This is a genomic window from Meiothermus sp. Pnk-1 (assembly GCF_003226535.1).
In the GTDB taxonomy this organism is placed as follows: domain Bacteria; phylum Deinococcota; class Deinococci; order Deinococcales; family Thermaceae; genus Allomeiothermus.
Genome location: NZ_QKOB01000008.1, coordinates 1 through 53,631 on the forward strand (window position 1 = coordinate 1; position 53,631 = coordinate 53,631).

Sequence of the window (53,631 nt, forward strand, 5' to 3'; positions counted from 1 at the left end):
GGCCAAAGACTCAAGATCACCGGGGCCCACTGGAGCGAATCCGGAGCGAGCGCTAAGGCCCTGGTCCGCTCGCGGTTCTTCTCCCACAGCCCCGTCACACCTTTCCACGCCGTCCGACACGGCGCTTTCCCTACTGCAGCCTAGTTGCCTAAATCCAGGACACACCCCCTAAACGATACCCTTGCGCCCAGAGGTGACTCGGTGCCTTGCAGCACCCCTGTTGCAAATTGCACAAAACCCAAAGAGCGTAGTATGCTGGGTTGAGGATCAAGAAAGGTGGGTGAACCATGGCGAAAACTAAAGAGCGGGAGGCGTATCGGGGGCGGCTAAAGGGGGTCGGCCTACGCCACACCCTTCCCCGTGAGCGGATTTTGGCGTATTTAGATCGTAAGAATATGCACCCCACCCCCGAGGAGCTCTACCAGGGATTGAAGAAAAAGGGCTATGCCATCGGCCTTTCCACGGTGTACTTGAACCTTCAAGTCTTGCGTGACGCGGGCCTTTTGTGGGAGTTCAAAGATCAACAGGGTAACACCCGTTACGACGGCTTTACCGAGAGGCACCACCACCTCTTCTGCCTCAACTGCGGCAAAATCGAAGACGTGCTCGCCAAGGATCTACCCGAGTTCAACCCTGAGCCAATTCAAAAGGCTATCGAGTCCCGCATGGGCTGGTTTGTGGAGGATCCCCGCCTCGAGCTGCGCGGATTCTGCCCGGATTGCCAGTAGCTTATCCCTGAGGCTGAGGGGCGGCTCAGGCCGCCCCTCGGGGTGTTACGGCAGGCGCGGCGGTGGAACTTTGGTAGGAATCTGTACCACCAGGGCGTTGCGGAACCACAAGTCACAGTCTCCCACGCCGCGACTGCGCACCTCCACCCGGAAGGGGCTTTGCTGCCCCGAGAGCAAGAAGCGTTCGCCGATAGGGCTCGAGTTGGTCCCCAGCAACCTGCGCCCGCTTCCGATCACCCGCAGGTGGGCCCGCAACCCGCTCAGGGTCTGGTTGCTGATGTTGCGTACCACCCCCTGGGCCACGATCCACCCGCCGGTCTGGGTACAACTCCAGGTCAGGACCTCGAGCTTGTATTCGGTAGGCGAGGATAAGGGGGCAGCGCTTGCGAGGGGTGAGCCCGCGCTCGTTTTGGTTGTGCCCAAACCCATTCCGGCTATCGCCGCCGATACCAGCAGGAGGTTAACCCAACGCACCATCGTATCCTACCTCATTCCTCTGCAATTCCCGGAGCCACCATCTCTACCAGGGTGCGCACCCCAAACCCCGTTCCCCCTGCCGGGCCGAGGCTGTGAGGATTGGTAGTGTACGCCGGTCCGGCGATATCCAGGTGGACCAGGGGTTTTTCGGTGAACTCCGCCAGGAAGAGCCCGGCCATGATGGCCCCGCCGTGCCGGGCCCCGCTCACATTCTTGAGATCGGCGGTGGTGCTTTTGAGCAACTCGCGGTACTCTTCCTCCAGCGGCAGCGGCCAGACCTTTTCCCCGGCCCGCAGGGCGGCCTCCTGCACCTCTTTGCCCAGCCGCTCGTCGGTGGCGAATAGCCCAGCCACCCCCTGCCCCAAGGCCACCACGCAGGCCCCGGTAAGGGTGGAGAGTTCCACAATGGCCTCTGCGCCCTCCCGGTCGGCGTAGGTGAGGGCATCGGCCAGGGTGAGGCGGCCTTCGGCGTCGGTGTTCATCACCTCGATGGTTTTGCCGGAGAGGCTTTTGAGCACGTCGCTGACCCGATAAGCGTTACCCGAGACCATGTTCTCGGCGGCAGCGATGTAACCCCGTACCTCGACGTCGGGCCCGATCCGGGCGATGGCCCGCATAGCCCCCATCACCGCCGCAGCCCCGGCCATATCGGACTTCATGGTGGTCATGCTTTCGTTGGGCTTGAGCGAGTAGCCGCCGGTGTCGAAGGTGAGCCCCTTGCCCACATAGGCCAGCACCCGGGAAGGTTTACCCTGGGGCTTGTAGGTGATCTGAATAAAGCGGGGCGGGTGGGCCGACCCCTGGGCCACCCCGTAAAAGGCTCCCATCCCCTCTTGCTGGATCTGCCGCTCGTCCCAGACCGTGACCTGTAGCCCGGTCTCGCGGCCTAACTCTCGGGCTCGCTCGGCCAGCTCGGCTGGGGTTAGCACGTTGGGCGGCTCGTTCACCAGGTCGCGGGCGTAATTGACCGCCTCGGCCACGATCTCGGCGCGATCTACGGCAGGTCCGCTCGAGCGGGCTAGCCACAAGCGCAACCTTTTGACTTCAGGGTCGGATTTATACTTTTTGAACTCGTAAGCGCCCAGGATGGCCCCTTCAGCCAGGGCATAGCTGGCTTCCTTCTTGCCAAACTTCTCGGCCAAGAAGGTCTCGGTGACGGCTTCTTTGAAGCCTAGCTTGGCGACGGCCGCCACCAGCTTGGCCCCGGCCTTGCGTACCGTCTCGAGGCTCACCCCGCGTTTTTTGGCCCCCAGCCCGAAGAGCATCACGAACTCCGGCTCGCCTCCTCCCGGGGCCGACACCGGCAACAGCAAGGTTTCGCCAAAATCCCCGCGAAACTTGAGTTCCTCCATCATTTGGCTGATCTGTTCCCTTGCCGGCAGGCGCTGGCCCCCCTCGGTAAGTTCGCCTCCCCACACGCCGACTACCCGCAAACGGGCGGGAATTTCCTCGACATACCTCCGCGCGGATTTCAAACGAATTTCCATACGGCAGCGAATATACCACGGGGTGAGCTGAAAAAACCATGGACGTTTGCTGAGAAGAGCGAGAAAATCGCATAAAACAAAGTATGCCAGCCAGCTCCTCGGGTACAGCTTTAGGGGTCGCTGCACAAAACTCATCCCGCCGTGGCAGAATGGTCGGGATGAAAACGCTTGGTGGTTCGGCCGCCCTCGAGGGCGTCATGATGAAATCCCCGGAAGCTTGGGCCCTAGCGGTGCGGCTTCCGGACGGCCAAATCCACGTGGAGCGCCACGAGGAAGTGGGGATCGCGCAAAGGTACAAGTGGGCCCGCTGGCCTTTTTTGCGGGGGATCGTGGCCCTCTTCGACTCCTTGCAGGTCTCTTACCGGGCCCTCTCGCGCAGCGCCGAGCTGGCCGGGGAGGAAGATGAGCAGCTCTCGCGGGGGGCCCTCTACACCACCATGGCCGTATCGCTGGCGGTGAGCATCGCGGTGTTTATCGTACTGCCGGGGTTTTTATCGGGTTTGCTGATCAACGCCGCCCAGCACCCGGTGGTTTACAACCTGGTGGCTGGCGTGATCAAGGCCGCCATCTTGGTTGGTTATCTGCTTTTTATCGGCCGGATCCCGGACATCCAGCGCTACTTCATGTACCACGGAGCCGAGCACAAGGCCATCGCCGCTTACGAGCGGGGGCTGGAACTTACCGTGGCCAACGTGCGGGCTCAGCCCGCCTATCATCCCCGCTGCGGCACCACCTTTATCGCCTTTGTGATCCTGGCCAGCGTGGTGGTATATAGCTTTATCCCCAACCCCGACAGCCTGGCCTGGCGGCTTTTGGGCCGGGTGGTGCTCCTGCCGGTGGTGGCGGGGCTGGCTTTTGAGCTTTTGCGTTGGTCGGCCACGCACTCCGACCCCATTTCCAAATTGCTCCGGGCCATCGGCTTCCGCTTCCAGATGCTCACCGTCAAGGAGCCCACCGACGATATGATCGAGGTCTCAATCGCCAGCACCAAGGCGGCGCTCGAAAAGGCCTCTGCCCAGCCGGTTCCGGTGGCGTGAGGCGGTCGGTAGCTCGATGCGGAAGCACGCTATACGCAATACGCGACTTACGTCGTACGCCATACGCAAAACGCCAGACGCTAAACGCGGGGGTTTTTTGTACACCCAGAGGTAGATTCCCTATCGGGACCGGCGGAGCCGGTACACCTAGAGGTAGATTCCCTGCGTTCGACGTACGACGTAGGACGCGCTACGCCTGACGTGTGGTCAGCCCACCGGGGCATTGGAAGTGTGCTCTACTTCCTAAAGCTATCGAGTACACTTAACCCTTGTGGGCAAGGGGCGCGTGCTCGTGGCGATGTCCGGGGGAGTAGATTCCTCGGTCTCGGCGGCGTTGCTCAAGGAGCAGGGCTATGAGGTGATCGGGGCCATGATGCGTTTCTGGCCCGACAATAAGAGGGATGACTGTTTCGAAACCTGTTGCTCGCCCGACGCTGCTTACGAAGCCAGGCGGGTGGCGGATATCGTAGGCATTCCTTTCTACCTTCTTGACTACCGCGAGGAGTTCCAGGAGAAGATTATCAACCCCTTTATCGCCGGGTATGCGTCGGGGGAGACACCCAACCCCTGTGTGCACTGCAACACCCGGGTCAAGTTTGACTCGTTGCTCAAAAAGGCCCGCATGCTGGGCTGCGATTTTGTGGCGACCGGGCATTACGTGATCCGTGAAGGGAACGCCCTCTTCCGCGGCGACCCCAAAAAGGATCAAACCTACTTTCTCTGGGGCACTCCCAAAGAGGCCATCCCGCACATGATGTTTCCGGTGGGGCACCTGGAGAAGCCCCAGGTGCGGGCCATCGCCGAGCGCTTCGGCCTGCCGACGGCCAAGAAGCCCGAGAGCCAGAACATTTGCTTCGTGCAGGGAGACTTGAAGGAGTTCCTGAGCACTCACCTCACCGCCAAGCCGGGGCCCTTAGTAGACCTCGAGACCGGCGAGGTGATCGGCGAGCACGCGGGGGCGCAGTTCTACACCGTGGGCCAGAAGAAGGGGTTGGGACTCTTCAAGACCCACCTCGAGCGCTACGTGGTGCGGGTGGATGTGGCTGCCAACGAGGTCATCGTGGGGCCGCGGGAGGCGTGCTTGTGGAGCGGCCTCGAGGCTCGAGAGGTCAACCTGCTGGTCGAGCCGGAGGAACTGCCCGAGACGCTCGAGGTGCAAGTGCGCTACCGCACCAGGCCCGTGCGGGGGAAGGTTGAACGCCTTGGGGATGGACGCATGACCGTTCGCCTCGCCGAGCCGCAGTTCGCCGTGACCCCCGGGCAGAGCATGGTGCTCTACCAGGGGGATCGCCTGCTGGGGGGCGGGTTCATCCACAAGCCGCTGTATAACGGGCTCGAGGAGAAGCGCGCCCTCGTTGCTGGATAATCCACCTACCCGATAAGGGAGGATTTTGGCCGACCTGACCCATCCAGCGGCTGCGCTTGACTAAATACTATATAAGTAGTTTTATTAAGGCATGCTACCAGAGCTTTCCCTGGACCGTACCAGCCCGATCCCGCTCTCTGAGCAAATCCGCAGCCAACTTCGCTTGCTGATCGTTGCTGGGCAGTTGAAGCCGGGCGAACTGCTCCCCACCATCAAGGAACTAGCAAGGCGGCTCAAGGTCAATCCCAACACGGTCTCGGAGGTGTATTCCAGCTTGGAGAGCCAGGGTTACCTAAGCGGCCACAAGCGTGGGGGGACTCGGGTATCACAGAATCCACCCGCGCTCGAGCCGCAGGAAGTCCTGGCATTGCAGCTATCGGCCCGGCTGGCCCGTGAAGCTTGTCGCCTCGGCTTATCTCCAGCCCAGATGGCCCGCTGGATCACAGCTCAGGTCGCGCTTCTAGTGCAGCCCCAAATAAAAGTGGCTGCACTAGGAAATACTGCGACCCAAGCCCAGCGCTGGGCGGAGCGGGTTCAGGCCTGGCTGGGGGAGGAAGCTCAGGTGGACCCGGTAGCTTTGGGAGAGGGCCTAGACTCTGGATATTTGTTCGTCGCGGTCGAGCCGCAGATGCTCCACCCGGCGCGCTCGTTTATCCCGGCTGTAGCTCGTCCGAACCGCTGGCGCAGCCTACCCGCTTGGGCTCGAGCCTATTACGAAGGCCCCCAGGGAGCCGATTGAGTGCCCTGTGCAAGGCTTATGAATCTGGGCTGAGCTACCGATAAGGCATGACCCTATAGGAAAGGAGAGCTCCGCAATGAAGGAAATCAGCGACCCCCAGAGCCCCGAATACTTCCTAGAAAGCTTTCCCCGGGAGGATTTCCCTCGGTACCGCTGGGTAGAACGCCCCTCGAGTTTGCCGTTGCAGGCTTGGACTACCGAGACTACCCACCGCGACGGACAACAAGGTGGCCTACCGCTCACGCCCGAACAGGGCTTACGGATCTACGACCTGTTGTGCCGCTTCACCAGAGGTTCGGGGGCCATCCGCCAGGCTGAGTTCTTCGTGTACCGTGCAGCCGACCGCTTTATACTCCAAGGCGCTTTGGAGCGCTACCGCTCGGGGGCGCCTATCGAGCCCACCACCTGGATCCGAGCTGCGGCCAAGGACGTGGCCCTCATCAAGAGCTTGGGCGTGCGCGAGACCGGGATGCTGGCTTCGGCCTCGGATTACCACACCTTCCACAAGTTCAAACCCGGCGGGCGTAACCAGGCTGCTAAGGTTTACCTCGAGGCTGTCCAGATGGCCCTTGACGCGGGGATTCGGCCCCGGCTCCACCTCGAGGACGCCACCCGGGCCCCCTTGGAGTTCATGCTGCCTTTAGTCGAGAACGCCTTGGAACTCGCCGAGCCTTACCGAGTGCGTCCCAAGTTCCGGGTCTGCGACACGATGGGCCTAGGCCTGCCCTATGACGACGTGGCCCTGCCCCGAAGCATCCCCCGCCTCTTCCGAGAGTTGCGCAAACTGGGGCTCGAGCCGGAGGACCTGGAGTTTCACCCCCACAACGACACCGGCCTCATCGTGGCGAACTGCTTAGCGGCGATCCGCGAGGGCTGTGCGGTGATCAACGGCACCACCCTAGGCAAGGGGGAGCGCACCGGGAACGCCCCCTTGGAGCAAGTTTTGCTGCACTTGATCGGGATGGGTTACTTTCCCGAAGACCGACCGGACTTCACCGTCCTGGGCGAACTGGCCGAACTCTACGCCGCAATGGGCGAGCCGTTACCTGCCAAGTATCCGCTTTATGGCAGAGATGCCCACCGTACCCGCGCCGGGATCCATGCCGACGGGCTCAACAAATTTTGGTGGATGTACGCCCCTTTTGACGTGCCGAAGCTGTTGGGGAGGCCCCTCGAGGTCTCGCTCACCAAGGAGTCTGGCCTGGCGGGGTTGATCTTCCTGATCCGCCAACATCTGGGGATTGAACTCGCCAAGGATAACCCTGGCCTGCAAGCCCTCCACGCTTGGGTCATGGAGCAGTTTGAGGCCGGGCGGCAAACCGCCATCGAGTGGGAAGAGCTCGAGCCCAAGGCCAAAGAGTATCTCAGCGTCGGGGCTTAGGTTCCCGAAGGAAAGCCCCTCGCGTAACCCGGTCGGCCCCGGGGAGCTGCCGCTTGCCCCTACGGTATGCTGGAGCCATGACCGAACAGCTCGTGGCCTCCGCCGACCTCGAGGACTGGCTGAGCGAGGCCTTGCAGCAGCGCACCCGTAGTTTCCAAGACGAACTGGGGACCACTTATGCTTACCTCGAGGGGGCCTACGGCGGGGAAACCCTGCTTTTGTGGCTGCCTGGAGGTATCTTGAGTAGGGTGTTGCCGGCCTTGTTGCCCCTAGACCTCAAGGGCCGCATGGTGCTGGCCATAGACGCCTCGCCGGGACACGCGGTCCCCTTCGCACGGGCCTTGTATTGGGTGGCTCCCCGCCGGGCCCTGGTAGTGCAGCCCGAGCATTCCGGGTTGGGCTTTCGTACCCCCGGCCAAAAGGAGATCGCTGAGGGAGAGTGGGTACCCTGGTCGGATGCACGACCGGCCCGTACCCTGCGGGTGATGGCCCCTACCGGGGTGGAGTACCTCGAGACCCGCTGTTATCCCCCCTTTGAAGCCGATTCCCTGCACCCGAATTTTCCCGAGATCCCTGGCCCGCACCTCCTCGGGGCGGGCTGGAAGCAAGGGATACCCACCTACGGGCTTGGTTTGGTAGGCTTATCGGAGAGCTTAGGTGCCCTCCTCGGGTCCTGGGGGCTCCTTAAGGAGAGTGGATGGAAAGTCTGACCAACGCCCAAGGCTACTTGCTTGCAGCCCTCTTTACCATCGGCGCGGTGCTGGTGACCGCCCTGATCTACCTGGCCATCAACCCCCGCAGCGTGGCGACCAAGAGTGAATCCGCCGATCTGCGCTATATCGGTTTCGCCCTGCTGTTGATTATCCTCTCGGCGGGGACGATTGCCTCGCTCCTGTACCTGGGTAAGCTGGGGCTAGAGATGCCCAAGCTCTAAAGACTACAGGCTTTTACGCCGATTTCCCGCTGGCTGGGGTTTCCAGGTATTGAAGATCGGCCTCGAGCTGGTGCTGAACATACTCGAGTACCGGCCTCCACTCGTACGGCCAGCGGCTTTTGAGGAATTCCAAGCAGGGCAGAATCTCTTTGCGGATCAGCGTGGCTTCCTGGATGCGGCGGCGCTTTCCTCCTTTGGCCGCGCTCAGGGCCAAGGCCTCGAGCCGGCGCACCCAGCAGGTACGGGCCACCCCTCCGGTGGCTTCACACAACAGCCCGGGAGTTCCAGGGCAACGTTGGGTGAGCTCGGCCTGGGCGCCGGCAAGTTCGGGGTGGCCGAGCAGGGCAGGCCCCATCGGCCCGGCAAATAAAGCGGCGAGCCGCCGGTAGCGCCGTTTACGGGAGCGACGGATCCAGGCCTCGCCTTGCATAGCCTTAGGCTAGCTCGAGCGAGGGGGGATAAACGTCCTAGAGCCCGCCAGGACTTGAGAAGGCCAGCCGTGAAAGACGGCGGAAGCGGGGCAAAACTCCAGCGTTTGGGCAGCAGGACAAAGCCCTTCTTGGCCTCTGCAAGATGCCTTCCCCAGCAGCGGCCTGCTCGGCGACTTGCGCTTCTCGGGGTTGGACGGTAAGGCCGCACTGGGCTGAGCCTCACGACCCGCTAATAGCCGTAGGGTCTCGCCAATCCTCGAATACCCCCAGCGCCGGTGCGCACCAGCCAGCGCAGGGTGTACTTGCGCCCTGTTGCATTCAAAAGGCCCCCCCCTCATCGCGCACGTCCGAGGGGTACGGTCTATGCTGTCCCCCTTCGCTTCGAATAGGTTCTTACCAGCCTCTAGAGCATCCCGGCGCAGCACAGGGTCTCGTTGTCGGGGTGGGGGAGAGCAGAAGCACCCGGCCGGTGGCCAAGAAGGCCGGCACTTGGGGCAGGGCCGTTACCTTGGGGGTGTAGCTGAGGCCGGGAACATTAATAGGGCGAGCAGCAACAAGACCAGCAGCCCGTAGCGTGTCTTGAACCGCCTGCGCACGAGCCCCTACTGCAGGGGGTGGGCCTCGAGAACCATAGGCTTGGAAATTGGCGGATGAACGAGCTCACCCACCCGCTCATAGGCATATTGGATGCTCTGCCAGAGGGCCTCTTCGTCTTCCTCGGTAGGGTTGGCCAGGTAGATCCAGCCAGGGTAGTGAGGGTGAGGCCGAACCGCCTGGCTGTGGAAGCGGAAATCGGGATGAGGCTGCAGGCCATAGATTATCCCACCCGACTCCACAACTTCTAGAAAAAGCGCGCCGGGTTTGTGGAGAGAGCCCCGGTAAAAGCGCTCGGTGGAACCCTCGAGCTCAACCTCCACCTCTTTCAGGCTATAGGCCAGATGCAACAGGCGCTCGTTCAGGTCGAACATGGCAGCCTCCTCTGGCCCAACTCTGCGCCTGAAGGGTAAAAACACCGTAAAGGTTGGTAAAGGATTAGCTGGCTTCAGCTCCTTGACGGCCTTCTCCGGTAACGTTCAGACCGTACCATCGACATCCTCCCTGTCGCCTTGCCACGAGGAGAGTCCAGGGGTTCTTATTCGCTCTTGGGTGGGTGGCTGCAACCTGATCCCTCTTTGGACTGGCCATCATTTTGAGGTTCGTGTTCGTCCTGGGCGGCCCTACTCCTCAAAATCTTCAGCGCCGCTGCTACTTCCTCCCCACGCAGGTAAAGGATCCCCCGTATCCCATCCGGGCTTAGAGCGGTGGCTTCAAACCGCGCCCGGGGAAGAGCTTTTCCTAGGGACTGCCAGAGGGCCTCTTCGGGTAGGACGACCTCCACTGCCAGCTCCTGTCCCCTGACGATGACTGAATCCATAAGGCGAGCATTGGGGAGGCGGATCTCGCCCGAGGCTCCTCGCAACACGGCGTGGAAAAGTGTCACATCCTGCACTTCTCCCCGGTATTCTACCCCGCCATAAGCCCAGGAGCGCACACGGATATACTCTCCCACACGGAAAGCGCCGGAGAGCATGAGGACGATTCCGGAAAGCACGTTAGAGAGCGTAGCCTGAGCCGCCAGACCCACCACCGCACCGGCTACTGCCCCCCCAGCGAGCAGGGCAGTGGGGTGATATCCCGCTGCCGAGAGGCCCAGCAGCAAGACCAACAAGTAACCCACCACTTCCAGAAGCCGCACCCCTCCGGTCAGATGCGCCAGGCCCAGGCGTCGCAGAGCCCGGTGTCCAATGCCAGCTAGGGCGTAGACCAACATCACACCGCCTATCACGAACGTCGCTGCCAGATAAGGGGTCACCCGCTTCAGACCCAGATCCTCTACCAGAGGAGGCAGGGTCAGGAGCAGCCCCAATCCTAGAGCTAGGTACAGTAGATATTGCCGCACACAACTCCTTTTGTTCTACCTCAGCGCAGGGTAGGCATACTGTTGGAAGTCCCCTAAGTGGTATGGCCCGCCTGGGCGATATGCTACGAGCGTTGGGGCGGCGGGGGGCACCAGAGCCCTAGCGGGCCAGGCTGTAGAGCAAGACCCCCAGCACCCAGAGCGTAACCCCAACAAAGATTACGTCGCGCTGCCGAGCGAAGAGCACCGCCGAGAGGGCTACCCGTAGCACAGGGGTCAGCACCAGGAGCAACAGGCCCAGCTGGATCAGATGCTTGGGCCGGGCCTCCTCGGCCCCCTGCCAGATGCCCAGCAGCGAGCGCAAAGAGGCGGGCTCCCCCCTAAAGACCGAATAGCTTACGCTCTGGCCACCGTGAGTTGCGAGCTCTATCAGGCCCCCGGCCAGAACCACCACCCCGGCCACCAAAACCCCCGCCCGCAGCAGATACCCCAGCACTACCTCCATGGCCCGGTCGTTCACAGTCCACCCCGCAGGCCCTGGTAAATCATCTGTATCCCCAACAGAGAAATCACCCCCACAAAAAGCAGTCGTAGCCGCGCCGGGGCGGCTCTGGTCAGGATACGCGCCCCCAACAGCGAGCCCAGGAGCACGCCCAACATGACCGGCATGGCCAGCAGGGGGTCGATATAGCCTCGGCTCAGGTAGACGCCTGCGCTGGCCGCGGCGGTCACCCCGATCATAAAGTTGGAGGTGGTGGTGGAGACCTTGTAGGGCAGGCCCATCACCCGGTCCATGGCCAGCACCTTTACTGCCCCCGAACCGATGCCCAAGAGCCCCGAGAGCATCCCGGCCACCCCCATCAAGCCGAACCCCCCGAGTACGCGCTGCACTTTGTAGGGCTGGAGGCCCTGGGGGGTAGGGTAGGCACCCTCCAGCCGCAATCGCACGGCCAAGGGGTCGGAGGGCGCGGAGATGGGCTGCTCGTCTTTGTGGCGATCCTGGAAGCTCTGGTAGGCCGAGTACAGCAGCATCAGGCCAAACACGGTAGCGATCCAGCTTTTGGGAAGGATCCCCACTAGATAAGCCCCCAACAGGGCCCCTGCGGTGGTGGCTACTTCCAGAAACATCCCGATGCGCAGGTTGGAGTACCCCTCCCGCACATAGGCCGAGGCGGCCCCACTCGAGGTCGCGATCACCGAGACCAGCGAGGCCCCCAGGGCGTAGGGCAGATCTACTTTGAAGCCCAGCACCAGCAGCGGCACCAGAATCACCCCACCCCCCAGCCCGGTGAGGGCCCCCACCCCTCCGGCCAGTAGACTGCCCAGGAACAGGAGGAGGGAGAGTTGAAGCTCGCTCATGAGGACAGGGATATTCTAAGGGAATCGCGGTTTTACGGCACGGGTACCAAAATCGTCCGCTCATCAAGGCATCCGATCTTCACCTTTACCCAACCTTTACGGTTCTGGTAATAGCTTGTCTCTATGAACACCCCCCAACAACCTTCCACCCTGGTCATCCTGGGCGCCACCGGTGATCTCACCCGCCGCCTGCTGATGCCCGCGCTCTACCGCCTGCATGCTCTGGGCCACCTCGAGGGCCTCTCCATCGTAGGGTACGCGGTAGAGGGCTGGAGCCGGGAGGAGTTCGTGGCCCACCTGGAAGAGGGCCTGCGGCAGTTCGTCCTGGGCTTCGACACCGCGCGGTGGGGGGCTCTGGCGGCGCGGATCGACTACTGCTCGGGCGACCTCAGCGCGGAAAACCTGAGCGTATTGAAAGGACGCCTGACCCCCTCAGCGGTGTTCTACCTGGCCCTGCCTCCCAACCTCTTCGGCCTGGCCGCGGAGGGGCTGGGGCAGGCCGGGCTGAGTCGGGAAGAGGGAGGGTACCGCCGCCTGGTGGTGGAGAAACCCTTCGGGTACGACCTCGCCTCTGCGGAAGCCCTGCACGCCCAGATCCACCACTTCTGGGCTGAGAAGCAGGTCTACCGCATCGACCACTTCCTGGGCAAGGAGACGGTACAGAACCTGCTGGTCTTCCGCTTTGCCAACCGCTTTTTGGAGCCTATTTGGAACGCCCAGCACATCGCGCAGGTGCAGATCACCTACGCCGAAACCCTGGGGCTGGAGGGTCGCTGGCGCTACTACGATCAGGCCGGGGCCTTACGCGACATGCTGCAAAACCACCTGATGCAGCTGTTTACCCTGGTGGCTCTCGAGCCCCCCTCGATCTGGGACGCCGAGGTGCTGCGCGAGCACAAGGTGGAGGTGCTGCGCGCGGTGCGGCCCATCCCAGCGGAACAGGTGGACAGTTTCGCGGTGCGGGGGCAGTACACCGCCGGAAGCTTGAGGGGCCAGGAGGTGCCGGGGTATGTGCAGGAAGCGCACATCCCCCCCACCTCCACCACCGAGACCTTTGCCGCCCTCAAGCTTTTTGTGGACAACTGGCGCTGGCGCGGGGTGCCTTTTTACCTGCGCAGCGGCAAACGGCTTTGCGCCGACTACGCCGAGGTGGCGGTGCAGTTCCATGAGGTGCCCGCCCGGTTCTTCGGGCCCAAGGCGCCGGGGAGCAACTGGCTGGTCTTTCACATGCAGCCCCGCAAATCCCTCGAGCTCCAAGCCTGGGCCAAGATCCCGGGGCTTGCGCTCGAGGCCCAGCCGGTAGCCCTCGAGGCCCCCTACGAGCAGCCGGGCGAGGCCTCCTACTCAGCCTACGAAGGGCTTTTGTTGGATGCTTTGCAAGGCGATCAGGCCCACTTCCTGCGCTTCGATGAGGTGGAGTGGTCCTGGCGCATTCTGGAGCCGGTGCTCCAGGCCTGGAAGAGCGGTCAGCCTGAACCCTACCCTGCCGGATCGGAAGGGCCGGCGGGGATGGCCCGGCTGATGGACGAGGGCCACGTTTGGCGGCCCTTAGGAGGTGAGTGATGGAGGCTTTTGGCGCGCCGGGCATCTCCCCTACCTGGGCCAGCAGCAGCAAGGATCTCATCGGCACAGCCCTGGGCCCCAGCCGCATCTGGTTCACCCTGGGCTATGGCATCCTCAACGAGGTGTTCTGGCCCTCCACCGGCGAGCCACAGATCCGCGATCTGGGCTTCATTGTGGCCCGGGAAGGGGCCTGGTACGAGGTCAAGCGGGTGCAGCGCTATACCCTCTCGACCCCGGCCCCCGAGGTGCCCCTGCCGCGGGTGGTGCACCGGGGCGAGGGGTACACCCTCGAGCTGGAGTTTCTGGTCGATCCCAACCGCGACGTGGTGCTGGTGCGCTACCGGCTGGAAGGGGAGGGCTTCCGGCTTTATCCGCTGCTGGCCCCTCACCTGGGCAGCAGCGGCCACGACAACACTGCCTGGGTGGAGGGCTCGGTTGTCTATGCCCAGAAAGGGAGCGTGGCGCTCGCGCTCCTGTCCGAGCCGGGATTTGCCCGGGCCAGCGCGGGTTTTGTGGGCTTTTCCGACGGCTGGCAGGACTTCCACCGGAACGGGGCCATGACCTGGAGCTTCAGCCGGGCCGCGGAGGGCAACGTGGCCCTGATGAGCGAGCTGTTAGCCCCCGAGGGGGTGCTGGCGCTGGGGTTCGCCGAGACCCCCGAGGGGGCCCAAACCCTGGCCCGCTCGAGCCTGGCCGAGGGCTACGGGGCGGTGCGGGCCCGCTACCTGGAGGGCTGGGAGGCCTGGGCTAGGGGGCTACGAATCGAGGGAGAGAGCCCTGAGCTCACCCGGATGGCCCGCACCTCGGCCATGGTGCTGCGGGTGCACGAGGATGCGACCTACCCCGGGGCAGTGGTGGCCAGCCTCTCCACCCCCTGGGGTGCCTCCCACGACGACCCCGGCGGCTACCACCTGGTCTGGCCGCGCGACGCGGTGGAGGCCGGGCTGGCCCTTCTGGCGGCGGGCCAGGTGCAGGACGCCCGGCGGATGCTGGCCTACCTCATGGCCACCCAGCGGCCCGATGGAAGCTGGCCGCAGAACTTCTACCCCGACGGGCGGCCCTACTGGCAGGGCCTCCAGCTCGACGAGGTGGCCCTGCCGGTGCTGCTGGCGGTGCGCTTGGCAGAAGCGGGGGGGCTTTCCGAAGGGGTCCCGGTGAGGCGGATGGTGCAAAAGGCCCTCCGCTTTATCGCTCGCAACGGCCCCTACAGCCCCCAAGATCGCTGGGAGGAGAACGCCGGGGCCAACCCCTTCACCCTGGGAGTGCAGGTGGCCGCGCTGGCGGCAGGGGCGGATTTTTTGCCGGAGCCCGACCGAAGCTACGCCCTCTCGCTGGCCGATGCCTGGAACGCCCGCATCGAGGAGTGGACCTACGTAGAGGGCACTGCGCTGGACCGGCGCTATGGGATCCGCGGGCACTACGTGCGTCTTTCACCCCCGGGGGAGACCGCCCTGAGAGGCCGGATCGTGCTGGCCAACCGCCAGGGGGAGGCCCTGTCCGCCCGGGAGCTTTTGGGGCTGGAGTTCCTATATCTGGTGCGGCTTGGGCTGCGCTCCCCCGAGGATCCGCGCATTCGGGAGACGGTGCGGCTGGTAGAGGCCCTCCTGCGGGTGGAGCTCCCTACCGGGATCTTCTACCACCGCTACAACGAAGACGGCTACGGGGAGCACGCTGACGGGAGCCCCTTCGACGGCTGGGGGATCGGGCGGGCCTGGCCCTTGCTGGCTGGGGAGTGGGGGCACTACGCCCTCCTGGCGGGCGAAGACCCTCTCCCTTACCTCCAGGCCATGGTCCGATCGGCGAGCCCCGGGGGGATGATCCCCGAGCAGGTCTGGGACAGCCCGCCGATCCCCGAACGGGGCCTGTTCCCCGGGCGGCCCAGCGGCAGCGCGATGCCTTTGGTCTGGGCCCACGCCGAGTACCTCAAACTTTTCTTGGCTTTGCAGCAGGGTCATCCCAGCGAGTGGCTCGAGGGGGTAGCCCAACGCTACCAAAGCCCCCGTCCTCCCCAGATCCTGCACTGGCGCCCCGACACCCCCTATCGGGCGATCCTCCCCGGACAAACCCTCTGGGTAGAGGCGGCATGGCCCTTCACTTTGCACTTTGGTTTTGATGGCTGGCACGGGGTACAGGAACGGCAAGCCGCCGAAGTGGGTTTGGGTTGTTTTGGGGTTCAGCTCGAGCCTGCGCTGCTTCGGGGCCACCGTTCGCTCGAGTTCACCCGGCGCTTCGAGGAGGGTTGGGAAGGGCAGGACTACGAGGTGATGCTCCAAGAGGAGTGAGAGGCAAGTCCGGTACGCTTGAAAGGTGAAACCTACACGGCCAGTTTACCCCCGTGACCTAACAGACGTGGAGTGGGCCATACTGGAGCCCTTGATCCCGGCCCCCAAACCCGGGGGCCGTCCCGCCACGGTACCGAGGCGCGAAATCGTTAGCGCCATTCTCTACGTCCTAGGTCACGCGAAGCGTACCTTGCAAACGGCATCAAGTGGCGGGCCATGCCCCACGACCTGCCCCACTGGTCCACGGTCTATCCCTACTTCCGCAAGTGGCAGAAGGAGGGGGTTTGGGAACGGGTAACGCCAGCCCTGGTCCGCCGGGACCGGGAGCGAGAAGGGAGGCACGCCTCTCCCAGCGCCCGGGTTATGGACAGCCAGTCGGTGGTCACGCGAAGCGTATCTTGAAGACCAGGGAAAAAGGGGGCCCCGGGGAAACGCCAGGTAGTGACGGACACTGGGGGTCGCCCTTGGTCCACCCGGCCAACGGGCATGACCGGTGGGGCGGGAAGGTGCTCTTGGAGGGGCTAGATCCTGTTTACTGGCCAAGGGTGCGGGAGGGGGAGGAGGTGCCGGAGATTCCGCGGGAGAGGGGGTTCAAGCCCTTGCCCAAGCGGTGGGTGGTGGAGCGGACGTTGGCGGGGTTGGGTAGGAACCGGCGCTTGAGCAAGGACTATGAAGAGCGGCCTGAGGTGAGCGTGGCGTTTTTTCGCCGAGCGAAGCGAGGGGTGGTCTGGGTCTACCTGGGCATGCTACGCTTGTTGGTGAAAGCGTGTATACTCGGGGCACCATGCCCCGCATGACCATCGAAATTGACGAAGCTCTGCTGGAAGAGGCCCGCCGGGTGCTAGGGGTACGCACCAAGCGGGAGGCCATCGAGCGGGCCTTGCAGGAACTGGTGCGCCAGCAGCGCCGCCGGGGCATCCGGGCCCACGCCGGGCGGGTGGAGCTCGAGCTCACCCAGGAAACCCTACGCGCGCTGCGGGAGTCCCGCTAGTGGCCCGCATTTTGGTAGATACCCCGGCCTGGATTGAGTTTTATCATCCCAAGGGTGCCCGCCAAGTCAAGCAAGCCCTGGGTAACGCCCTGGAGGTACATGAGATCGCGGTTTTAGCGCCGATTACCGTGGAACTCCTGTCCGGCGCGAAGAGCGAAAAAGACTACGGTCTTCTCGCTACCGACCTGCAGGCCCTGCCCTGACTACCCTTGGGCAACGAAGAGGCGGGGGTGGCTGGCAAGCTGGCCTTCACACCGGCCCGTTCCGGCCAGCGGGTCCCCACGGTGGACTTGCTGATCGCCGCAGCGGCTTTGGTGCATGGCTGCGAACTGTGGCACTTTGGCGATGCCCATTTTGCGACCATCGCGGGCCATAGCCCCCTGCAAGAACACAATCTCAAAAACGCTTTAGATATCCCATAAAGTGACGACTCCCCGTTCTGCGCCGCGCCGTGGTGCGGCGCAGGGCTTCACCTGTCGAAGGAAGCTCATCTCCGGCAAGTTGAAGCTGGATTTGAGCCCTTTGCTATCGGTAAATGTGGGGTGCCTGATTTTGTTTGGCCATCGCGCTTGCCTTTTTTACCGAACTTAAACCGTACCCACCTACCCTTTGGCTGTGCTTGCGGATGCAAGCCGAGGAGAAACAGCCATGAAGAACACAGTGTTCAAAACCTCTAGCCTGCTGGCGGTGGCGGTGCTTTCCGGCTCGGCTTTGTGGTTCGCCCTTAGCCGAGGGCAACCCAGCACCGCCCCCAGCCCGGCCCCTAGCACGCTCCAGGGCCTTCTGCCCGACGAGCGCAACACCGTGGAGATCGCCCAGTCGGCCAGCGAGGGGGTGGTCTACATATCGGTGCGCAGCAATCCGGCTGCTAGCCTCCCGGATGGCCTCCAGCCCTTCGCCCCTTTCTTGCAGCCTCAGCCCCAGCAGGGCACCGGCTCGGGGTTCGTGCTGGATAAGCAGGGGCATATCCTGACCAACTACCACGTGGTGCAAGGGGCCAACCAGATCACGGTGCGCTTCAAGGACAGCCCCAAGACCTATCCCGCCAAGGTGCTGGGAACCGCCCAGGCCCTCGACCTGGCGGTGATCCAGGTACAGGCTCCGGCCAACCTGCTCAAGCCCCTTACCCTGGGCAACTCCGACCGGGTGCTGGTGGGTGAAAAGGCCATCGCCATCGGGAATCCCTTCGGGCTGGAATATAGCGTCTCGACCGGCATCGTCTCGGCGGTGCGGCGCAACCCAGGGGCAGTGGACGCGCTGGTACCCACCCTGATCCAAACCGACGCAGCCATCAACCCCGGCAACTCCGGCGGGCCTCTGCTCAACTCGAGCGGCGAAGTTATCGGCATCAACACCGCCATCCTCTCGCCCTCGGGGCAGTTTGGCAACCCGCAGAACGCCGGGGTAGGCTTCGCCATCCCCATCAACCTGGCCAAGCAGTACCTGGGTCAGCTCGAGGGAGGCAAAAACATTACCGACAAAGAAATCCTGGCCTCTCGCCCGCGCCTGGGGGTCTCGGTGGTGCCCTTGGCGGCCTACAGCCCCCAGATTCTCCAAGCCAACAACCTGCCCCAAGAGGGCCTGATGATCCAAAGCGTAGAGAAGGGTTCCCCTGCGGAAAAAGCCGGCCTGAGAGCGCCCACTCGGTTCCTCCAGGTACAATCCCCGGATGGCGCCGTGCAGCAGCTGGGGCTCAACGGGGACATCATCCTGGAAGCCAACGGTAACCCTGTCCAGGACGTAAACGATCTGCGAGGAGTGCTGGAAGCGGCGAACAACCGACCCGTTACCCTCAAAGTCTGGCGCGAGGGCCAAACCCTCAACGTCTCGGTGACGCCGCAGATCATAGCGAGCAACTGATGACCACCAACAGCTTGTTGACGTCCTCCCGCGGCTAAAGGCCGCGGGATTTCGGCGTCGGTACAGAGATTTCCTTTCGCCAGCGCGACCCGCATCGCCGCCATCTGGCTATTGCCAGGAAACATCGCCCCACGCCTCATTGGAGCGCTTCGTTCCACTGCCCATCGCCAAGCGGTGGCCAGGTACGCTTGCCCACCCCGCTGTCGGCCTTTATGGGGAAGCTTAGAGGGAGGTGTTGGACGAACTCACCGATGAACTCGATCTGCCCAACCGCCAGCGGCTGTGACAGCGGGCTCATGATGCGTCAAAGTCCGGCAGCTCCAACCGGGCCAGCAGCCCCCCCTCAGGGGCCCGCTCCAGCCTCAGGCGACCCCCGTGCTGCTCGGCGATGGCCATGACCAGGCTCAGGCCCAGCCCGGCCCCCCGCACCCCCTGGGTGCCCGCCCCGCGCTGAAAGGGCTGCAAAAGGCGCTCGAGCTGCTCGGGGGGAATGCCTGGCCCCTCGTCGGCCACCTCCACCACCGCTAGCCTCCCCTCGCGCCGGGTGCGCAGCCAGACCCGTCCGCCCACTGGCCCGTACTTGATAGCGTTGGAGAGCAGGTTGGCGATGGCCGTGCGCAGGGTGAGGGAGTGGCCCCGGTAGGGGGTGGGCTCGAGCTGCAGCACCACCCTCACCTGCCGCTCCTTGGCCAACCCCTCCAGCGACTCCAAGGCCTCCAGCGCCAGCAGGTCGAGCTCCACCTGTTGCCGCTCGACCGGCGACTGGGTGTGGGCCAGCAGCAGGAGGGCCTCGATGACCTGGGCCAGGTCTTCGGCGGTGCGGGCAATCTCCGCCAGGGCTTCGCGGTATTGTTCAGGGGAGCGGGGCCGCTCCAGGCTCAAGCTGGCCCTTCCCTTTAGCAGGCTCAACGGGGTGCGCAGTTCGTGAGCTGCGGCCAGGGCGAAAGCCTTCTCGCGCTCGATGGTGCGCTCGAGGCGGGCCAACATGGCGTTGAAGGTACGGGTCAGGCGGGCCATTTCGTCTTTACCGGGGCTCTCGGGAACCCGCCGCCCATAACGCCCCGAGGCGGCGATCTGGGCCGCCAGGCGGGTGACCTGATCCACCGGGCGCAGGGCGCGGTCCGCCAGCACGTAGCCGGCCCCCAGCCCCAGTAGCAGCAGCAGCGGAAGGGTGAGCAGCAACAGCCGCTGCGCGCGCCCGATGCTGCGGCTGGTCTCAAGCTCCGAACGCATGGCCTGTACCAGGCTGCCATCGGCTAAGATTTCGCCGTAGATGCGGGTATTCCCCACGGTGCTGAAACCGGGCGCTGGGGCAGGGCGTACCGGGGGAACCCCGTAGCTTTCGATCAGGGCACCTTGAGCACTGTAGACCAGCAGCACCGTAGCCCCCGGTAGGCGGGTCAGAAACAGCTCGATGGTACCCGCGGCTCGGGGCTTGTCGTGGTCAAGTTCACTCGCCGCCAAAGCCACTGCCTCGCGCAAGGAGTCATCCAGGGTCTGCCGCAGGGTGGTACGCAGCACCAAAAACAAAACCAGGCTGCCCAGCAGCAGCAGCCCCGCAGAAATACCCGTGTAGTAGAGGGTTAGCCGCCAGCGCAGGCTCAAGGGCTCTCCTCCATCCGCCCCAGCCGGTAACCCAGTCCCCGCACCGTCTCGATGAAGTCCTCCCCCAGCTTGCGCCGCAGGCTCGAGACATACACGTCCACCACCTTGGTGTCCACCTCGCTCTCCCCGGGCCAGACCCGCTCGATCAGGCTGTTGCGGCTGTAGGCCCGGCCAGGGTTCAGCCCCAGGCACTCTACCAGGGCGTACTCGCGCGGGGTGAGGGGTACTGGCTGGCCGTCCTTGAGTACCTGGTGGGCAGCCAGGTCGAGGGTATAACCCCCGGGCAGGGGAATCAGGTTGGTGGCCTCACCCCGGGCCCGCCGCACCAAGGCCCGGATGCGGGCCCGGAGTTCGCGGAAGTCGAAGGGTTTGGTCAGGTAATCGTCCCCCCCGGTGTCGAGCCCAGTGAGCTTGGAGTCCACATCCCCCCGGGCGGTAAGGAAGAGGATGGGGGTTTTGTCCCTTCGGTTGCGCAGCGCGCGGGCCAGCTCGAAGCCGGCCTGGGGGCCTTCGGGCAGCATCACGTCCAAGATCAGCAGGTCGTAGGCCTCCAGCTCAGCCATACCCCGCCCGATGGCGGCGTTAGGGGCGTGATCCACCATCAGCCCGTCGTCGCTCAGGCCCTCGGCGATCAGCGCGGCTAGCCGGGGGTCGTCTTCTACCAGCAGTATCCGCATAGGCTTCCTCTAGCATGGCAGGCTATGCCGCGAGGGTAAAGGTTGGGTAAAACTCAAACAGGCAGCCACAGGCTCAACCGAGCTCCTTCCGGCGTATTGGCTGCTTCCACCCTTCCCCCATGCCAGCGTACGATGGCCGCGACCAGAGCCAGCCCCAGCCCGCTGCCGCTGCGGCGGTGTTCCACCTGGGCCTGGTAGAACCGCTCAAACAAGTGGGGCAGGGCCTCCTCGGGGAAGCCTCCCCCGGTGTCTTCCACCTCCAAGAGCGCTTCGTACCCTTCTTTGCGCAGGGCCAAGCGCACTTCGCCCGCAGCTGTAAACTTTAGGGCATTCTCCAGCAGGTTGCGCAGGGCCAGCCCCAAAGCCAGCCGATCCCCCATCACCTCCAGCGGTTCTTCCGGCAAGAAGACCCGTAGGGCCAGGCCTCTACCCTCGAACAGCGGCCTCAAATCCTCCGCCTCCTCGACAACCAGGCGGTTGAGCACCACCGGCTCGCGCGAAAGCCCCTGACCGGCCTCGGCCCGGGCCAGGTGCAGGAGCTTTTCCACCATGGCCAGCAACCGCTGGGCCGAGCGGTAGGCGTGCGCCAGAGCACGTTCCACTTGGGGGTCCTGGTTTTTTTCCTGGGCCTGCTCGAGCCGCCCCAGGAGCACCGTGAGCGGGGTGCGCAGTTCGTGGGCAGCATCCTGGGTAAAGCGCCGCTCGCTCTTGATGAGCTGGCCTAGGCTCTCCAGCAATGCGTTGAAGGCCTGGCTCAGGGTAAAAAGCTCGTCCTGCACCGGGGGCTGGGGCAGGGGGCGGTTCCAGATGCGGCCTTCGGCCCGCTCACGGGCGGCCTCGGTCAGGAGGCGCACCGGGCTGAGCGCCCGCCCCACCAGGAAGTAGCCTAGCCCCAAAGCCAGGAGCAAAGCTCCCGGCAGGGCCACCCAGAGCACCCGGTTGAGCGCAGCCAGGCTCGCCTCGAGCCCAGCCAAGGGCCGGCCCGCCAGCAGGGTAGCCCCTTCCACTTCGCGCCCACAAAACCGCCAATCCCCGGCGGCAAAGCAACCGAGGCGTGGACTCGGCAGGGGCTGGGGTCTTTTGCCCAACACCTCTACCAGACCCTGAGGGCCGTACAGCAGCAAGGCGAGGTCGGGCGGCAGCTGCGGCGGCAGTTCGCCCTCCTGGCTGAGGCCCAGGCGACCGTTGTCGCTATTTACCCAGGGCCCGGCCAGGATCAGCGCCGCCTGCAGGCTCTGGTCCAGCTCGCCCTGCAGGATGCGCTCCAGCCCCAGCCGCAGCCCCACCCCGGCCAGCAGCAACACCCCCCCGACCAGCAGGGCGTAGAACAGGGTAAGCCGTAGGCGGAGGCTCATCCAATCAGGCGATAGCCCAGCCCACGCCGGGTCTCGATGGCCTCCGGGGCCAGCTTCTGGCGCAGGCGGGAGATGTAGGGGTCGAGGCTGCGTGGATCGATGCTGGTCTCGCCGGGCCATACGTGCTCTAACAGCAATTCCCGGGGGTGAAACGCGTCGGGGTGGAGGGCCAGGAACTCCAGGATCAGCCACTCCTTGGCGGAGAGCTCGAGCGCCGCTCCCGCCCACCAGGCCTGCTTGGCCCGGAGGTCGAGGGAGAGCCGCCCGACCTCGAGCCGGTTGCTGGGTACACCCCGGGAGCGGCGCAGCAAGGCCCGCACCCGGGCCCGGAGCTCGCGCAGGTGGAAGGGCTTGACCAGGTAGTCGTCCGCCCCCGCCTCCAGGCCCTGTACCCGGTCGTCTAGGGCATCGCGGGCGGTGAGCATCAGCACCGGCAGCGAGTGGCCCTGCTCACGCAGGTAGGCCAGCAGGCTGAAGCCATCCCGCCGGGGCAGACCCACGTCCAGCACCACCAGGTCATAGGGAAAGCTCTGCAAGAGCCCCAGAGCTTCCTCCCCATCCTGGGCCCAGTCCACCGCATAGGGCTCGGCCTCGAGGGTCTCCTTGACCAAAGCCCCCACCTCGGGGTCGTCCTCCACCAGCAGGATGCGCATGGCCTAATCCCCTGCTTTCCAGCGGTACCAGAGCCCCACCCCCACCACCCAGAGGAAACTCAGCGCCCAACCCGCCAGCACGTCCGAAGGGTAGTGTACTTGCAGGTAGAGCCTCGAGAGGCCTACCAACAAAGCCCAGGGCAGACCCAAGCCCAAGACCCAGCGGGCCGCGCGGGGAAAGCGGGGGGCCAATAGTGTGTACAGCGCAAGCACTAGAGCCAGGCTGGCCATGGTGTGGCCGGAGGGGAAGCTGTAGTCGTGTTCGGGGGTGAGCTGCGGGAAGAGATGGGGCCGGGTGCGGGCAAAAAAGAGCTTGGAGGCCTGGTTCAACACCGCTGCCCCGCCCAGACCTAGGGCGAAAATGGGCCACCCCAGCCGACGAAAATACGCCCAGGCCAGCACCCCTAGGGCCACCGCCCCGACTACCGGAGCGGCGGCGGATTGCGTGAAGGCCAGGGCCAGCACGTCCCAGAGGTGGCTCTGCTGGGCGTGCAAAAAGGCCAGCACCGGCCCGTCAAAGAAAAACCCCTCCCGCTCGTAGACGTCCTCGGCCAGCCCTACAAACCCCAGCAGGCTCAGGAACAAAAGGGCCAGCAGCCATAGCGGAAAGGACAACAGCAGCGACTTGAAGGTTTGGTAGAAAGATCGGGTCATCGAGACATCACCTCGACACACCTGCTGGTTCGGCCAGCAACTCGGCGACTTTGACGAAGGTAAAGCCTCGGGCCTTCAGGGCCGGAATCAGCCGCCTGAGGGCCGGAAGCGTGGCGGGGAGGCGCGGCCCACCCTGGCTGTGCAGCACGATGATGGAGCCGTTATGCACCCGGTTCAGCACGTTGCGCACGATGACCTCGGGGTCGGTCTGTCCCCCGTCCTCCCCCGCCGCGTCCCAGTGCACTACCCGCAGACCGAGCCGCTCCACCAGGGCCAGGTCTTCCGGCCCGTAGCAGCCCCCCGGAAAGCGAAAGTAGCGGTTCTGGACCCCCAAGCCCTCCAGCAAGGCCCGGGTTTTCAGCACCTCCAGGGTCTTGCGGGCCGGGGCCACCGCGGGCAGCTCGTAGCAGGGCTGGGTGAAGCCGGGGTGGGTATAGCTGTGGTTCTCCAGCTCAAAAAGGGGGTTCTGCGCCAGTGCGCGGGCCTGCTCGGGATAGGCCTCGATCCACAGGCCGCTCAGGAAGAAGGTGGCCTTGACCTGGTTTTGCTCCAACAGCCGGTAGAGCTCGGTGGGGTTGTAGCTCTTGACCTTTCCACTGTGGAGCATCCGAAGCATGCCTGGGGTCATGTCGGCGTCGAAGGTCAGGGCGATCCGGGGGGACTGGCGGGGGCCATGGAGAATGGGGGTGGCCAGGCCCAGGCCCCCGAGCAGCACCGCCAAAGCCCACATCCTCACCGCATCACCCCGGTGTGCCCCAGGCTGTAGCGGCCTGGCTGGGGGTAGATGGCCAGCCCGTGCGGCCCCTTGCCCACCCGGATGCGCCGGATCAGGCCGCCTTTCTTTAGGTCGGTGTCGAAGACGTAGACCTCCCCGTGGTAGCGCCCGGAAAGCCACAGCCTCTTCCCGTCCGCCGAGACCCCCCCCATGTCCGGGCTGCCCCCGCCGGGAATCTCCCACTTCGCTACCTGCTTACGGGTGGCGAACTCGAGCACGCTCACCGAACCCTCCCCCCGGTTGGAGATGTACAGGTACCTCGCGTCGCGGCTGGGGTACAGGCCGTGGGCCCCCTTACCGGTGGGGATGAAGCCGAGCCGCCGAAACTGCTCCGCGTCGATCAGGTGCACCCCCCCGCCATCATGTCGGCCACGTAGAACACCCCGCCGTCCGGGGAGAGCTTCACGTCCTGGGGCATCCCCCCCAGGTGCAGCCTGCCCAGCACCTTCCGGGCCGCCACATCGATCCTCAGCAGGTCCCCGCTGAACTCGCAGGCCGCCACCAGGGTGCGCCCGTCGGCGCTGTAGTCCATGTGGTTGATCCCCTTGCAGGGCACCTGCAGGCTCCCCTGGGGCTGCCAGGTGTGGGGGTCGAAGAAGTCCAGGCGGCGCTGGTACTCCGCCACCACGATGGCCGAGCGGCCATCGGGGGTGAAGTAGAGGTTATAGGGATCTTTGACCCGGATCCGCCCCCCCACCGCCCCGGTCTTCGGATCAATGGGGATGAGGGTGTCGCCCACGTCGTTGGCCACGTAGAGGGTTTTCAGGTCGTAAGAGGGCACCACGTGCTGGGGTTCGGCGTCCATGGGGTGCTCGGCGATGACCCTGAAGGTGGCGGGGTCGATGACATAGAGCCGGTTGGTCTTGCCGTCGGGCACATACACCCGTTCGGGAAATCCCTTCACCGCAGGCGAGAGCCTCCCCGCCCGGGTGAAGGCATAGACATCCTTGGGGTCATAGGGTGGCATCCCCGGGAGGCCCGCCTTTAGCTCGAGGCCTACGGTCGTGGGGGGTGGGCTCGAGGCCCCCTGGGCCGCTGGGCTAACCGCCGGCGGCTGTGACCGACAGGCCACCAGGGCCAGCAAGAGTAGTGCCGCCCGCCAACCAAGGTGTATTCCAGTCATATCAAGTGCCCTCCGGGGGGTACTCAGACCTCGAGGGAGCATACTCGGCTGCCTAGGTAAAGCTTTGGTAAAAAAGCTGCCGGGTAGACCCCGGCAGTGGTGAGCTTTAGAGCTTAACCGTTGTCATCGTTGCTCTCACCATCGTTTTCGTCATGGCTCTCGCCGTCGTTCTCCTCCTGGCCACCCACAGCCTCCTGGTACAACACCTTGCCGCTGCCCGCGTCTACCTTGATCTCCTGTCCGGCGAGCACCACTTCCCATACCAGGTAGCCGTTCTCCACCCCCAGCTTGACCTTGGTGGGCGCAGCGGTGGTGTTCAGCACCGCCTGGGCGGCCTTTACGGCGTCCTGCAAGGAAATCTTGGCCATGGCCTGGTACTGCTGGGCGCTCAAGTTCTCCTGCACCGGCAGGCTGCCGGCGTAGCTGGGGTGCTGGGCGCTGCTCTGCCCCGTCTTCTGGGCAAAGGCCGCCAGGCTCAAGAGGGCCGAAGCCGCCAAAAGGATTGCTTTTGCGTACTTTTTCATCTTTGTTCCTCCTTGCCAGGCTTTGGCCTGGACGAGGCTACCGTAGCTCCCCTACCTTGCGGAAAGGTTGCACTCTTTGAGGGAGAGATGAAAACCGGAGTTTACGCGGCCCCCATAACCTGAGGTGTGCTCGAGGGCCTGCGTTTTCTGTAGAGTAACCCCTATGTGTGGGGGGTGGCCAGGTTGTTGCTGTTCCTGGCCCTGCTTCGGCTTTCATACCTCACCACCGACCTCTACGGGCTTCTCTTTGGGGTTCTCCTGCTCGCAGCCCTGGTGCGATCGTGAAGATGCTCCTGGGCGAGCGCATTGACCTGGCCCCGAGATCCCCTGGGCCACAGGTGGGTCAGGCGAAGCCTAGCTTGGGGCGCCGTTGCTCTTCCCCTGAAGGAGCTGAGGGGGCTGGGGTACAGGACGCCTCGAGAGGCTTTGGGGAAATGGAAAGCATCACACGGCCGACAGGGTAGGAGTGTCGAAGTGGATCACGCAAGACGCGGTGGATCATCCTTTGGGTAGGGTTGCTGAAGGGTACGCCCTGTCGCCAGACCAGTAGGAAGCCCCCTTGGGTCACGCTGCGCTCGGGTCGAATTGGATTAGACTCCTCTTATGGGTTTGGAGCGGTTACACCGGGCCTTGGGGGCGGAGTTTCACCAGACCGAAGGGGGAGAGGTTCCTTGGAGTTACGGGGAACTAAAAGCAGAAGTGGCCGCTTTTTACCAGGGGGCGGCATTAATAGATTTCCCCGAGACGGGCCTGCTACAAGTCGGCGGCGTGGACCGCCGGGACTTTATCCATAACCAGTGTACCTCGGATGTGCGCGGGTTGCCGCAAGGAGGCTTTCTCGAGACCCTGTTTCTCAATAGCCGGGGCCAGATCGAATTCCTGGGCTCGGTGTACCAGCGGGACCAAACCCTCTGGATTGCGGCGGCCCGGCTCCAGGCCCTGCTCGAGCGCTTCAACCGCTACATCGTTTTCGATCAGGTCGAGCTATCCGATCTCTCCCAAGCCTATGCCCAGCTGCGCTTGCAGGGGCCCGCGGCGCTCGAGGTGGGGGGGCGACTGGGCCAGCCCCCGGCCAAGTGGAGCATGGTGGAGTATCGCGGAGTGGTCTTGGCCCGCGACGAGTGGGGCCTGAACATCCTGGTTCCCCGTGACCTGGCGGAAGAGGTGTTCAACCAGCTGTTGCAGGCCGGGGCGACCCCGGTGGGCCGGAAGGCTTACCAGGTCTGGCGGGTCGAGCAGGGGGTGGCCGACCTCCCCGAGGCCCTGGGCGAGCTTCCGCAGGAGGCGGGGCTAGAGGCCAGGGTCAGCTACAAAAAGGGTTGCTACCTGGGCCAGGAGATCATGGCCCGGCTCGAGGCCCGGGGCAACACCCGCTACCAACTGATGGGGTTGCTGGGTCAACAGCCGCTGCCCCCCCACGCTGAGGTCCGGCGGGAAGGGAGGAAGGTGGGCCGGGTCACCACCGTGGCGGATTCCCCACGGTTGGGCTCGGTGGCTTTGGCCCTGCTGCGCAAAGAGCTGGCCGTGGGGGATCAGGTGGAGGCGGGAGGGGTATCCGCTACTGTATCGGCTTTGCCCCTGCTGACCCCGGCGCAGAGGATGTGATGGGCCGATGAACCTGCCGCTTATCTGGGGTAGAGGGGTGGCTTGGCGGCGGTTAAAGTTTATGCTATCTTGATGGGGTAATTATGTTTTTAGCGGAAATTATTGGCGTGGGCAGCGAACTGATCTATGGAGATACCCTGGATACCAACACCTCGGATATCGCGGTGAGCCTGCTGCCATACGCGCTCGAGGTCAAGCGTACCCTGCGCGTGGCCGATGACGTACCCGAACTTGTGGCCAGTATCCGCGCAGCCTGGGACCGCTCCCGGTTGGTGGTGCTCTCGGGGGGGCTGGGTCCCACCGCCGACGACGTGACCCGCGAGGCCATTGCCGAGGCGCTGGGAGAGCCGCTCGAGCTGGATCAAGCCGTTCTCGACGCTATTGAGGCTTTTTTCAAAAGCCGGGGTCGGGTTATGGCCGAGGTGAACCGCAAGCAGGCCATGAAGATTCCCTCCGCCGCTTGGCTTGCCAACCCGCGTGGAACCGCCCCTGGCTGGTGGGTGCACAAGGACGGCAAGGACCTGGTGGCCCTCCCCGGCCCGCCCGCCGAGTGGAAGCCGATGTGGCAGGAGTTGCTGCCCAAGCTCGCGCTTCCCCCGGCCTACTACTACCAGAAAACCTTTAAGACCTTCGGCATCGGCGAATCCGACATCGCCCAGGCCCTAGGCGAGTTGTTCAGGCGGGAGGAGGGGCTGGAGGTAGGCAGCTACGCCAAGCCTTGGGGGGTCGAGGTGGTAATCCGGGGTCACAGCCCCGCGGCCCCTGCCCTGGCCGAGGCCATCCGGGAGCGGCTCAAGAACGTCTGGGGCGAGGATGACGATAGCCTACCGCAGGTGGTGCTGCGGGGGCTCGAGGCAAGAAGGGCCACCCTCGCCACCGCCGAGTCGCTGACCGGAGGGATGCTAGGGAGCCTCGTCACCGAGGTGCCCGGGGCCAGCCGGGTCTACCTGGGCGGCTTGGTTTCGTATTCGCCTTTGGCCAAGGCCCGCTTTGGCGTCCCTGGTCCCGTTCTCGAGGCTCACGGCACCGTCTCCGCGCAGACCGCCAGGGCCATGGCTGAGGCGGTGCAGGGGGCTTTGGGCTCGACCTACGCCCTGGCGACCACCGGGGTAGCGGGGCCGGAGGAGCTCGAGGGCAAACCGGTTGGAACCGTCCATATCGGCCTGGCTGGGCCGGGCGAGACCAAGGTTTTTTCCTACCACCTGCCCGTGGTCTCCCGACAGACGTTGCGCCAGCGCGCCGCTTATACGGCGCTGGGATTACTGGTCAGGGAGCTGGGATGAATCTCGTACGTCCTATGTCTCGAGCGGATCGCGAGAAATGCTTTGGCGATTGCGCTACGAGAACATCTTCTGACGCACGACGTGAGGCGTATGACGTAGGGTGGGGGTTTGTATGAGGCTTTTCTACGCTGTATTTTTACCGGAAAACGTGCGTGAAGCCCTGGCCCTAGCGCAGGAGAAGGTACGACCCTATAGGGGCTGGAAGGCCACCCGGCCCGATCAGTTGCATGTGACGTTGATGTTTTTGGGCGAGGTGGACGAAACCCGGCTTCCCCAGCTAAAGCAGGTCGGCGAGGAAGCGGCGGCGGGGGTGGCTTCCTTTACCGCTCGGCTGCGTGGCACGGGCTTTTTCCCCGAGCGGGGGTCGCCCCGGGTCTGGTTCGCTAAAGCCGAGGGCGCGGGCTTTGGGCCGCTGGCCGCTAGGCTGCGGCAGGCCCTGCCAGAGTTCGCCGGAGCCCAAAGCTTCAAGGCCCATGTCACCCTAGCCCGCCGCAAGGGGCCAGTCCCCCGCCCTAAACCCCTGGTCCTTGACCTGGCGTTCCAGGTCCATGAGGCTTGTTTGGTTCATTCGGAGTTGTCATCCTCGGGCCCTACATACCAGGTGCTCGAGCGGTTTCCTCTGGCGGGCTAGCCCATAGCAGAGCAAGGAGCGTGCGACATGGATAAGGAGAAGCAAAAAGCCTTGGAAGGAGCTTTGAAGTCCATCGAGAAGCAATTCGGTAAGGGCGCGGTGATGCGTTTGGGAGAGTCGCCGCGGCAACAGGTGGACGTGATCTCTACCGGGAGCCTGGGGCTGGACATGGCTTTGGGCGTCGGAGGGATCCCTCGCGGGCGCATCACCGAGATCTACGGTCCGGAGTCGGGCGGCAAGACCACCCTCTCCCTCTCCATCATCGCCGAGGCCCAGCGCAAGGGGGGGGTAGCGGCTTTTGTGGACGCCGAACACGCCCTGGATCCGACCTACGCCAAGAGCCTAGGGGTCAACATCGACGACCTTTTGGTCAGCCAGCCGGATACCGGCGAACAAGCGCTGGAGATCGTCGAACTCTTGACCCGCTCGGGGGCCATAGATGTCATCGTCGTGGACTCGGTGGCGGCTTTGGTGCCTCAGGCCGAGATCGAGGGGCAGATGGGCGACGCATTCGTGGGCGTTCAAGCCCGGCTGATGAGCCAAGCCCTGCGCAAGCTTACCGCGGCGCTCTCCAAGAGCAACACGGCCTGCATCTTCATCAACCAAATCCGCGAGAAGGTGGGGGTGATGTACGGTAACCCCGAGACCACCCCCGGCGGGCGGGCGCTCAAGTTTTATGCCTCGGTGCGCCTGGATGTGCGCAAACAGGGCCAGCCCATCAAAGTCGGCAACGATGCTGTAGGCAACCGGGTCAAGGTCAAGGTTACCAAAAACAAGCTGGCCCCGCCTTTCCGCGAGCACGAGATCGAGCTGTACTTTGGCAAGGGCATTGACCCCATGGCTGATCTGGTCACGGTGGCGATCGCCGCCGGGGTGATTGAGAAGTCCGGCTCGTGGCTCTCCTACGGCGAGACCCGGCTGGGTCAGGGCAAGGAGAAAGCTGCCGATCTCCTCCGCAGCGTGCCTGAGATGGCTCAGGAGATCCGTGAGAAAGTTTTGGCGCAAGCGGGTAAAATACCGTTAGTGGTGGCGGGCGAAGAGGAATCGGAGCCCGAAGCTGCTGAAGCTGAAGCCTAACGGGCTGGAAAGCCCTGGAGCGCCCCGAGTTGATGCGGAGGTTTGGTGTGGATTATCCGAACTTTGCCCTGCCTGGCTGTGAAGCGGTTCCCGCAGCCGGGCGGGAGGTCGCGAGTTTGGAAACCCCTGTGGGAGAGGTGGCCAAATCCGGAAGTGCGGATGGACGCCAGTGGGTCCAGGTGAGATGAGATAGCCCGCTAGCGTCACAACGAATTCGACTCGGGGCCTCCTACGCTTAGGAGGCGCCTGATGAATTTAACCCTCTTAGATATCGTGCTGCTCCTGCTGGTGCTGGGGCTGGGCGGGGTCATCGTGCTGCTGATGCAGCGCATGGCGCACCTCGCCGACCAGCAGAAAGTAGAAGCGTCGGAAGCCCAGCGGATGCTCGCCGACGCCCGCCGGGAAGCCCAGGTCATGCTCGAGGCGGCTAGGTCGGAGTCCCGTGAGCTGCTGACCGCTGCCCGCTCGGAGGCCCAGGCCATACGCGAGGCCGCCCAGGCCGAGATCGAGCGTGCCCGCCAAAACCTCGAGGCCCGCATGCAGGCCCAGCTCAAAGAGGAGCGTGAGCGCCTCGAGGCCGGGGTACAGGCCAGCATTCGGGCCGCCGAGACCACCCTCAAGCGCGACCAGGAGGCCATCGAGCGGGAGAAAGAAGCCCTACGGCGCGAGCAGGAGCGGCTCCAGGCGGAGCTAAATAGCATTCGGGCGGAGCGCGAAGAGCAAAAGCGCGAGCTCGAGCGCCTGGCCCGCCGCAGCGAGCAGCTCGACGCCCGGGCCCTCAAGCTCGACCAGCAGGAAGAGAAGCTCGAGGCTTTCGAGAAAACCCTGCATGAACGCGAGGCTGAACTCTCCAACCGCGAGAAGCTGATCGAGCAGCGGCTTCAAGAGGTAGCCGAAATGAGCCGGGAGGAAGCCCGTGACCTACTCCTATCGCGCCTGGACGCCGAGCTCGAGGAGGAGAAGGCCCACCGGGTCAAGGCCAGCTTGGAAAAAGCCCGCCTCGAGGTCAAGCGCGAGGCCCAGAAGCTTCTGGCCCAGGCTGCCCAGCGCCAGGCCTCCGAGACCGCCGCCGCCTTGGCGGTCTCGGTGGTGCCCATTCCCTCCGACGCCATGAAAGGCCGCATCATCGGGCGAGAGGGCCGCAATATCCGCACCTTTGAGGCGCTCACCGGGGTGGACCTCATCATCGACGACACCCCCGAGGCGGTGCTGCTCTCTAGCTTCAACCCCATTCGCCGCGAGATCGCCAAGATGGCCTTGGAGCAACTGGTCCAGGACGGGCGCATCCACCCCAGCCGGATCGAGGAGGTGGTGGAGAAGGCCAAGAGCGAGATGAAGGCCTATATCTACGAGCGGGGCGAGGAAGCCGCGCTCGAGGCCGGCGTAGTGGGCCTGAAACCCGGCTTGGTGCAGCTCCTTGGCCGTTTGCACTTTCGCTCCAGCTACGGTCAGAACGTGCTCAAGCACTCGGTTCAGGTGGCCCACCTCACGGGGATTATGGCGGCCGAATTGGGGCTGGACGCCGCCATGGGCCGCCGGGCTGGACTGTTGCACGACTTGGGCAAGTCGGTGGACCGCGAGATCGAAGGAACCCACGTAGAGATCGGCGTCACCCTGGCCGCGCGCTTCGGGGAGCCCAAGGAGGTCATCGACGCCATCGCCCACCACCACGACCCCGAGAACGGGGAAACCCTCTACTCGGTACTGACTGCCGCTGCCGACGCCATCAGCGCGGCCAGGCCCGGAGCGCGGCGCGAATCCCTGGAGGAGTATATCCAGCGGCTCGAGCAGCTCGAGCGCATTGCCCTCAGCTTCCCCGGCGTGGAAAGCGCCTTCGCCGTGCAGGCTGGGCGGGAGGTGCGGGTCATCGTCAAGCCCGACAAGGTCAATGACGCCAAAGCTGTGTTGCTGGCCCGCGAGATCGCCGGGCGCATCGAGCGGGACATGAACTATCCGGGGCAAGTGCAGGTGACGGTGGTGCGGGAGAGCCGGGCGGTGGAGTACGCGAAGTAGCCAGCCGCGGACAATTCTCGGGAATTTACGAGGAAGTCGGCCGCCTCAGCAGTTCCCGCCCTACCGCCGCATAGCTGGCCCAGCCCAGCGGAGCCCGCTCGTCGCGCACCTCTCGCACCGTCACCCCGGCCAGCACCGCCTTCTCGAAGGCGGCGTAGCGGGGGATGAAGGTCTTGAAATGGGGAATCCGGAGGTCTCGCAGGGTCTCGAGCGCCGCTTCCCCGTCCCGTGAAGGAGGAGGCGGAACCAAGGTCACCAGCACCCGGTAGGCATAGCCCTCGAGTTCGGGCAACAGGCGCTGGAGGGTGGCCATCGCCAGAATTCCGGGCGCGGTGGGCACGATGATCAGATCGGCTTTCTCCCCGAGTTCGAAGAGGGCCTTGGCCTTGGGCTGGGCCCGGGTATCGTAGACCACATGTTCGAAGCGCTTGGGCTTGGCTTCCTCGGGGCTGCTCACAACGAACGGGAACCCCGGGCCCCGATGGGCCCAAGTCAGGGCGCCCTGGGCGGGGTCGGCGTCTACCAAGAGGGTGGGCCCCAAGTCGCTAAGAAAGGTGGCTAGGTGCACCGAGGTCGTGGTTTTGCCCACGCCCCCTTTGAGGGAGGTCACCAGAACCCGCACGGTGATTAAAAAATAGCATGGCCCCGCCGGAGTTGTTTTCCGGCGCCTGGGCGTCATATGCTACGCTTCGGCCACAGGTTGGCTCACTGCATCTCAACTTGGGCTATAGAATGGGGCGATATGTTTAGGGGCGAAGACATCGGGATTGACCTGGGCACCGCTTCCGTGCTGATCTATGTGCGTGGCAAGGGGATTGTGTTGCGCGAACCGTCGGTGATCGCGATGGTGCAGGGCAGCAAGGAGGTCAAGGCGGTGGGCGCGGAAGCCTACCGGATGCTGGGCCGCACGCCCGGCAACATCGTGGCGGCGAGGCCGCTCAAAGATGGGGTCATCGCCGACTACACCCTCACCGAGCGGATGCTGACCCTCTTCATGCGCAAGGTGCTTTCGCCGGTCTCTTCGCGCTTTTTCAAGCCACAGGTGATGGTGGGGGTTCCCTCCGGCGTCACCGAGGTCGAGCGCCAGGCTGTAGTGCGGGCGGTGGTGGAGGCCGGGGCGCGGCGGGCTTTCCTCATCGATGAACCCCTGGCCGCAGCCATCGGGGCGGGGATCGCCATCGCTGAGCCCACCGGGAGCATGGTGGTGGATATCGGGGGAGGTTCTACCGATATCGCGGTGATCAGCTTAGGGGGAATCGTCAACGCGCAGAGCCTCAAGATCGCCGGGAACGAATTCGACGAGGCTATCGCCAGCTTTATCCGCAACAAGTACAACCTGCTGATCGGGGAGCGCACCGCTGAGGACCTCAAGATCAAGGTGGGGGCAGCTAAGATCCTGCCTGACGACGAGCCGGTGGTAGCCGAGGTGCGCGGGCGCGACCTGGTTTCGGGCCTTCCCAAGACCGTGGAGGTCTCGGCCCAGAACGTCACCGAGGCCCTGCAAGACCCGCTCGACAAGATCATCCAGGGGGTGAAGTCGGTGCTCGAGACCACCCCTCCCGAACTGGTCGCCGACATCATCGACCGGGGGATCTTGCTCACCGGCGGCGGGGCTTTGTTGCGTAACCTCGACATCGTGCTCCAGGAGGCCACCGGCGTGCCGGTGGTGGTGGCGGAGAACGCGGTGGAGGCGGTGGCGGTGGGGACCGGCAAGGCGTTGGACATGCTCCACGTGCTGCAAGATGCGCTGGTTTCCTCGGATGCGGTGCTGAGAAGATAAAGCTGTCCTGCGCCGTTAGACGATGCGCTTATCCCAAATCGCCGCGCACTTAGGGGGCCGCCTGGAAGGGCCGGACCTCGAGGTAACCCGTCTGGCCACGCCCGAGGGGGCCGGCCCCGGCGAGCTGGTGGTGGTGCGGGAACCCAGGTGGCTCGAGGCGGCCTTGGCCTCGGGGGCAGCACTGGTGCTGGGGGAGGGCAGCCCCCGGCCGCAGACCCCAGCCCATTCGGTTATCTTTGTTTCCCAGATGGAAAAGGCCTGGCCGCGATTGCTCGCGCTCTTCGAGCGTCCCCTGCGCTGGGCTGAGCCGGGGATTCATCCCAGCGCCATCGTCGAGCCCGATGCCCAGGTGCACCCCACGGCGGCCATCGGGGCTTATGCCCTGATCCGTTCGGGGGCGCACATCAAGGCAGGGGCGGTGGTGGCACCCTATGCCTATGTGGGCGAAGGGGCGGAAATAGGGGAGGGAGCGGTGCTCGAGCCGCGCGTCACCCTTTACCCCCAGACCGTAGTCGGGCCAGGTTGCTGGATTGGTGCGGGGGCGGTGTTGGGGGTGGTCGGGTTCGGTTTCCAAGCCGGGGTGCGCTTACCTCATACCGGGCGGGTGGTGCTCGAGGAGGGGGTAGAACTCGGCGCAGGGAGCATCGTTCAGCGCAGCGTGGTGGGGGAGACCCGGATCGGCGCTTACAGCAAGATCGGCGAGCTGGTGCTCATCGGCCACAACGTGCAGATCGGGCGGGAAGTGGTGATGGTGGGCGCGAGCGCGGTGGGAGGCAGCGTAAGGGTTGAGGATCGGGTGGTAATAGCGGGCCAGGTAGTTCTGGCCGACCATATTCGGGTCGGGCAGGGGGCTCGGGTCGCCGGGAGTAGCGCGGTCTCCAAGGATATTCCTCCCGGTGAGACCTGGGCTGGAGGGGTTCCGGCCCGGCCTATCCGCGAGCACTGGCGACGCTTGGCCATGCTGGATTGGTTGGTGAAGGTGGAGAAGAAGATTCGGGGGCTTATTGACAAGCCACGTTGAGGTCGGGCCATGGTGGAAATCGAGGGGATAGGCCTACACACCGGGCAACCGGCCAAGGTTCGGTTTTTCGCCGAGGAAGGCCCGGTGCGCCTACGGGTAGGGGGGCAGACCTTTCGTCCGCTCGCGAGCCGGGTCGGTGACACTACCCGCTGCACCGTGCTAGAGGCAGAAGGGGTGCGCCTGATGACGGTCGAGCACCTCCTGGCGGCTTTGTATTTGCGCGGGATTTGGGAGGGGTTGCTGATCGAAGTAGAGGGGCCGGAAGTCCCGATCCTGGATGGCAGCGCCGAGGGCTGGATAGCGGCGCTCGAACCCTTCCCGGCCCGGGGGCCAAAACCCCGCCCGATTCCCGGACCGCTCCGGCTGCAAGAAAACAAAAGCCTGGTGAGTGTTGAGCCCGCCGCAGTTTTTTCCCTCAACGTAACCATCGCGTTTCCCCATCCCAAAATCGGCTACCAAAGCTTCGCCAGCCCGCCGCGGGCGTTGATGGAGGTGAGCGATGCCCGTACCTTCGGCTTTCTCGCGGAGGTCAACGCCCTCAAGGCACAAGGCCTGATCCGGGGGGCCTCGCTGGAGAATGCGCTGGTGTTTAGCGAGTGCGCTCCGCTCAATACCCCGCGGGGCCTGGACGAGCCGGTGCGGCACAAGGCTTTGGATTTTCTAGGAGACCTCTACCTGGCCGGGGCCCCTTGGGCCGGGCGGTTCAGCGTGCACCGGGGGTCGCACCGGCTGCACGTACAGTTGGCGGCTCAGCTCGAGCGGAGGCTGGCGGGGGCCGGATCGGATCCAGGGGGCAGTAGTTGAACAACCTTTCAGGCTGAATTAAGGGTCAACGGTGTATGATCCGGCCAGGATTGCCGGCTCGAGTCGGGCGGGCAAGGGAGCATTTAGGTAAAGGAGCTTATGGAGCTGAAAGTAGGAGTCGTTGGGGTGGGGGTGATGGGCACCTACCACGCGCAGATCTATGCCGGGCTGCCGGGGGTACGGCTCGTCGGCGTGGCCGACCCCGATCCCGAGCGCCGGCGGGTGATCGAGCAGGACTTGGAAGTCCCCGCCTACCCCGAAGCCGAGGCCTTGCTGGGCAAAGTCCAGGCGGTTTCCATCGCCTCGCCTACGCTTTCGCACTATGCCCAGGTGCGGAGGTTCTTGCAGGCCGGGGTGCACGTGCTGGTGGAAAAGCCCATGACTCCCACCCTTTCCCAGGCCAAGGAACTGGTCAACCTGGCGGCCCAGGAGGGGCGGGTGCTCCAGGTGGGGCACGTGATGCGGTTTTACAAAGCGGTGAATGAGCTGCCGCGGATGCTCAAGCAGCCCTGGATGCTCGAGGCCCGCCGCTTGGGCAACAACCGGCGCATCCGGGATATCGGGGTGATCCTCGATTTGATGATCCATGACCTAGACCTGGTGCTCTTGCTCTTGCGCGAGCGGCCTTACCGCTACAGCGTGGTCGGCCAAGAGGTAGACGGCCTAGACGAGTATGCCAACGCCGTATTGGACTTCCCTTCCGGGGTGCGGGCGGTGCTCACGGCCAGCCGGGTTTCTCCTAAAAGCGAACGCTCCCTTTCGCTCACCCAAGACGGAGAAGTGATCCGCTTAGAATTTGCTAGCGAGTACACCGAGATAGCCATCCACCGCTTCCCCGCCAAGTATCACGACCTGGGGGGAAATGGGCGGGTGGAGGAGCAGGTGGAACGCATGGCCATCCAAAACGACAACCCTTTGCGCCGCCAACTAAAACACTTCGTGGACCGAATCCAGAAGGGAGCCCCGCCCTTAGTCACCCTCGAGGACGACCTGCTGGCGTTGGAGCTGGCGATCGAACTGACCCGGTCGCTCAAGCCTGCCCCGGCCCACCATTAGGGGAAATTCTCCCGTCCCCCAGACTTCGGTACAATCGGCGCTGATGGACATCCTCGAGATCCTCAAGTTCCTGCCTCACCGCTACCCCTTTTTGCTCATTGACCGCGTGCTGGAGGCCGACGAAAAGCATTTTAGGGTCCTCAAGAACGTGACGGTCAACGAGCCGCACTTTACCGGGCACTTCCCCGGTTACCCCATCATGCCGGGGGTGCTGATCCTGGAGAGCATGGCCCAGGCCTCCATCGCGGTGGTGGCCCGGCAGCCCGGGGTGAAACCGGGGGGGCTAGTGTTTTTGGTGGGGGTGGAGGAGGCCCGCTTCAAGAAGCCGGTCACCCCAGGGGATGCGCTGGTCCTCGAGGGGGAGCTGCTCGCTTTTCGCCGCGGGTTGGGCAAGGTCAAAGTGCGGGCGGTGGTGGGCGAGGAAGTGCACGCCGAAGCCACCCTCACCTTCATGGTGCGGGGGGAGGCTTGAGCAGCCATGGTCGAGGCTAAAATCCACCCCACCGCCATCGTCTCGCCTCGCGCTCAGCTCGGCCTAGGGGTAGAGATCGGCCCTTATTGCGTGGTGGAGGGGCCTTGTGTGCTGGGAGGGGGGGTTGTCCTGGAGCCGCATGTGGTCATTCGGCCTTACGTGCGCCTGGGGGAGGGGGTGCGCGTCGCTTCTTACGCGGTGCTCGGCGGAGAGCCCCAAGACCTCGGCTTCAAGGGTCAGGAGACCTGGCTCGAGGTCGGAGAGCGCACGGTGATCCGCGAGGGCGTGAGCCTGCACCGCTCCACCCGCGAGGACCGGCCCACCCGCATCGGCGCGGGCTGCTATCTGATGGCCCACAGCCACGTGGCCCACGACTGCCAGGTGGGCGATGGGGTGGTGCTGACCAACGCGGTGAACTTGGCGGGGCACGTGGAGGTGGGGGAGAGGGCCGTTTTGGGCGGGATGACTGGGGTTCATCAATTCGTGCGGATCGGGGCTTACGCCATGGTGGGTGGGGCTTCCAAGGTCAGCCAGGATATCTTGCCCTTTACCCTAGCGGACGGTCGGCCTGCGCGGCACTACCGGCTCAACACCGTAGGGCTGCGCCGCAACGGGATCGGCGGGGAACGCTACCGGGCGCTCGAGCAGGCTTTTCGTGCCCTCCGCGAGGGGAATTTCCCCGATGGCCTCCCCCAGACCGAGGAGATCCTACGGCTGTGCGCCTTCGTCGAAGCTCCGTCCAAGCGGGGTATCGCTGCCTTCGCCCGCTGGGGCGAGGAATGAGCCAAGACGATGGATGAGCTTCTCCTTCTCACCAACGGCCCGGGCGAGCTTTCCACCTGGGTCCCTCCGGTGGTGCGGCGGCTGCGCGAGCGGCTGCCGAAGGCTCGGCTCGAGCTCTTCCTCATCGCCGACCAGTTCGCCAGCGGCCAGGAGCGGCAAAAAGCCCGCGAACTCCCCCTGGATGCGGTGAGCGGGCGGCGTGAGCTGCTAAAGCGGCTGGTCTCGCCTTCGCGCCGGGGGAGAGGGGCGGTCCTGATGTTGGGCGGTGCCCCCCGCGACGCGGTGCTGCTCGCCCGCGCGACCGGCTACCCGGCCTTCTCCTATAGCTTTAGCGGTAGGGGCTGGCACCCCCGGTTGCGCCGTTTCCTTGTGGACTCCCAGCGCACCCAGGCTGAGGCCTTGCGGCGGGGGGCCGATCCCAAGCGCCTTCAGGTGGTGGGAAACTTGGTCCTGGATGCTCTTGCCGAGACTCGGTTGGCGCCCTACGCCGAGGTGGACGTGCTGCTCTTTCCCGGTAGCCGCCCCTTCGCCGCGCGCTATCTGTTGGGGTTCATGCTGCGTTCGGCCGAGCTGATGGCTCAGCAAGAGCCAGGGCTGCGTTTCGCCTGGGTGCGCAGCCGCTTGTTACCCGATGTGGTGGTGGAGGAAGCCCTGGCTGCCCAGGGATCCCGAGCTTTTGGTGGGGTGAGCGCCCGGCTGCAGGGAGGCTCTCTGGTCTCCGAAAATGGCCTCGAGGTCCGCATCGTGGATGAACCCCTACGCTACCCGGCCATGCGAGGAGCCAAGCTGGCCCTTACCATCCCTGGTACCAACACCCTCGAGATGGCCCTTTCTGGACTTCCGGCGGTGGTGCTGCTGCCCTTGCATAAACCCGAGCTGATCCCCCTCGAGGGCCTCCTGCACTGGATTGGCCTGCTCCCTGGGGGGGGCTGGCTCAAGCGGCAGGCTATCCTTCGGGCCGAGCCGCGGGTGGCCCACTTGGCGCTGCCCAACCAGTGGCTGGGAGAACGGGTCTACCCCGAGCTGCGCGGGGTCTTTGGCCCGGAATTGGCGGCTCGGGTAGGGCTCGACTTGCTCTCTCCCCAGCGGCAAGGGTGGGTGCGCTCACGGCTACAAGCCCTCGAGGCCCGCCCTGGGGCCGACACCCTGGTGGAAGCCATTCTCAGCGAACCATCCTAGCATGCGCTTGTGGCATCTGTTCCGCCCTTACCGCCTCTGGCTGCTGGTGGCTGTCTTGCTCGCGCTGTGGCCAGGGGTGGCACAAGTCTTCCTGGCGACCTTGGTGCGTCCGCTGTACGACCAGATACTGGTAGGCGGGCGCTACGAACTGCTGGGGTCGTTGCTGTTGCGGGGGGGCGGACTCTTGCTGTTGGTGGGGGTGGGCGGCTATCTCTTCGAGGCCTACCTGGGCTACCTGGCGGTGCGGATTCCCGCCTCGCTGCGCGAGCGCATGGGGAAGTCCCTGCTGCGGGCCGAACTCGCCCGACTGCCCGGCTCGGCAGCCTTGGCCGGACGCCTCCTGGCTGACCTGCGCGAACTCGAGAGTTTCATCCTCCACGCCCTGGGGACCGCTCTTCTCCAGGGGATGAGCCTTTTGGCTTTGCTGGTAGCCCTCTTTGGCCTTAACCTGTCCCTTACGCTGGGCTTGCTGCTGTTCTTGCCGCTGTTAGCCGCGCTGACCGGCTGGGTGGGCCGCTTGGTGGGCCAGGCCAGCGGGCGTACCCAAGCGCAGGCCGAGCGGGTTGCCCTCACCTTGGCGGAGGTGTTTGGCCGGCTCGAGCTGGTACGGGCTTTGGGGCTCGAGCGCTTCGCCCAAGACCGCTTAGATAAGGAGAGCCAGCGCTTCTACCGGCTCGGGTTACGCCGGGCGCTGTATACGGCGCTGCATTTGCCCATCTCTCAGATGTTCACCGGGCTAGCCCTGGGGTTGCTGCTCGGGCTCGGCATCCGCGAGGTGGAGGCGGGGAACCTCACCCCGGGCGGGCTCACCGCTTACCTGACCCTGTTGGGTTTGGCGGTCGCCCCTTTGCAGGTGCTCCCCAAGACCGGCCTGTTGTGGGCCCAGGCCGACGCGGCGGCGGGGCGGCTGCTCGAGCTGTTTTCGCTCCCCCCCGCCCCCCCCGAAGGTCAGGAGACCGGCCCGGCGGAAGGCTATCTTCGCTTCGGGAAGGTATCTTTTGTGTACCCCGACGGCAAGGTCGCTTTGCGAGAAGTTAGCTTTAGCCTAACGCCGGGAACCCTCACCGCCCTGGTCGGCCCCAGCGGGGCGGGTAAGAGCACCCTCTTGCGGCTGGCGCTGGGGCTTTACCGGCCCGCCTCCGGGGAGGTTTTGCTCGACGGGAAGCCTCTTTCAAGCTACCGCCACGCGGCGTTGGCCCAGGCTTTGGCCTGGGTTCCGCAGGAGCCGTTGTTCTTCGGGGGGAGCTTGGCGGAAAACCTGGCCGCGCTGGCCCCGGGAATAGGCCCTGAGCAGGCCCAGGCGGCCTTGCAGGAAGTAGGGCTATGGGAGGAACTGCCCCAGGGCTTGCGCAGCGATCCCGCCGCGCTCTCGGTGGGGCAGCGGCAACGCTTAGCCATCGCGGCGGCCCTGCTGCGCGACGCCAAAGTGCTGGTGCTGGACGAGGCCACGAGCGCCCTCGACCTCTCCGCTGAGGCCCAGGTGATGGCTGCGCTCGAGCAGGCCCGCCCGGGGCGCACCTTGCTGGTGGTGGCCCACCGGCTCGCCAGCGTTCAGCACGCCGACCGCATCCTGGTACTCAAGGACGGGCGGCTCGTGGAGGAGGGGCGGCACCAGGAACTGCTCGAGCAAGGCGGGGAGTACGCCCGGCTGTGGCAGGCTGGGGGCGTGCGCAGATAAAAGCCATGCGCTATTTGACGTTCGGGGCCTTGGGATGGGCGCGTAGTATGCTGGGGCTACCGATTTGGATTTGTGAACCTCGAAGCTTCGCGCCACGGAAGGCTGAGGGGGTGATATTGGCCCGCCGGTGGCGCTATGAGCCAGCCCCTATCCGTCCCAGCCAGACCCCGATGGCAAACACTACCCCACCCCCCACGATCACCTGGACAATGGTCCGCCCCAGCGGGCTTTTCATGTAGCGAAAGCGGATGTAGGCGATGGCGAGCAGCTCGAGCACCACTACTGTGTAGGCCAAAAGCAGGGCGGTATTCAGATTGGAGATAAGAAACGGCAGGGTGTGAAACATCCCGCCCAGGAAGGTGGCTATGCTGGTGATTCCGCCCCGGATCAGGGGGCTGCCGCGTCCGCTGATCACCCCGTCGTCGGAGAGCGCCTCGGCCAAGCCCATGCTGATCCCTGCCCCCAGGGAGGCGGCAAACCCTACAAAAAACGCGTCATGGGGGTTCCCGGTGAGGGTAGCGGTGGCGAAGATAGGGGCTAGGGTCGAGACCGAGCCGTCCATCAGCCCTAACAGACCGGGCTGGATGATTTGCAGGATGGTCCTGTGCTCCACGGAGTGGGTCATAGTTTGATAATAGTAATTATTAGCAATAAGAGTGTCAAGCGCAACGGCCCGTTGCTGGTAAAACCCCAGCCAGGGGCTTAGCATAGGCCCTATGAGGGAGTATCTGAGCAGAGCCCGGGGGGGGCGGGTTGTCCAGACCCCTTTCCTCGCGCCCGATCTTCAGGAAGAACTGCGCGGCCTTGCGCGAGGGGAGGGGCTCCAGGTGGCCGCCTTCGGCGGTTTGCCGCTGGCGGAGCGAAAGGTGATGGTGCTCTACCCCGAGGAAGTGCCCCAGGTCTCCGACCCGACGCGGGTGCTCTTTCTGCCTTGGGCGGGGGATCTGGAAAGCCTCGAGGACCGGTTGCGGGAAGTGCTCGAGCCGGGGCTGTTAGGCGACTGCGAGGAGGTGGAAGGCGGTGGCTTGGTGGTGACCCTGCCTAAAGGCTATAAAGCCCTTAGAGAGGCGGGCCTAGAGGCTCGCGCGCTTGGCCCCGATGAGCTGCCTAAAAGCCGCGAGCGGGTGCGGAGCGTGGTCGTGCCTAGCCTTCGGGTGGACGCGGTGGGGGCTAAGGGGTTCGGCGTCTCCCGCAGCTACTTCGCCCAAGGGGTGAAAGCCGGAAAGGTCAAGCTGGGGGGAAAAACCGCGGCCGGCAAGGACGAGGTCAAAGAGGGCGATACCCTGTTGGCCGAGGGGTTGGGGGTTCTCGCCGTGCGCCGGGTGCTGGGTTCGACCAAGCGGGGGAATTACAAGCTCGAGGTAGAAGTGCATAAAGGGTGAACGCTCACCCAAGGGCGCGTATGAGGACCGCGCTAAACCGGCAGGATCTCCCTTAACCACTCCCGGATATCCGCCGCGACCTGCTCCGCCTGGCTATCGAGGAGCAGGTCATGCTCGCTCTCGTACACCCTGTATTGCTTTTGCGCGCTACCCAACCGCTCGTAGAACCGTCGCACCGAAACTTCGGGGATGGTGCTGTCGTAGCGAGCTTGCAGCACGAAGGCGGGGGCTTTGACCTTAGGCAGCAAGGGGTCTACCGTCCGCTGGAGCTTGACCAGCTCGGCTACCGCGGCGGTAGGTATCCAGGGATAGTTGGGGCTCTTGGCCTTGCGCTCGGCGTCTCGCACCGAAGCGGTGCCCTTGGCGATAGGGATAGCCCAGGAGAGGTAGGGGGCGAGGTAGGCGGTTTTATTGACGAAGCCCAAGGCCGGGACCATCGCCACCAGGGCTTGCGGGGCTTCCTCCGCGGCGATCTTCGCCGCTAGCAACCCGCCCATCGAGAGCCCCACCGCCGCTTTGGGGCTGGGGAGGGCGCGGTAGGCCTCGAGCGCCACCCTATACCAGTCCTGCCAGCGCACCCCCTGGAGGTCTTCAGGGCGGGTGCCGTGGCCGGGTAGGGTGGGCTGGGCAACCTGATACCCGGCTTGGCGCAAGGCTTGGGGCAACGGGCCGACCGTCAGGACTGGGTGCGAGGACAGGCCGTGCAGGATGAGTACACTGGGCATATGCTCTAACTTACCCTACCCTTGAGCGCCTGCCCACGGGTTAGAGCCCCGCTCTTGAAGACCGACACCGCAGCGTGAGTCAGGTTTTTTTCGGTAGAATCGGGCCGTCGGATAGCGAGGTGGATTGAGGGTGTTGAAAGGAAACCTGGCCGATTTTCCGCTAGTGGGGTTGCTCCAGATGCTCTTCGCTTCGGGGCGGGGTGGGGCCTTGATCATCGAACCGCCGCCGCTTTCCGGGAACATTTACATCTACGCTGGGCAGATCATCCATGCCCAGGCTGGAGGGCTCACCGGGAACCGCGCCTTGACCTTGCTGGCCGGGTTGCGCCGGGCCTCCTTTCGCTTCGAAGCGGAAAGCCTTCCGCCGATGGCTACCATCGAGAGCGGGAGGTTCCAGACCCAGGCACGCCTGGCCGAAGAGGTCCAGATCTGGCAAGGCTTGAGGCACCTTCCGGAGGACTGGACCCAGGGGCTGCGCATAGACCCCAAAGCGCACCAGCAGGATTTGACCCCTCAGGACCTGCTCCTCTTGCAGCAGCTTGATGGGCGGCGCATCGTGGAGGTGCTGACTTCCTTCGAGGCCGGTCCGCTCGAGGCCGCCCAGACCCTCGAGCGCCTGTTCGCGGCTGGATGGCTGAGCAGCAAACCCCAGCTTCTCATCGGGCCAGCTTTGCTGGTGGTGCTGCCCCTCTACGGGAATGAGCAGGGGGTTGCTTATGTTGACGAGGCCCTCTACCTCCAGTGGTCACGCCAGATTAAGCAAAGCTTCCTCCTGCGCGTCGGCCTGCGTAGCGGGGCAGAGGACGTAATCCTCACCCCCCGGCCCCGTCCTAACTTTCAATCGCGCCTGGGGCTTTTTGAAAAAGACCTGCGCAGATACCGCTTAGCTCGAGGAACGCAGGTTGAGGCGTGGCCCGAGCTGGAGTAGGGGCTAATCCCTGAGCGAAGGGGCGCCCGATCTGACCCCGTTCAGACCTCGCTGTTGAGCTTACGCCCGGCGTACAGGGCCCAAGCGTAAAACCCGGAGGCCAACAGCAGCGGGGCGGCGTACCCTTGCCAGTCGGCCAGTAATCCACCCAAGACGGGCGAGAACGAGGCGATTCCCACCAGGGTGTTGGCCAGCCCGATGTAAGAACTGCGGTGTTCAGCCGGAGCGGCATTGAGCAAGTAGGTGGTGGTCCCTAGCCCTAGAGCAGCTAAATAGGCTCCCTGAAGCACGAAGACCAGTCCGTAGGCTGGAACCGGGAGCAGGAGGGCCAGGATGGGGGTCAGGGTTCCCAGCGCCCCTCCCACCAGGATCAGCGGGCGCGAGCCGTAGCGCTGGGCGAGGCGCACCCATAGCAGGTTCGAGAGCACCGAGGAGAGGGCGTAGAGGGTCAGGTAGATACCGACCTCGCTGGTCTGTCGCAGCACCCGTACCGCATAGGCTGCGTAAAAAGGTTCGACCATCGAGGCTAAGGCCAGCATCACCCGTACCCGCAGGAAGCGCCGGAAGACGAAGTCTTTGAAGGGGAGGGTGAGGGAGATGCGCGGCTGTGGCCCCCCCGGCTCGGGCGGTTCGTTCACCAGCCCGAACAAGTACCAACCGGTGGCGAAGGCCAGCGTGCCGAAGGTGAAAAGCAGGGCATACGGGAGCGGGAAAGCCAGCCCGGTCGCGAGCAGACCGCGCACCACGAACCCGGCCAGAAAGGCGAGCAGCCCGCCCACCAGGTTGCGGATGCCGAAAAAGGCTGCCCGCCGCTCCTGGGGGATGGTTTTGGATACGGTCTCCCAGAAGGGCAGGCTGCTGAGGCCGGTGAAGAGCCCGTTGAGCGCCAGCCCCAGCAAGAAGCAGGCCAAGAGCAAGCCGGGCCGGTGGCCGAAGAGGAAGCTCGAGAGGGCGATCAAGGCCAGCCCCGAGATGCGCAGCAGGGCCACCCGGCGGTAGAGTGTTACCTTCACCGGCAGTCGGGCCACATAGGGGGCGATAAAGGCCTGGGGAACCAGCGATCCCGCGTTCAGCAGGGAAGGCAGCAAGCCGATTGCCCAGTTGGGCGCGCCCAGTTTGGCGGCGAAGCTCGAGAGTACGATGGTGGCGTTGAAGAAGGCATCTCCCAGAGCCACAAACCAGCCGTTGAGTACACCGAGCCGGTAGTTACGGTCGATGCCCTGGCCCTGGCCTATGATGCGGTCTATGCCGGTTTTGATCTTGCCGACCCTTGGCCCTTTCCACATCCTGCACCCACGGTACAACGCCGTTACCGTCTTGGAAATGGCCAAGGCCTACGCACCCCGGGCAGTGCTGCTGGCCTCGTACGCCCCAGCCGAACTCGAGGCCGGCCTCTGGCGCGATGCGGGCGACCTCCCTCTTTTTCACCTGCTGCCGTGGGCCGAGGGCAATGGGGTAGAGGTGATCGCGCTGGACAAGCATCCCAACCTCAAGGCACAGGCCGAGCAGTTTCGCCAGGCCTTGGCACAGTTTCCCCGCGGTCAGGAGTACTTAGCGCAGGCCGCCGAGCTCGAGCGGCGGCTGCAGGCTTTATTGACGCGGCCCCTTTTGTCCGATATGCTCTCGAGCCCCGCCTTCATCAGCGAACTGTGGAACTACCTAGACGGCTTTGTCCAGATATTCGGAGAGGGTCCTGCGACCGGTTTTCGCGCGCAGCGGATGCAAGCTGTGGCCGGGCAGATTGGCTCCAAGGGCGAGGGGCGCTGGCTGGTGATTGCCGACCTCCTCGACTACCCTTACCTGCTCCGCGAGGTCCCCGGCGCAGCCGGACCGGGTGCCCACGCCTCGAGCCCCGCCGAGGCCGACCGGGCTATCCTGGACCGGGCTTGGCGGTTAGAGGGCGATGACGACTGGGGGCTGCTGCTGCAGCAGCTTCAGGAGATAGCAGACGCGGAAGCCCAGTACCTGGCGGCGCAGATTTATCTGGCCGCAGGGCGCCCCGAAGACGCGTTGGCGCTGATGGAACCCTTGCTGCATGCTGAATTTGCCCATCCCGCCTACTTGCCTGGCTACGTGTTGGCCCGCTACGGCCAGCTGCAGGACTTGGTGGGTAATCGCCAGGCTGCTTTGCGGGCCTACCAGGCCACGCTGGCGTTGTCCTGGGTTCCTGCCGAAGCGCGGGAGATCGCCTTGGCGGGGCAACGAAACCCGTTTAAGCTGGGGTAGAAGCTTATCGAGAACCCGTCACACCCAACCGGGCCGGGGTTGCCTTACACTTGGTCCATGCTCAAGCGCGCTGCCCTGCGGGCTATGGCGCTGGCCTTGGCCTTGGCTTCGGTTTGGGCTTGGGCCAGTCCAGCCCAGGAGCTCTTGAACCGCGCGGCTGACTTGTTGGCGCACAACTATGCCGGTCCCTCGACAAAAGACCCCACCGCACTGGCCCAAAAGTATCTGGGCAAGCTGAACGAGGCCTGTGCTCCTCAGGGCGAGACCTGCGCGGTGGAGGTAGCCCTTCCCTTGCTGCGGGAGATGATGAGCGAGCTAGGAGACCCGCACTCGAGGCTTTGGCTGCCGGAGGAGTACGCCGGGCTGGGTCTGGTGCCTGGGGATCGGCAAGCTCGGCGAGGGCTGGGGATCCGCCACACGGTGGTGCCCGAATTGGTGGGGTTGATCGTACTCGAGGTCGAAGACGGCAGTCCGGCCAAGGCTGCGGGGTTACGGCGGGGCGACCGCATCGTGAGGGTCAATGGCCAAGAACTCAGCGGCAGCGCCGACGAGCGCCGGGCGGTGCTGGCCAAGGCCGTGGCTGATGGGGGCGAGATCGATTTGGCGGTGGCGCGGGCTCCTTTCGGTGCTCTGATCTCCTTGCGGATCACGCCGGGGATTTTGGCTACCCCGCTTCCCGAGATGTACTGGCTCGAGGAAGGGATCGCCTGGCTGCGCATCCCCAACTTCCGCGCCGAGCGGACCGCGCAGGAAGTTCACCGCCTGGTTCGCGAGGCACAGGACAAAGGGGCCTGGGGGCTGGTGCTGGACCTGCGGAATAACGGCGGGGGTAGCCTATTCCAGGTCATCCTCACCGCCGGGGCTTTTGTAGAGGAGCCGGGCCGTCGCTACGAGCGCCGGGATCTACTTGCCGATACGGTTGTATACCGCGGCGGTACGCTGCTGCGGCGCGACGGAGGCGGTGAGCGCCCGCTGTTGAGCCTGCCCGCCCCGGCGCGTTGGCGGGGCCCGATGGTGGTGCTGGTCAACAAAGCCTCGGCCTCGGGGGCCGAGTTTTGCGCGTTGGATTTACAAAGCGCAGGCATTCCGGTGATCGGTGAAGAGACGGCGGGCGTGGGCGATACGGTCACCAACTTCTTTTTGCTGCGGCAAGGCGGCCCTGCGTTGCAGATCACCACCTTCATCGCCCGGCGGCTAGACGGGGGCGCCTATCCCTCCAGGGTCACGCCGGACAAGGCCGTGGCCGATGACGCCAAGGCGCTGGCCGAGGGCCACGATGTGCCGCTGGAGGCTGCCCTCGGCTTTTTACGGAGCCATCGCCAGGCCACCGGGCTGGCTGCCCCGGACGCTTTGCTGCGCGCTTGGTAGGCCAAGGGCTGCGTAAGAAGACGGCTACAATCCCTCTACCGGCTCTGCCTCGAGCTTGCGGATAGCCCGCCGTACCACCTCGGGAACCCGCGCGGATTGCTCTTCGTGCATCCATACCTGCACGGTTTGGGCTTTGGCCGCGAGCGCTTCCTCGGCATAGATCGCGTAGGCGGTGCGGAAGCTTTTGTTACCTACCGCTGTCACCCGGACGTGCACCTCGACCCGCTGGCCAAGCAGGATTGGCCTCAGGTAGTCAACTTCCGAGCGGGCCACCAGGGTTTTGAACTCGGGAAGGTCCGGCTCGAGGCTGTGTAAAGCGCGGTAGTAGGCAGCCCGAGCCTCTTCCAGGTAGCTCAGATAGACTGCGTTGTTGACGTGCGCAAAGGTGTCAAGGTCGCTGTAGCGAACCCAAATGGGGATGCTCACCGGAAAGACCACCCTTACAAGATACTCCGGTTGCAAGTGCCCTTGCGGCTATACTCTAACCATGCATCATGTGGCCGAACTTCCCCAGTGGGATTTGACCCCGTTGTTTTCAGGGTTGGATGCCAAAGATTTTCAAGCTGCGTGGGACGATGTACGCCAGCGTATCCGCGACCTCGAGGCCCTGATGGGCCGTCACGAAGTAGGCAAGCGGGCCGCCCGCCCCTCCGACAAGGCCGCCTTCCGGGAGATCATTGACGCACTGAACGGCATTTACGAAGCGCAGACTCCCCTTGGCGCTTACCTCTACGCCCTCGTCTCTACCGAGGCCACCAACGAGGCCGCCCAGGCCAAGCTCTCTGAGTACGAGGGCCTGATGCTCCAGCTACAGCGGCTGCGCCCGCGCTGGGTGGTTTGGCTGGCCGCGCTCGAGCCCGAGATGGTCGAAGCCGGAGAGTATTCGATCCTCATCGAAGAGGCCAAGGTAGAAGCCCAGCACATGATGAGTGAAGCAGAGGAGGTCCTGGCTGCCGAGCTCTCGCTTTCGGGCGGGGCGGCTTGGGCCAAACTGCACGGCAACTTGACCAGCCTCATCACCGCTTCGGTGAACGGGGAAGAGTTGCCCATGTCCTCGGTACGGCTCTTAGCCATGAACCCCGACCCCGCGGTGCGCAAAGCCGCCTATGAGGCGGAGCTTGCCGCCTGGAAGGCCAACGAGGTGGCGCTGGCAGCGGCCCTCAACGGCTGGAAGGGGGAACAGAGCACCCTCAACCGCAAGCGCGGCTGGGCCGACGACCTCGAGCCCACCCTGCAGCAAAACCGCATCACCCGCGGGGCCCTCTCGGCCATGCAGGCGGCGATGGTGGAGAGCTTCCCAATCTGGAGACGCTACTTCCGGGCTAAGGCCAAGGCTTTGGGTAAAGAACGGCTCGACTGGTGGGACCTTTTCGCGCCCGTCGGCGTGGCTGGCGGTAGGCGCTGGAGTTGGGAGGAGGGGCGGAGGTTCATCGTGGAGCACCTGTCCGCTTTTTCTCAGGCTGATGCCGATCTGGCGGAGCGGGCCTACGCCGAGCGTTGGATCGACGCCCTACCGCGCAAGGGCAAGGTTGGCGGGGCGTACTGCATGCCCATCGGCAAGGGGCAAAGCCGCATCCTCACCAACTACGAGGAGAGCTTCGGTGGGGTCTCCACCATGGCCCACGAGCTTGGCCACGCCTACCACAACCTCTGCTTGTCCACCCGACCAGCCCTCTTACGCCAGACGCCGATGACCCTGGCCGAGACCGCTAGCATCATGAACGAGACCATCATTACCGAGGCGGCCTTGAGCAGCGTGTCCGAAGCCGAGCAACTCCCCATCCTGGAAGGCAACCTACAGGATACGGCTCAGGTGATAGTGGACATCCACTCCCGGTTCTTGTTCGAGCGCTCGGTGTTTGAAAAGCGCAAAGAGCGGGAGCTTTCCCCCAGCGAGTTCAAGCAGCTTATGCTCGAGGCCCAGCAGGCTACCTACGGCGACGCTCTGGCTTCCTACCACCCCTACATGTGGGCGGTGAAGGGGCACTACTACGGCAGCGATTTCTACAACTATCCCTACGCCTTCGGCCTCCTCTTTGGGCTGGCCCTGTTCAACAAATACCGGCTCGAGGGCCCCGATTTCGTAGCCCAGTACGATGACCTCTTGGCCTCGGTAGGGACCTACTCGGCGCAGCAGCTGGCCGCCCGCTTCGGCTTCGACCTGGAGGATCCGGGTTTTTGGGCCGGGGGGCTCGAGGTGTTGGCTGCGCGGATTGCGCGCTTTGAGAAGCTGGTGGGATAGAGGCTTTGTCGTACGTCGAACGCTGTATGCCCTACGAAGGCCCGTGGCTTGTAGCTGGTGGATCCATCCCCTAAAGGAAGAGTGGTTGGGGCGAGGGTTCCGATCCCTCGCCCCCGCATATTCCTTCCCCGCGTCTAAAACATGATTTCAACAATTTGGCAAGCTGTACTTAAAAAATATAAAACGTGACTTGACAATATATAAATATAAGCCTTACACTTCCTGATAAGGAGGGGGTAAGGATGTACGTTTCGAATAACTGGCAAGCGCTCGAGCGTCTTTCGCGGGATCGCGTCGCCACCCTGCGCGCCGAGGCGTGTTTTCGCGGCGTCAGCCGGGTGGCGTGTTTTCGCGGCGTCAGCCGGGTGGCCGAGCAACGTCAGAAGCCGCCCCGCCTGAGCCTGCGGCGGCGGATCGCCCGGCGGTTTAGAGAATGGGCCAGGAAGCTCGAGAGCGAGCCCTACTGGGGGCGGGAGGGGGAAGCCTCCTATGGATGAGCGTAGCCGCATCCGAGCCCTCCTCGAGGGAGGCCGGATTACCCAGGAAGAGGCCGACACCTTGCTCGAGACGCTGGATGAACTCGAGGCCGAGGAAGCCCCGACTCTTCAAAAGGAAATCAAACCGGTTGCTGTCGTTCCGGGTGAACTCCGCTGGGTCAAGGTGATTCTGCACTCCGAAGATTTAAAAGCCGGCTTCGACCCCCGCCTCGAGCAGCCCCTCATCGAGGGCCAGGTAGAAGTACAGGAGGAGGGCTCCGGTTTCCTGGTGACCCGCCAGCGGGGCCAGCGGCGGGAGCGGGGTGCTCACTTCTTCGAGAACGTGCTGCGCTACTTCGAGGGCAGCGAGGTCAAGGTGCACCTTCCGGCGGGCTGGGGGCTCGAGCTATACGTCACGTCGGGAGAGGTCGAGGTCGAGGGGATCCCCTTCGTACGGGGGAAGATCGGTTCCGGCGATGTCGAACTCGAGGACGTGCAGGGTTTGGACCTGCGGATCGCCTCGGGCAAACTCGAGGCCACCCTCAGGCTCACCCAAGGCGAGCACAAGCTGGTGATGGGCAGCGGAGACGCCGAGATTCGCTTCGTGGGTAGCTCGGTGCAGATCGCTGGGGTTTTGGGCAACGGCGAACTCGATCCGCGCGGCAACTTCAGCCAGCGGGGGCGGCTTGTCAAAGGCCTGGTCGGGCCGGGTGCGGCCAAGCTGAGCATTCAAATGGGAAGTGGCGATTTGACCCTGGAAGACCGGAGTGCTTCCGCTTAGGGCAGTGGCCACGACTTCTGCGCTGGATGAGGGCGAAAGACGCTATCGGGGAGGCGGTTTGCCATCTTAATGGGCGATATCGCAAACCGCTCTAGGAGGATCAACATGGACGAACGCGAACGGATAGAAGCTTTGCGGCGCGAAGGGAAGATCAACGACGAGGAAGCCCAGATGCTCCTGGAGGCCCTCGAGGCTGCGGATCAGCTCGAGGGGGAAGTCCAGTCCAGCGCAGAGCCCAAGGGTGTGGAGTATGGATCCCTCGAGGGGCAAGCTGGGGCCGGTGGCGGTTGGGCCTACCCGAGCCAAGAGCGGCGCTGGGTCAAGGTGAACATGCTGGCGGGACAACTTGAAGTCCGTGTGGATCCCAGCCTGCAAGAGCCCCGGGTGTGGGGCAAGGCCAGCGTGCGGCAGGTCGGCCAGGACTTGGTGGTCGAGCCGCAGCCGGTGCAGGGGGACTTCCTGGGGGGGGTGCTCAAAAACTTTAGGGCCGGCGAGTTGGACGTTCGCCTCCCTCCAGGCTGGGGCCTCGAGCTGGACGGTAAAGCCGGGGATATCGAGATAGAAGGGGTGGCCTTTGTCCGAGGCCGCCTGTTGGCCGGGGACATCGAACTGCGCGAGGTCGGTGGGCTCGACCTGGATGTGAAGGCCGGGAACATCGAGGGGAGCGCCTTGCTCCGCGAGGGAAGCCACCGCCTGCGCATCGAGATGGGCAACGCCCAGGTGCGGCTCTTGCCGGGCTCGAGCCTGAAGCTCAAAGCCGGGGTGGGGCTAGGGAACCTCGAGACCCCAGGGGACCGGATCGCCGACGGCGTGGGAACCCTGGAGGCGTATGTCCGCATGGGCAACCTCGAGATCGAAGGGTAGGCGGGGGCCTGAGTATGGAAGACAAGAAGAAGATCATGGACATGGTGAAGGAGGGCAAGATCTCCATTGACCAGGCGTTAGAGCTTTTGGAGGCCCTCGAGCCGAGCGGAGAGCATCGGGGGTTCAGCTTGGCTCCCACCTCTTCTGCCCCCCAGGGCACGGCCCGCCTGCTGCGTATCCAGGTAGACGCCCAGGAGGCTAAGGTACGGGTCAACGTCCCGGTGGCGCTGGCCAAGTTCGCCCTGAGCTTCGTTCCCGAGGAGGCCAGAGAAAACCTCTCGGATCGAGGTATTGATCTTTCCAACCTGCTCGATTCCCTAGGCAGCAACCTGCCTGAAGGCCGCCTAGTCGAGATCGAGGGCAGCGACGACGGCGAGCCGTTCAAGGTGATCGTGGAGGTGGTTTGAGCGGGCGGGGCTACCTCTAGGGGGTCGGCATGATGGCAGCTCTATTCAAACCAGGCAACTCCGGGAGCTTTTCTCGCAAGCTTCCGCCGCTGCGTCCGCGCTTTATATACCTGAGCCTCCGGACGCGAGGGTTGAAGGTTCCTATCTTTTTGGTGGTGCCGCTGAGCCTGCTCGAGCTCGCCCTGTGGACTAGCGTCTGGGTCTTAGACGGGCGGAGGCTGTTTGTCCAAAGCCGCTCAGCCGGGGCGGTTGGCTGGGAGGAGCGAACCCGGCAAGCTATCCGGGGGCTCGCCAAGAGCATCACGGCATTGCGGGGTTACGAGGGCTTTGGCCTCCTCGAGATCGAGGCCAAGGGCGGGGTCTCGCTCAAGATCGGGCTTTGGTGAAGTGTGGCGTTGGGTTAGCTCGAGGGGCGGCCTCCGGGCAACGACCCAGTTAGGACCATTCTCATGAACCATCCGTTGAAGAACATAGATTTCCGCTGGCTGCTCGCCTCGAGGGTCGCGGGCAACCTCAGCCTGGGGTTTGCCGAGGTGCCCCTCATGTGGTGGGTGCTGGAGACGACCGGCCAGGCTTCGCTGGTGGCGACGGTGGCGCTGATCGGGGCCATCGGGGCGTTGATCGCGGCCCCCCTGGGCGGGGTCTGGGCCGACCGAGGCCACAAGAGGCACCTGATCCAGTTCACCTATGCCGCGGATGCCCTAGTGCAACTGGCGATGATCTGGGGGATCGCCAGCGGCCACCTGGAGCTGTGGGGGGTTTACGTGCTGGTGGGGTTGGCCTCGCTTTTCGGAAACCTGCGCAGCCCAGCGCTAGGGGCTTTACAACCCCTGTTGCTCGAGCCCAACCAGTACCAGCAGGGCAACGCGGTGATGAGCTTGGCCACCACGCTAGGCATGGCCGCCTCGTTCGCCTTGGCTGGGACCGCCACCGGGTTTCTCGGGGTGGCCGG

62 protein-coding genes (1 of these 62 only partly in view) are annotated in these 53,631 nt (G+C 64.5%); 40 read left to right on the plus strand and 22 right to left on the minus strand.

Translation table 11 applies throughout. The features are described from left to right. Window positions 1-287 precede the first annotated feature (287 nt). Window positions 288-728 carry a Fur family transcriptional regulator gene (locus tag DNA98_RS11705; protein WP_110530909.1) on the plus strand — a complete coding sequence of 147 codons (441 nt, stop codon included), beginning with the start codon at window positions 288-290 and terminating at the stop codon, window positions 726-728. A 45-nt stretch (window positions 729-773) separates the two neighbouring features. Here DNA98_RS11705 and DNA98_RS11710 read toward each other — a convergent pair whose 3' ends face one another. Then, window positions 774-1,205 carry a hypothetical protein gene (locus DNA98_RS11710; protein ID WP_110530910.1) on the minus strand — a complete coding sequence of 144 codons (432 nt, stop codon included), beginning with the start codon at window positions 1,203-1,205 and terminating at the stop codon, window positions 774-776. An 11-nt stretch (window positions 1,206-1,216) separates the two neighbouring features. Then, entirely contained in the window at window positions 1,217-2,692 is a 1,476-nt protein-coding gene (locus DNA98_RS11715) for a leucyl aminopeptidase (RefSeq protein WP_110530912.1), read from the minus strand. A gap of 158 nt (window positions 2,693-2,850) precedes the next feature. Here DNA98_RS11715 and DNA98_RS11720 point away from each other — a divergent pair, with 158 nt between their 5' ends. The 6 genes from DNA98_RS11720 (at window position 2,851) to DNA98_RS11745 (ending at window position 8,149) form a co-directional block, all read left to right on the plus strand. Beyond that, the gene (locus DNA98_RS11720; protein WP_110530915.1) at window positions 2,851-3,729 is read left to right on the plus strand and encodes a DUF1385 domain-containing protein; all 879 of its coding nucleotides are present in this window, start codon (window positions 2,851-2,853) and stop codon (window positions 3,727-3,729) included. A 271-nt stretch (window positions 3,730-4,000) separates the two neighbouring features. Beyond that, window positions 4,001-5,095 (plus strand): tRNA 2-thiouridine(34) synthase MnmA, encoded by a 1,095-nt coding sequence (mnmA, locus tag DNA98_RS11725; protein ID WP_110530917.1) that lies wholly within the window; start codon window positions 4,001-4,003, stop codon window positions 5,093-5,095. Between the two features lie 91 nt (window positions 5,096-5,186). Next, window positions 5,187-5,834, plus strand: a complete 648-nt coding sequence (locus tag DNA98_RS11730) for a GntR family transcriptional regulator (protein WP_110530919.1) — start codon at window positions 5,187-5,189, stop codon at window positions 5,832-5,834. A gap of 76 nt (window positions 5,835-5,910) precedes the next feature. Then, window positions 5,911-7,215 (plus strand): pyruvate carboxyltransferase, encoded by a 1,305-nt coding sequence (locus DNA98_RS11735; protein WP_110530921.1) that lies wholly within the window; start codon window positions 5,911-5,913, stop codon window positions 7,213-7,215. Window positions 7,216-7,292: 77 nt separating this feature from the next. Continuing rightward, entirely contained in the window at window positions 7,293-7,925 is a 633-nt protein-coding gene (locus DNA98_RS11740) for a hypothetical protein (protein WP_110530923.1), read from the plus strand. Then, window positions 7,913-8,149 (plus strand): hypothetical protein, encoded by a 237-nt coding sequence (locus DNA98_RS11745; RefSeq protein ID WP_110530925.1) that lies wholly within the window; start codon window positions 7,913-7,915, stop codon window positions 8,147-8,149. Before DNA98_RS11740 ends, DNA98_RS11745 begins: the two co-directional genes overlap by 13 nt. Before the next feature lie 13 nt (window positions 8,150-8,162). Here the strand turns inward: DNA98_RS11745 and DNA98_RS11750 are convergent, their stop codons facing one another. From DNA98_RS11750 to DNA98_RS11770, 5 genes are all read right to left on the minus strand, one after another. Then, window positions 8,163-8,579, minus strand: coding sequence for a hypothetical protein (locus DNA98_RS11750; RefSeq protein WP_110530927.1), 417 nt, complete (start codon window positions 8,577-8,579; stop codon window positions 8,163-8,165). A gap of 603 nt (window positions 8,580-9,182) precedes the next feature. Further along, window positions 9,183-9,548 carry a hypothetical protein gene (locus DNA98_RS11755; protein WP_110530928.1) on the minus strand — a complete coding sequence of 122 codons (366 nt, stop codon included), beginning with the start codon at window positions 9,546-9,548 and terminating at the stop codon, window positions 9,183-9,185. A gap of 164 nt (window positions 9,549-9,712) precedes the next feature. Beyond that, window positions 9,713-10,519 (minus strand): mechanosensitive ion channel family protein, encoded by an 807-nt coding sequence (locus DNA98_RS11760; RefSeq protein ID WP_110530930.1) that lies wholly within the window; start codon window positions 10,517-10,519, stop codon window positions 9,713-9,715. A gap of 118 nt (window positions 10,520-10,637) precedes the next feature. Next, window positions 10,638-10,997 (minus strand): DUF1634 domain-containing protein, encoded by a 360-nt coding sequence (locus DNA98_RS11765; protein ID WP_110530931.1) that lies wholly within the window; start codon window positions 10,995-10,997, stop codon window positions 10,638-10,640. Beyond that, window positions 10,994-11,836 (minus strand): sulfite exporter TauE/SafE family protein, encoded by an 843-nt coding sequence (locus DNA98_RS11770; RefSeq protein ID WP_110530933.1) that lies wholly within the window; start codon window positions 11,834-11,836, stop codon window positions 10,994-10,996. The genes DNA98_RS11765 and DNA98_RS11770 overlap by 4 nt, the downstream gene beginning before the upstream one ends. Window positions 11,837-11,959: 123 nt before the next feature. Between DNA98_RS11770 and zwf the strand changes: the two genes are divergently transcribed. The 9 genes from zwf to DNA98_RS11810 all read left to right on the plus strand — a co-directional run bounded on the left by zwf (window position 11,960) and on the right by DNA98_RS11810 (window position 18,532). Beyond that, window positions 11,960-13,399, plus strand: a complete 1,440-nt coding sequence (gene zwf / locus DNA98_RS11775) for a glucose-6-phosphate dehydrogenase (RefSeq protein WP_110530935.1) — start codon at window positions 11,960-11,962, stop codon at window positions 13,397-13,399. After that, the gene (locus tag DNA98_RS11780; RefSeq protein ID WP_110530937.1) at window positions 13,399-15,681 is read left to right on the plus strand and encodes a glycoside hydrolase family 15 protein; all 2,283 of its coding nucleotides are present in this window, start codon (window positions 13,399-13,401) and stop codon (window positions 15,679-15,681) included. Before zwf ends, DNA98_RS11780 begins: the two co-directional genes overlap by 1 nt. Before the next feature lie 67 nt (window positions 15,682-15,748). Beyond that, window positions 15,749-15,979: a transposase gene (locus DNA98_RS18535; RefSeq protein WP_370444448.1), complete on the plus strand. Its 231-nt coding sequence runs from the start codon at window positions 15,749-15,751 to the stop codon at window positions 15,977-15,979. Next, window positions 15,883-16,083 carry a transposase gene (locus DNA98_RS18360; protein WP_255418288.1) on the plus strand — a complete coding sequence of 67 codons (201 nt, stop codon included), beginning with the start codon at window positions 15,883-15,885 and terminating at the stop codon, window positions 16,081-16,083. The genes DNA98_RS18535 and DNA98_RS18360 overlap by 97 nt, the downstream gene beginning before the upstream one ends. A gap of 62 nt (window positions 16,084-16,145) precedes the next feature. Beyond that, window positions 16,146-16,478 carry a hypothetical protein gene (locus DNA98_RS18540; RefSeq protein ID WP_110530943.1) on the plus strand — a complete coding sequence of 111 codons (333 nt, stop codon included), beginning with the start codon at window positions 16,146-16,148 and terminating at the stop codon, window positions 16,476-16,478. Beyond that, complete coding sequence (locus tag DNA98_RS11800) at window positions 16,466-16,672, plus strand: type II toxin-antitoxin system VapB family antitoxin (RefSeq protein ID WP_013012885.1); 207 nt, start codon at window positions 16,466-16,468, stop codon at window positions 16,670-16,672. The genes DNA98_RS18540 and DNA98_RS11800 overlap by 13 nt, the downstream gene beginning before the upstream one ends. Further along, window positions 16,672-16,875, plus strand: a complete 204-nt coding sequence (locus tag DNA98_RS18115) for a hypothetical protein (protein WP_233493197.1) — start codon at window positions 16,672-16,674, stop codon at window positions 16,873-16,875. Before DNA98_RS11800 ends, DNA98_RS18115 begins: the two co-directional genes overlap by 1 nt. 27 nt (window positions 16,876-16,902) lie before the next feature. Then, the gene (locus DNA98_RS18120) at window positions 16,903-17,094 is read left to right on the plus strand and encodes a hypothetical protein (protein ID WP_233493198.1); all 192 of its coding nucleotides are present in this window, start codon (window positions 16,903-16,905) and stop codon (window positions 17,092-17,094) included. 226 nt (window positions 17,095-17,320) lie between these two features. Next, window positions 17,321-18,532 (plus strand): S1C family serine protease, encoded by a 1,212-nt coding sequence (locus DNA98_RS11810; RefSeq protein WP_110530945.1) that lies wholly within the window; start codon window positions 17,321-17,323, stop codon window positions 18,530-18,532. Between the two features lie 136 nt (window positions 18,533-18,668). On the opposite strand, the gene DNA98_RS17825 is transcribed toward DNA98_RS11810, so the two are convergent. The 10 genes from DNA98_RS17825 to DNA98_RS11850 all read right to left on the minus strand — a co-directional run bounded on the left by DNA98_RS17825 (window position 18,669) and on the right by DNA98_RS11850 (window position 25,898). Then, window positions 18,669-18,830, minus strand: a complete 162-nt coding sequence (locus DNA98_RS17825) for a hypothetical protein (RefSeq protein ID WP_158531646.1) — start codon at window positions 18,828-18,830, stop codon at window positions 18,669-18,671. Further along, window positions 18,827-20,137: an ATP-binding protein gene (locus DNA98_RS18405; protein ID WP_110530947.1), complete on the minus strand. Its 1,311-nt coding sequence runs from the start codon at window positions 20,135-20,137 to the stop codon at window positions 18,827-18,829. The genes DNA98_RS17825 and DNA98_RS18405 overlap by 4 nt, the downstream gene beginning before the upstream one ends. After that, entirely contained in the window at window positions 20,134-20,814 is a 681-nt protein-coding gene (locus DNA98_RS11820) for a response regulator transcription factor (protein WP_110530949.1), read from the minus strand. The genes DNA98_RS18405 and DNA98_RS11820 overlap by 4 nt, the downstream gene beginning before the upstream one ends. A gap of 53 nt (window positions 20,815-20,867) precedes the next feature. Next, window positions 20,868-22,169, minus strand: coding sequence for a HAMP domain-containing sensor histidine kinase (locus tag DNA98_RS11825; protein WP_110530951.1), 1,302 nt, complete (start codon window positions 22,167-22,169; stop codon window positions 20,868-20,870). Continuing rightward, a complete protein-coding gene (locus DNA98_RS11830; protein WP_110530953.1) occupies window positions 22,166-22,822 on the minus strand; it encodes a response regulator transcription factor in 657 nt (218 codons plus the stop codon). Before DNA98_RS11830 ends, DNA98_RS11825 begins: the two co-directional genes overlap by 4 nt. Window positions 22,823-22,825: 3 nt before the next feature. After that, window positions 22,826-23,476, minus strand: coding sequence for a phosphatase PAP2 family protein (locus tag DNA98_RS11835; RefSeq protein WP_110530955.1), 651 nt, complete (start codon window positions 23,474-23,476; stop codon window positions 22,826-22,828). A 7-nt stretch (window positions 23,477-23,483) separates the two neighbouring features. Then, on the minus strand, window positions 23,484-24,206 hold the full coding sequence (locus DNA98_RS11840) for a polysaccharide deacetylase family protein (protein WP_110530956.1): 723 nt from the start codon (window positions 24,204-24,206) through the stop codon (window positions 23,484-23,486). 2 nt (window positions 24,207-24,208) lie between these two features. Continuing rightward, the gene (locus tag DNA98_RS18135; protein ID WP_233493199.1) at window positions 24,209-24,601 is read right to left on the minus strand and encodes a YncE family protein; all 393 of its coding nucleotides are present in this window, start codon (window positions 24,599-24,601) and stop codon (window positions 24,209-24,211) included. Then, complete coding sequence (locus DNA98_RS18140) at window positions 24,592-25,374, minus strand: YncE family protein (protein ID WP_233493200.1); 783 nt, start codon at window positions 25,372-25,374, stop codon at window positions 24,592-24,594. The genes DNA98_RS18135 and DNA98_RS18140 overlap by 10 nt, the downstream gene beginning before the upstream one ends. 113 nt (window positions 25,375-25,487) lie before the next feature. Then, window positions 25,488-25,898 carry a PepSY domain-containing protein gene (locus tag DNA98_RS11850; protein WP_110530958.1) on the minus strand — a complete coding sequence of 137 codons (411 nt, stop codon included), beginning with the start codon at window positions 25,896-25,898 and terminating at the stop codon, window positions 25,488-25,490. Window positions 25,899-26,501: 603 nt separating this feature from the next. Here DNA98_RS11850 and DNA98_RS11860 point away from each other — a divergent pair. The 5 genes from DNA98_RS11860 to rny all read left to right on the plus strand — a co-directional run bounded on the left by DNA98_RS11860 (window position 26,502) and on the right by rny (window position 32,507). Further along, window positions 26,502-27,503, plus strand: a complete 1,002-nt coding sequence (locus tag DNA98_RS11860) for a folate-binding protein YgfZ (protein WP_110530964.1) — start codon at window positions 26,502-26,504, stop codon at window positions 27,501-27,503. Window positions 27,504-27,586: 83 nt separating this feature from the next. Next, complete coding sequence (locus DNA98_RS11865) at window positions 27,587-28,786, plus strand: CinA family nicotinamide mononucleotide deamidase-related protein (RefSeq protein ID WP_110530966.1); 1,200 nt, start codon at window positions 27,587-27,589, stop codon at window positions 28,784-28,786. Window positions 28,787-28,898: 112 nt separating this feature from the next. Next, window positions 28,899-29,417, plus strand: coding sequence for an RNA 2',3'-cyclic phosphodiesterase (gene thpR / locus DNA98_RS11870; protein ID WP_110530968.1), 519 nt, complete (start codon window positions 28,899-28,901; stop codon window positions 29,415-29,417). A gap of 27 nt (window positions 29,418-29,444) precedes the next feature. Next, a complete protein-coding gene (recA, locus tag DNA98_RS11875; RefSeq protein WP_110530970.1) occupies window positions 29,445-30,494 on the plus strand; it encodes a recombinase RecA in 1,050 nt (349 codons plus the stop codon). 249 nt (window positions 30,495-30,743) lie between these two features. Then, a complete protein-coding gene (gene rny, locus DNA98_RS11880) occupies window positions 30,744-32,507 on the plus strand; it encodes a ribonuclease Y (protein ID WP_110530972.1) in 1,764 nt (587 codons plus the stop codon). 25 nt (window positions 32,508-32,532) lie between these two features. On the opposite strand, the gene DNA98_RS11885 is transcribed toward rny, so the two are convergent. Beyond that, window positions 32,533-33,129, minus strand: coding sequence for a ParA family protein (locus DNA98_RS11885; protein ID WP_110530974.1), 597 nt, complete (start codon window positions 33,127-33,129; stop codon window positions 32,533-32,535). 120 nt (window positions 33,130-33,249) lie between these two features. Here DNA98_RS11885 and DNA98_RS11890 point away from each other — a divergent pair, with 120 nt between their 5' ends. The 8 genes from DNA98_RS11890 (at window position 33,250) to DNA98_RS11925 (ending at window position 41,280) form a co-directional block, all read left to right on the plus strand. Then, window positions 33,250-34,287, plus strand: coding sequence for a rod shape-determining protein (locus DNA98_RS11890; RefSeq protein WP_110530976.1), 1,038 nt, complete (start codon window positions 33,250-33,252; stop codon window positions 34,285-34,287). A gap of 22 nt (window positions 34,288-34,309) precedes the next feature. Next, a complete protein-coding gene (locus DNA98_RS11895; RefSeq protein WP_110530978.1) occupies window positions 34,310-35,308 on the plus strand; it encodes a UDP-3-O-(3-hydroxymyristoyl)glucosamine N-acyltransferase in 999 nt (332 codons plus the stop codon). A gap of 9 nt (window positions 35,309-35,317) precedes the next feature. Then, window positions 35,318-36,112, plus strand: a complete 795-nt coding sequence (lpxC, locus tag DNA98_RS11900; RefSeq protein WP_174720019.1) for a UDP-3-O-acyl-N-acetylglucosamine deacetylase — start codon at window positions 35,318-35,320, stop codon at window positions 36,110-36,112. Between the two features lie 99 nt (window positions 36,113-36,211). After that, window positions 36,212-37,168: a Gfo/Idh/MocA family protein gene (locus tag DNA98_RS11905; protein ID WP_110530981.1), complete on the plus strand. Its 957-nt coding sequence runs from the start codon at window positions 36,212-36,214 to the stop codon at window positions 37,166-37,168. 43 nt (window positions 37,169-37,211) lie between these two features. Then, window positions 37,212-37,640, plus strand: a complete 429-nt coding sequence (gene fabZ / locus DNA98_RS11910; RefSeq protein ID WP_110530983.1) for a 3-hydroxyacyl-ACP dehydratase FabZ — start codon at window positions 37,212-37,214, stop codon at window positions 37,638-37,640. A gap of 6 nt (window positions 37,641-37,646) precedes the next feature. Next, on the plus strand, window positions 37,647-38,423 hold the full coding sequence (gene lpxA / locus DNA98_RS11915) for an acyl-ACP--UDP-N-acetylglucosamine O-acyltransferase (RefSeq protein ID WP_110530985.1): 777 nt from the start codon (window positions 37,647-37,649) through the stop codon (window positions 38,421-38,423). Between the two features lie 9 nt (window positions 38,424-38,432). After that, on the plus strand, window positions 38,433-39,602 hold the full coding sequence (locus DNA98_RS11920; RefSeq protein WP_110530987.1) for a sugar synthetase: 1,170 nt from the start codon (window positions 38,433-38,435) through the stop codon (window positions 39,600-39,602). Between the two features lies 1 nt (window position 39,603). Continuing rightward, window positions 39,604-41,280, plus strand: a complete 1,677-nt coding sequence (locus tag DNA98_RS11925) for an ABC transporter ATP-binding protein (protein WP_110530989.1) — start codon at window positions 39,604-39,606, stop codon at window positions 41,278-41,280. Between the two features lie 133 nt (window positions 41,281-41,413). On the opposite strand, the gene DNA98_RS11930 is transcribed toward DNA98_RS11925, so the two are convergent. Beyond that, window positions 41,414-41,905, minus strand: coding sequence for a VIT family protein (locus DNA98_RS11930; RefSeq protein ID WP_110530991.1), 492 nt, complete (start codon window positions 41,903-41,905; stop codon window positions 41,414-41,416). Window positions 41,906-41,996: 91 nt separating this feature from the next. Between DNA98_RS11930 and DNA98_RS11935 the strand changes: the two genes are divergently transcribed. After that, entirely contained in the window at window positions 41,997-42,662 is a 666-nt protein-coding gene (locus tag DNA98_RS11935; RefSeq protein ID WP_110530992.1) for a S4 domain-containing protein, read from the plus strand. A gap of 32 nt (window positions 42,663-42,694) precedes the next feature. Here the strand turns inward: DNA98_RS11935 and DNA98_RS11940 are convergent, their stop codons facing one another. Then, window positions 42,695-43,387 carry a carboxylesterase gene (locus DNA98_RS11940; RefSeq protein ID WP_110530994.1) on the minus strand — a complete coding sequence of 231 codons (693 nt, stop codon included), beginning with the start codon at window positions 43,385-43,387 and terminating at the stop codon, window positions 42,695-42,697. A 130-nt stretch (window positions 43,388-43,517) separates the two neighbouring features. Here DNA98_RS11940 and DNA98_RS11945 point away from each other — a divergent pair, with 130 nt between their 5' ends. Beyond that, a complete protein-coding gene (locus DNA98_RS11945; RefSeq protein ID WP_110530996.1) occupies window positions 43,518-44,315 on the plus strand; it encodes a DUF4388 domain-containing protein in 798 nt (265 codons plus the stop codon). 41 nt (window positions 44,316-44,356) lie between these two features. Here the strand turns inward: DNA98_RS11945 and DNA98_RS11950 are convergent, their stop codons facing one another. After that, a complete protein-coding gene (locus tag DNA98_RS11950; RefSeq protein WP_165363980.1) occupies window positions 44,357-45,601 on the minus strand; it encodes an MFS transporter in 1,245 nt (414 codons plus the stop codon). On the opposite strand from DNA98_RS11950, the gene DNA98_RS11955 reads away from it, so the two are divergent. Then, window positions 45,561-46,541 (plus strand): hypothetical protein, encoded by a 981-nt coding sequence (locus DNA98_RS11955; RefSeq protein WP_110530998.1) that lies wholly within the window; start codon window positions 45,561-45,563, stop codon window positions 46,539-46,541. The genes DNA98_RS11950 and DNA98_RS11955 overlap by 41 nt on opposite strands. A 57-nt stretch (window positions 46,542-46,598) precedes the next feature. Continuing rightward, on the plus strand, window positions 46,599-47,909 hold the full coding sequence (locus DNA98_RS11960; protein ID WP_110530999.1) for a S41 family peptidase: 1,311 nt from the start codon (window positions 46,599-46,601) through the stop codon (window positions 47,907-47,909). Between the two features lie 24 nt (window positions 47,910-47,933). On the opposite strand, the gene DNA98_RS11965 is transcribed toward DNA98_RS11960, so the two are convergent. Further along, entirely contained in the window at window positions 47,934-48,335 is a 402-nt protein-coding gene (locus DNA98_RS11965; RefSeq protein WP_233493201.1) for a thioesterase family protein, read from the minus strand. A gap of 61 nt (window positions 48,336-48,396) precedes the next feature. Between DNA98_RS11965 and DNA98_RS11970 the strand changes: the two genes are divergently transcribed. The 7 genes from DNA98_RS11970 to DNA98_RS12000 all read left to right on the plus strand — a co-directional run. After that, the gene (locus tag DNA98_RS11970; RefSeq protein ID WP_110531003.1) at window positions 48,397-50,151 is read left to right on the plus strand and encodes a M3 family oligoendopeptidase; all 1,755 of its coding nucleotides are present in this window, start codon (window positions 48,397-48,399) and stop codon (window positions 50,149-50,151) included. A gap of 242 nt (window positions 50,152-50,393) precedes the next feature. Further along, complete coding sequence (locus DNA98_RS11975; RefSeq protein ID WP_110531005.1) at window positions 50,394-50,648, plus strand: hypothetical protein; 255 nt, start codon at window positions 50,394-50,396, stop codon at window positions 50,646-50,648. Then, complete coding sequence (locus DNA98_RS11980) at window positions 50,641-51,408, plus strand: DUF4097 family beta strand repeat-containing protein (RefSeq protein WP_110531007.1); 768 nt, start codon at window positions 50,641-50,643, stop codon at window positions 51,406-51,408. The genes DNA98_RS11975 and DNA98_RS11980 overlap by 8 nt, the downstream gene beginning before the upstream one ends. Window positions 51,409-51,513: 105 nt before the next feature. Further along, entirely contained in the window at window positions 51,514-52,272 is a 759-nt protein-coding gene (locus DNA98_RS11985) for a hypothetical protein (protein ID WP_110531009.1), read from the plus strand. 14 nt (window positions 52,273-52,286) lie between these two features. Then, window positions 52,287-52,679, plus strand: coding sequence for a hypothetical protein (locus DNA98_RS11990; protein WP_110531011.1), 393 nt, complete (start codon window positions 52,287-52,289; stop codon window positions 52,677-52,679). Window positions 52,680-52,810: 131 nt separating this feature from the next. Beyond that, entirely contained in the window at window positions 52,811-53,065 is a 255-nt protein-coding gene (locus DNA98_RS11995; protein ID WP_110531013.1) for a hypothetical protein, read from the plus strand. Window positions 53,066-53,128: 63 nt separating this feature from the next. Then, window positions 53,129-53,631, plus strand: the beginning of a protein-coding gene (locus tag DNA98_RS12000) for an MFS transporter (RefSeq protein ID WP_110531015.1). Its footprint extends 727 nt past the window's final position; only the first 503 of its 1,230 coding nucleotides appear in the window; its start codon is at window positions 53,129-53,131; its stop codon lies beyond the right edge, outside the window.

Excerpts from the sequence above, each read along its gene's own strand:
- DNA98_RS11705 (WP_110530909.1), top strand. The coding sequence starts at position 288 with ATGGCGAAAACTAAAGAGCGGGAGGCGTATCGGGGGCGGCTAAAGGGG.
- DNA98_RS11710 (WP_110530910.1), bottom strand. The coding sequence starts at position 1,205 with ATGGTGCGTTGGGTTAACCTCCTGCTGGTATCGGCGGCGATAGCCGGA.
- DNA98_RS11715 (WP_110530912.1), bottom strand. The coding sequence starts at position 2,692 with ATGGAAATTCGTTTGAAATCCGCGCGGAGGTATGTCGAGGAAATTCCC.
- DNA98_RS11720 (WP_110530915.1), top strand. The coding sequence starts at position 2,851 with ATGAAAACGCTTGGTGGTTCGGCCGCCCTCGAGGGCGTCATGATGAAA.
- DNA98_RS11730 (WP_110530919.1), top strand. The coding sequence starts at position 5,187 with ATGCTACCAGAGCTTTCCCTGGACCGTACCAGCCCGATCCCGCTCTCT.
- DNA98_RS11735 (WP_110530921.1), top strand. The coding sequence starts at position 5,911 with ATGAAGGAAATCAGCGACCCCCAGAGCCCCGAATACTTCCTAGAAAGC.
- DNA98_RS11740 (WP_110530923.1), top strand. The coding sequence starts at position 7,293 with ATGACCGAACAGCTCGTGGCCTCCGCCGACCTCGAGGACTGGCTGAGC.
- DNA98_RS11745 (WP_110530925.1), top strand. The coding sequence starts at position 7,913 with ATGGAAAGTCTGACCAACGCCCAAGGCTACTTGCTTGCAGCCCTCTTT.
- DNA98_RS11750 (WP_110530927.1), bottom strand. The coding sequence starts at position 8,579 with ATGCAAGGCGAGGCCTGGATCCGTCGCTCCCGTAAACGGCGCTACCGG.
- DNA98_RS11755 (WP_110530928.1), bottom strand. The coding sequence starts at position 9,548 with ATGTTCGACCTGAACGAGCGCCTGTTGCATCTGGCCTATAGCCTGAAA.
- DNA98_RS11770 (WP_110530933.1), bottom strand. The coding sequence starts at position 11,836 with ATGAGCGAGCTTCAACTCTCCCTCCTCCTGTTCCTGGGCAGTCTACTG.
- zwf (WP_110530935.1), top strand. The coding sequence starts at position 11,960 with ATGAACACCCCCCAACAACCTTCCACCCTGGTCATCCTGGGCGCCACC.
- DNA98_RS11780 (WP_110530937.1), top strand. The coding sequence starts at position 13,399 with ATGGAGGCTTTTGGCGCGCCGGGCATCTCCCCTACCTGGGCCAGCAGC.
- DNA98_RS11800 (WP_013012885.1), top strand. The coding sequence starts at position 16,466 with ATGCCCCGCATGACCATCGAAATTGACGAAGCTCTGCTGGAAGAGGCC.
- DNA98_RS11810 (WP_110530945.1), top strand. The coding sequence starts at position 17,321 with ATGAAGAACACAGTGTTCAAAACCTCTAGCCTGCTGGCGGTGGCGGTG.
- DNA98_RS17825 (WP_158531646.1), bottom strand. The coding sequence starts at position 18,830 with ATGAGCCCGCTGTCACAGCCGCTGGCGGTTGGGCAGATCGAGTTCATC.
- DNA98_RS11820 (WP_110530949.1), bottom strand. The coding sequence starts at position 20,814 with ATGCGGATACTGCTGGTAGAAGACGACCCCCGGCTAGCCGCGCTGATC.
- DNA98_RS11825 (WP_110530951.1), bottom strand. The coding sequence starts at position 22,169 with ATGAGCCTCCGCCTACGGCTTACCCTGTTCTACGCCCTGCTGGTCGGG.
- DNA98_RS11830 (WP_110530953.1), bottom strand. The coding sequence starts at position 22,822 with ATGCGCATCCTGCTGGTGGAGGACGACCCCGAGGTGGGGGCTTTGGTC.
- DNA98_RS11835 (WP_110530955.1), bottom strand. The coding sequence starts at position 23,476 with ATGACCCGATCTTTCTACCAAACCTTCAAGTCGCTGCTGTTGTCCTTT.
- DNA98_RS11840 (WP_110530956.1), bottom strand. The coding sequence starts at position 24,206 with ATGTGGGCTTTGGCGGTGCTGCTCGGGGGCCTGGGCCTGGCCACCCCC.
- DNA98_RS18140 (WP_233493200.1), bottom strand. The coding sequence starts at position 25,374 with ATGACTGGAATACACCTTGGTTGGCGGGCGGCACTACTCTTGCTGGCC.
- DNA98_RS11850 (WP_110530958.1), bottom strand. The coding sequence starts at position 25,898 with ATGAAAAAGTACGCAAAAGCAATCCTTTTGGCGGCTTCGGCCCTCTTG.
- DNA98_RS11860 (WP_110530964.1), top strand. The coding sequence starts at position 26,502 with ATGGGTTTGGAGCGGTTACACCGGGCCTTGGGGGCGGAGTTTCACCAG.
- DNA98_RS11865 (WP_110530966.1), top strand. The coding sequence starts at position 27,587 with ATGTTTTTAGCGGAAATTATTGGCGTGGGCAGCGAACTGATCTATGGA.
- thpR (WP_110530968.1), top strand. The coding sequence starts at position 28,899 with ATGAGGCTTTTCTACGCTGTATTTTTACCGGAAAACGTGCGTGAAGCC.
- recA (WP_110530970.1), top strand. The coding sequence starts at position 29,445 with ATGGATAAGGAGAAGCAAAAAGCCTTGGAAGGAGCTTTGAAGTCCATC.
- rny (WP_110530972.1), top strand. The coding sequence starts at position 30,744 with ATGAATTTAACCCTCTTAGATATCGTGCTGCTCCTGCTGGTGCTGGGG.
- DNA98_RS11890 (WP_110530976.1), top strand. The coding sequence starts at position 33,250 with ATGTTTAGGGGCGAAGACATCGGGATTGACCTGGGCACCGCTTCCGTG.
- DNA98_RS11895 (WP_110530978.1), top strand. The coding sequence starts at position 34,310 with ATGCGCTTATCCCAAATCGCCGCGCACTTAGGGGGCCGCCTGGAAGGG.
- lpxC (WP_174720019.1), top strand. The coding sequence starts at position 35,318 with ATGGTGGAAATCGAGGGGATAGGCCTACACACCGGGCAACCGGCCAAG.
- DNA98_RS11905 (WP_110530981.1), top strand. The coding sequence starts at position 36,212 with ATGGAGCTGAAAGTAGGAGTCGTTGGGGTGGGGGTGATGGGCACCTAC.
- fabZ (WP_110530983.1), top strand. The coding sequence starts at position 37,212 with ATGGACATCCTCGAGATCCTCAAGTTCCTGCCTCACCGCTACCCCTTT.
- lpxA (WP_110530985.1), top strand. The coding sequence starts at position 37,647 with ATGGTCGAGGCTAAAATCCACCCCACCGCCATCGTCTCGCCTCGCGCT.
- DNA98_RS11920 (WP_110530987.1), top strand. The coding sequence starts at position 38,433 with ATGGATGAGCTTCTCCTTCTCACCAACGGCCCGGGCGAGCTTTCCACC.
- DNA98_RS11925 (WP_110530989.1), top strand. The coding sequence starts at position 39,604 with ATGCGCTTGTGGCATCTGTTCCGCCCTTACCGCCTCTGGCTGCTGGTG.
- DNA98_RS11930 (WP_110530991.1), bottom strand. The coding sequence starts at position 41,905 with ATGACCCACTCCGTGGAGCACAGGACCATCCTGCAAATCATCCAGCCC.
- DNA98_RS11935 (WP_110530992.1), top strand. The coding sequence starts at position 41,997 with ATGAGGGAGTATCTGAGCAGAGCCCGGGGGGGGCGGGTTGTCCAGACC.
- DNA98_RS11940 (WP_110530994.1), bottom strand. The coding sequence starts at position 43,387 with ATGCCCAGTGTACTCATCCTGCACGGCCTGTCCTCGCACCCAGTCCTG.
- DNA98_RS11955 (WP_110530998.1), top strand. The coding sequence starts at position 45,561 with ATGCCGGTTTTGATCTTGCCGACCCTTGGCCCTTTCCACATCCTGCAC.
- DNA98_RS11950 (WP_165363980.1), bottom strand. The coding sequence starts at position 45,601 with ATGTGGAAAGGGCCAAGGGTCGGCAAGATCAAAACCGGCATAGACCGC.
- DNA98_RS11960 (WP_110530999.1), top strand. The coding sequence starts at position 46,599 with ATGCTCAAGCGCGCTGCCCTGCGGGCTATGGCGCTGGCCTTGGCCTTG.
- DNA98_RS11970 (WP_110531003.1), top strand. The coding sequence starts at position 48,397 with ATGCATCATGTGGCCGAACTTCCCCAGTGGGATTTGACCCCGTTGTTT.
- DNA98_RS11975 (WP_110531005.1), top strand. The coding sequence starts at position 50,394 with ATGTACGTTTCGAATAACTGGCAAGCGCTCGAGCGTCTTTCGCGGGAT.
- DNA98_RS11980 (WP_110531007.1), top strand. The coding sequence starts at position 50,641 with ATGGATGAGCGTAGCCGCATCCGAGCCCTCCTCGAGGGAGGCCGGATT.
- DNA98_RS11985 (WP_110531009.1), top strand. The coding sequence starts at position 51,514 with ATGGACGAACGCGAACGGATAGAAGCTTTGCGGCGCGAAGGGAAGATC.
- DNA98_RS11990 (WP_110531011.1), top strand. The coding sequence starts at position 52,287 with ATGGAAGACAAGAAGAAGATCATGGACATGGTGAAGGAGGGCAAGATC.